This is a genomic window from Streptomyces sp. CRN 30 (assembly GCF_034105845.1).
The window spans coordinates 1-42,600 of record NZ_JAVRHI010000398.1; the positions used below are offsets into that span (position 1 = coordinate 1).

Here is a 42,600-nt window from a genome sequence, read left to right on the forward strand (position 1 = left end):
CAGCAGCAGGTGGAGGCAGTACAGGCGGCGGCGCACCCGCTCCGTGCCGGTCAGCTCGGCGTGGCCGTAACCGCGCATGAAGGGGCGGGAGTCGCCGAAGGCGGAGGGCAGTTGCGCTCCGGCGAAGCCGTTCTCGATCAAGGGGTCGCCGTAGAAGGCGCGTTCGTGGTCGATGATCGAGACGATCTTCCCGTCCCGCACCAGGACGTTGCCGGCCCACAGGTCCCACTCCACCAGACGCGGCTCGGTCACCTCGTCCAGGCTGCCGGCGTGCCCGTCCAGGACCTCGCGCACCACGTCGTAGCCCCGGCCCAGGTCGACGTCGCGGCGCTCGCCGTCGCCGAGGACGTCCTCGACCATGCCGGTGAAGACCCGGCGCCAACTGGGGTCGCCCGGGCCGGTCAGCGGGCCGAAACCGTCGCCGCGCAGGGAGTTCAGCTCCCGGTTGGCCGCTCCGAGCTGCTCCAGGTAGGCGTCGCGCTCGACGGCGCGCAGCCCGTCGGCGATGACGCCCAGGTTGTCGGCGTCGACGTAAGGCATGAAGAAGTAGTCGGCGTCGCACAGTTCATGGCTGCGGTCGGCGAAGTCGACGGCCGGGACCGGCACCGAGGTGTGCGCACGGACCAGGTCCAGCATGCGCAGTTCGGTCGCCATGGCGCCGCGTTCGTAGGTCATCACCTCCACCGCGGGCGGCGGGGCGATCTTCAGCACCACCTCGGCACCGTCGCGCAGGCGGATGCGGTAGGCGACGTTGAACCACCCGTGCCCGAGCTCGGCCGCCCACCCCTCCCCCTCGGGGACACGGTCCGGCCCGTAGGCCCGCCCGACCATGGCCCGCAGCGTGGCGGTCGGCTGCCGGTTCTTGGTGACGCTCTCCACACCAGGGTCCTCTCGGTGGCGGTGACTGCCCCGGTCGCCGTCGGCGACCGGGAACGATCCCTACCATCCGGATGAGGACCTGGGCTACGGGCGGCGGACACCGCCCCACACCCGTGCGTCAGGCCGCCACCAGCGCGGCCTCGCGCTTCCAGAAGCCGGAGAAGGTGATGCGGTCCTTCGCCATGCCGATCCGGTGGAGGTGCCTGCGTCCCTCGGTGGCCAGGGTGGACTCCCCGACGACGAAGGCGTAGCCGGACGCGTCGGCGCGGGTGTGCTCGAGCAGTTCGCCCAGGGCCGCCGCGCCGGGGACGGAGGTGTGGTCCTCGCGCACGACCCAGGTGACGTCCATTCCGGACGGCGCGTCGAGCTCGCGCCTGTCGTCGGCCGTGGGCACCTCCTGGATGAGCCGGCCCACGGTCCCCCGCGGCAGGGAGCGCATGATGCCGGCGGTGGCCGGGAGGCCGGTCTCGTCGGCCACGACGACGACCTCGGAGGCGTCCCGGGGGCAGTCGAACAGGACGCCCTGGTCCAGTACGGCGAGCAGGTCGCCGGGGCGGGCGCGGCACGCCCAGATCGCGGCCCGGCCCTCGATCTCGCCCGTGGGCCCGCGGTGCACGACGAAGTCGATGTCCATCTCCGCCGCCTCCGGACGGAAGTCGGCCACCGTGTAGTTGGCGCAGTGCGGCCGCTCCGCGTCGGGGATGGCCAGGTAGGGCTGCCACCAGCGGGTGCCGGTGAACTCGGGCAGCCGCAGGCGGGATTGGTGGGGCAGCCGCAGGAACAGCCGGAACCAGTGGTCGTAGCCCAGCCACGGGAAGTCCGCGAGGTCCGCCCCGGTGACGGTCAGTCGCTGCATGGAGGGGGAGACACGTTCGGTGCGCACGACCTCGGCGCGGAACATGCGCGGGTGCTGCGGCACGAGCCGGTGATTCTTCGCCATGAGAGAACGATAGCGCGTCAGTAAGGTGAGCCTTACCTGCCTCACCTGCCTTACCTGCCTCACCTGCCCTATGTGCATCTCTTGCTCGAACCCGGCCGGTGCGGCGCCGCTCGGCGGCGGCGCACCGGCCGGTCGAGCTCCTATCGGGTCACGTCACAGCTCTTCCCTCCTAGGGTGAAGGCCCGTGGATCGGCCGGCGAGCCGCTCGCCGTGCCGTTGAAGCCGAAGTTGACCGTGGCTCCGGGTGCGAGCGTGGTGTTCCAGCTCTCCGGCCGTGCGACCACGTCCCGTCCGGACTGGGTGACCCTGGCGCTCCACGCCTGGGTGATCCGCTGGTCGTCGGCGAAGGACCACTTCAGCTCCCAGGGGCTGATCGCGGTCCCGCCGGTGTTCTCCAGCGTGACCTGGGAGGTGAAGCCGTTGTTCCAGCGGTACGAGTGGTAGGTGACCTCGCACACCTCGTCGCCGCCGGGGTTCCCGCCGCCCGGCTCCCCGCCGCCGAGGTCGTCCAGGTACGAGGCGACCCAGGCCAGCGGGGCGTTCCAGTTGATGGTGATCTCGTTCGTCGCCCAGGACTCGATGTCGTCGATGTAGCACATCGCGGGCGCGCAGCCCTGGAGCTTGTCCTGGGCGACCGGGTCGTCGATGCCGACGTTCGGGCCGCCCGCGACCGAGCCGGGCGCCGGGTTCGGCAGTGAGGCGTCGAGCTGGTGCGCCCAGAAGCGGTGGTGCTGGTTGCGGGAGTCCCGCTCGCCGTAGCCGGTGACGTAGGACTGGTTGAGCGGGTTGCGGCCGAGCAGGTACTCCATGCCGTGCAGCACCGCGTCCCGGTAGCCGGTCTCACCGGTCAGGTCGTGGGCCGTCGCGAGGACGACCATGTTGTTGAGGACCTGGCTGTTGGAGCCCCAGACGTAGGCGTCGTTCCCGGGGGCGTACGGCACTCCGTAGGCCGAGTTCCGGGAGTCCTCCGCATAGCCGTCGGCAGCCTCGACCACCGTCGCGCGGACCGAGGACAGCTGGGCGCCGGTCAGGTCGTTGGGCACGGTCGCCAGGCTCAGCGCGCCCAGCCCGCCCGTGGCCCCCCAGGAGAGTCCGCCGCGCGGGAAGACCGCGTCGGTGTCACCGTGGATCGGGGACCCCAGCACCGCCTGGCGGAAGGCGTTCTCGCCCGTGGTGACGAACAGTTCGGCCGCCGCCCAGTAGAACTCGTCGCGCACGTCGGTGTCGGAGTAGGCGCCGCCGCCCACACCGTCGTCCGGGTCGGCCAGCACGTCCGGGTGCGCCTTCGCCGCCGCCCAGGCGCTGCGGGCCGTCTCCAGGCACTCGGCGGCGAACTCCGCGTCGTGACTCTCGAAGAGCCGGGCGCACTGGGCCGCGGTGGCCGCGACGTTCAGGGTCGCCGCCGTGGACGGCGGGTGCAGCTCGCGCGGCTGCGGGTCCGCGGACGGGAGCAGCGGCAGCCCGGTCCAGGCCCGGTCGTGGATCTTGTGGTGCACCATGCCGGCCAGCGGCTCGCCCTCCGGCACCTGCATCCGCATCAGGAAGTCGAGCTGCCAGCGGGCCTCGTCCAGGATGTCGGGGACGTCGTTGCCGCGCTCGGGCACCCGGAGCTTCCCGTCGCCGAGGGCGGTGCCGTCCGCGCCCTCGGTGTGCAGGGTGCGCTCGTAGGTGGCCATCACCTGGGCCACGGAAATGCCGCCGTTGACGACGTACTTGCCGTGGTCGCCCGCGTCGTACCAGCCGCCGGAGACGTCGAGCCGGTAGTCACAGACACCGGCCTGGCACGGCACGTCGGTGTCGCCCTGGTTGGGCGCCACGCCGATGTGCCCGGCCGGGCGCGCGTACTCCTCACCGACGAGGTCCGCCTCGATCTCGATGCCGCTGCGATTGTGGTAGAAGTACGCGAGCGCGTCGCCGCGCAGGCCGGAGTAGAGGTCGTCGCCGATGGTGAACGGCTCGCTGGTCTCCTCGCCGATGGTGACGGTGTATCCGTCACCGGCCCCGGTGAACGCGCCGAAGTCGAAGGTGTGGACGTTCTGCCGGGAGGTGGAGTCGACACCCGCCGGACTGGTCCTCCCCCGCGCCCGCTCGGTGCCGCCGGCGTCCTTCAGCACCCAGGTCTGCGGCTCGGTGGTCTCGGTGACGAAGGTCCCGCTCTTGGGGCCGTCGGTGAGGTACCCGACCTGGTTGACCCGTACGGGAGATCCCGTGTCCGGCTCGTAGACGGGCGGCTCCGCGCCGCCGGTCAGCGAGACGTCGTCCACGCAGAAGGTGTACGCCCCCGCGCCGCCGCCCGCCTGGAAGGCGAGCTGGGCCGCCGTGTGGTCGGCCGCGGCGGTGAAGACGTGCTCGAAGGTCTTGGCCGTCGTCCCGACCGGGTCGGCAGCGTTCAGCTCGGCGGTGTACGGCTCGGCGGCCATCTGCACGTTGGCGCGGACGGTGAGCGGGGCGGTGGAGGAGGCGGTGTAGCGCAGGGTGTAGCTCTCGCCCGCGGTGAGGGGCAGCCTGTTCTGACCGAGGATGGCGTCCCAGGGGTTGGCCGTACCGGCGGGGACGTCGGCGCAGAGGCGTCCGTCGACGACGCGGCCCGGGGAGTTCTCGGTCCACCACCAGCCGGTGGTGCCGGCCGAGAAGTCGCCGTTGGAGACGAGTTCGGGCCCGTCCGCCGCGCGGGCCTCGGCGGCGGTGGCGGACCCGGCCAGGGCGCCGCCGAGCAGCGCGGCCGCCGCGACGGCGGAGAGCACCGCGCGTCTGCGGCGGTGCCGGTGTCCGTGCCGGGCCGGTGGGGGCAGCGGGGGCCGGGTGGAGGCGAGGTGGGTCACGGCTTCGTCCTTCCGCGCGGGTGGGGCGGGGCGGGGCGGTGGTGACGTGAGGTGAGCGGTGGGGTGCTGGGAGCGCTCCCACGGCATCGTGGTGCCGCCCCGACCCGCCGTCAAGGGTTGTGACCGACGGAACCGACGGATACGGGGCGGAGCGATCACGAGCGTGGTGCCGAGCTGCCGGAGCGGGCCAGCCAGCGGCCCTCGTGCCGGCTCACCCGTACCGGGCGGCCGAAACACGCCGACATGTGCCCGTCCGTCAGGACGTCACCGACCGGGCCGCTGGCGTGCACCCGGCCCTCGCGCAGCAGCAGCGCGTGGCCGATGGCCGGGGACAGCTCCTCGAGGTGGTGGGTGACCGTGACGGTCGTCAGCCCGGGCCGCCCGGTGGCCAGCCGGTGCATGGTGTCGATCAGGTCCTCCCGCGAGGGCAGGTCGAGCGCGTTGAACGGCTCGTCGAGCAGGAGCAGCGCCGGGTCGGCCATCAGCGCGCGGGCGATCAGGATCCGGGCGCGCTGGCCACCGGAGCAGACACCGTACGGCCGGTCCGCCAGCTCCTTGATGTCCAGCTCGGCCAGGAGCGCGTGCGCGCGCTCCCGGGTGCGCGCGTCGTACTGCTTCCACAGCGGCTGCACGGTCCCGGTCGCGCCGGTGAGGACCACGGTGTGCCCGGTGGCGTCCCCGGGCACCTTCTGCGCCGAGGAGACCAGTCCGATGCGGGCGCGCAGTTCACGCACGTCGACCCGGCCGAGCCGGTGACCCAGCACTTCGACCGTGCCCGCGGTGGGGTGCATCAGCGCGCCGACGAGCCGCAGCACCGTCGTCTTCCCCGCGCCGTTCGCCCCGAGCAGCGCCCAGTGCTGGCCGGACCGTACGGTCCAGTCGACGCCGTCCAGGATGGCCTGTCCGGTGGTGTGCCGCCGTACGCTCGCGCCGCTCAGCTCGGCGACGACGGGTACGGACGGGCCGGGTGCGGCCGGGCCGACTGTGGACGGGCCTGGTGCGGTGGTGCGGTGTCCCATGCGTGTCTCCTCCTGGGGCCTCCTGGGGAGGGAGATTAGCTGTAACCACCAACCACATGTTGCGCCGTCCACCGCCTGGACCGGTACGGGCCTTCAGGCCGCCGAGGCCTCGACGGCCGGGTCCGGCCGGGTCGGGCTCGCCGTCGCCCCCGGTACGACGCGGCGGCGCCGGCTCGGCAGGCCGAGGGTCGGGTGGGCGACGCCCCAGGCCGCGCCCTTGCAGACCAGCTCCTTGTAGAGGGCGGCCAGCCTGCCGGTCAGGACCGCGCCGACGGCCCGGTCGTCCGCGGTGACGTACTGGATGAGGCCTTGCCCGCGGCCCAGCGAGATGCACTGGTTGAAGTAGCGGATCGACGCGTGGGGAAGCCTGTCACCGGTGAGGCGTGCCGCGATGGCGTCGGCGGCCTGCCATGCGGTGGGGATGCCCGAGGCGCACGACATCCGCAGCGGCTTCCCGCCGGGGCCCGTCACCATGGCCGCGTCGCCGATGGCGTACACGTCCGGGTGCGAGAGGGAGCGCATGGTCCCGTCGACCACGATCCGGCCGGTGTCGTCGGCCTCCAGGGCGGTGGCGCGCACGATCGGGTGGACCGCGAAACCGGTGGTCCACACGGTCACCGCGGCCGGTACGGCGGTGCCGTCGGCCGTGACGACGCGGTCGGCCTCTACGGCGGTGACGGCGGCGTGCTCGAGCACGGTGATCCCGAGCGTGCCGAAGACCTTCCGCAGGTGCCCGCGGCCCCGGTCCGAGAGCTGCTCGCCGAGGCCGCCTTGGACGGCGACGGTGACCGCGAGGTCCGGGCGGGTCTCGGCGACCTCGGTCGCGGTCTCCAGGCCGGTGAGGCCGCCGCCGACGACGACCACGGGCTGTCCGGCGTCCAGTGCGGCCAACCGCTCGCGCAGCCGGAGCGCCCCGGGCCGGCTCGCGATCTCGTGGGCGTGTTCGCCGGCACCGGGGACGCCCAGGTCGTCCCAGCCGCTGCCGAGGGCGTACACGAGGGTGTCGTACTCCAGCTCCTCGGCGCCGCCTGTCGCGCCGATGCCGCCGTTCGCGCCGACGCCGACGACGGTGACGGTCTTGCGGTCGACGTCGACGCCGGTCACCCGGGCGAGTCGCAGTGCGACGCCGGTGCCCGCGAACAACTCGCTGAAGGGCCGGGGCCTCAGGTCCTGGCCGGCCGCGAGCTGGTGCAGGCGGACGCGCTCGACGAAGTCGGGCTCGGCGTTGACGACGGTGATGGCGACGTCGTCGCGGTGCAGCCGCCTGGCGAGACGGCCCGCCGCGCTGGCTCCCGTGTATCCGGCGCCGAGGACGATGATGCGGTGCTGCATGTGCCTGCTCCTGTCTGCGCGGGTCCGCCCCTGGTCCGGTGCGGTTCACCCCTTCGACCGGACAGCACGCCGTTCCCTGACGGGAACACGCGCGATGTGAAGCACCTCACAGCGTCACGATCAGGGAGCGTCATGATCAGAAGGCGTGGAACAGGGGCTCTCCGTGATCGGCGGCCGCCCACGCCCCGGTCGCGCGGACGAGCTTGTCGGGGTTGGCCTGGCTGCGGACCGCGGCGATGCCCTCGCCGGTGACCTCCAGGCACACGATGCCGACGACCCGGCCGCCGACGACCGCGACGACGGCGGGGCCGCCGTTGACGGTCGTGACGTGCATGCCGGGCGAGCCGCCCACCAGGGCGCGCTTGGACGCCGCCGGCTTGAACAGGCCCCGCAGGAACTTCGCGACCGCGAGGGCGCCCCCGAACACCTTGGCCCGGGCCGGGATCTTCCCGCCGCCGTCGCCGACCGCGACGACATCGGCGGTCAGCAGCCGCACGAGCGGCTCGGTCCGTCCGCTGGCGGCCGCCGCCAGGAACTCCTCGACGATCCGGCGCGCGGCGGCCTCGTCGACCTCGCCGCGGGCCCGGCCGTTGCCGAGGTGCTTCCTGGCGCGGTGCAGGATCTGCTGGCTGGCGGCCTCCGTGAGGTCGAGGATGTCGGCGATCTCCCGGTGCGGGTAGTCGAAGGCCTCCCGCAGCACGTACACCGCCCGCTCGCTGGGGGACAGCCGCTCCATGAGCGTGAGGACCGCGTACGAGACCGACTCGCGCTGCTCCGCGGTGTCGGCCGGGCCGAGCATGGGGTCACCGCCGAGCAGCGGCTCGGGAAGCCACTCGCCGACGTAGGTCTCGCGCCGCGCACGGGCCGAGGCGAGCTGGTTGAGGCACAGGTTGGTGAGCACCTTCGTCAGCCAGGCCTCGGGCACCTCGATGCGCTCGACGTCGGCGGCCTGCCAGCGCAGGAAGGTCTCCTGCGCGGCATCCTCGGCCTCGCTCGCGGAGCCGAGGAGGCGGTAGGCGATGGCCTCGAGACGGGGCCGTGCGGCCTCGAACCGTTCCACGTCCTTCATGGTCAGCGGCATGGCCCCGGATCCTAGCCGGGGACGGCCGGACGGGGTACCGGGGCCCGGCGGGCGGGTCGTGGAGCAAGGGACCCACTACGCCCCCACCGCTCCTGGACGCGCCACAGCTCGTCTCACATGATGGAATCAACTTTCCGGAACATAAGACACCTGAGATCTTTAACCTGCCCGTACAGTCCGCACGGCCCCGGCGAGGAGGACGTGTGCGGAGGTCCGGGCCCTCGGCGACCGATCTCCCACCTCGCGCGAAAGACCGAGCAATGTCCGCACCAGCCACAGCCACCGGACCGGCCCAGGCACCCGTCAACTCGCGGTCCCGTGTCCTCATCGCCAGCCTCATCGGCACGACGATCGAGTTCTACGACTTCTACATCTACGCGACCGCCGCCGTACTGGTCTTCCCCAAGCTCTTCTTCCCGGGCGGTGACCCGACCACGGCACTGCTGTCGTCGTTCGCGGTGTTCGGCGCCGCGATGGTCGCCCGCCCGATCGGGGCCGTCGTCTTCGGGCACCTCGGCGACCGGCTCGGCCGCAAGCGGACGCTGGTGGTATCGCTGCTGACCATGGGCATCGCCACCTTCCTCATCGGCGTCCTGCCCACCTACGCGCAGGCCGGCTGGATCGCCACCGCGCTGCTCGTGCTGATGCGGCTCGCGCAGGGCTTCGCGCTCGGCGGCGAGTGGAGCGGTGCCGCGCTGGTCGCCACCGAGAACGCGCCCCGCGGCAAGCGGGCCCTGTACGGCACCTTCCCGCAGCTGGGCGCCCCGCTCGGCTTCATCATCGGCAACGGCCTGTTCCTGATCATCGGGGCGCTGCTGCCGTCCGAGGCGGGCGCCGACCCGACCCAGCCCTCCGACGCCTTCACGAGCTGGGGCTGGCGCATCCCGTTCCTGTTCTCCGCCGTGATGGTCGTCATCGGCCTGTGGGTGCGGTCGCGGCTGGTGGAGTCGGCGGTCTTCGCCAAGACCCAGGAGACCGGGAAGGTGCGCAAGCTGCCGCTGGCCACCGTGGTCCGCGACCACTGGAAGCAGCTGATCCTCGGCACCTTCATCATGCTGGCGACGTACGTGCTCTTCTACCTGATGACCACGTTCTCGCTGAGCTACGGACGCACCGCGAAGGACGCGGACGTGCCCGGCCTGGGCTACAGCTACACCACGTTCGTCCTGATGATGATCTTCGGCGTGCTGTTCTTCGCCGTGTTCACCCTCGTCTCCGGTCCGCTCGCCGACAAGTACGGACGGCGCGCCACCCTGATCTGGATCACCGCCGCGATCCTGGTCTTCGGACTGGTCTGGGTGCCCCTGATCGGCCTGGGGACGCTCGGCGTGGTGCTGTGGCTGGTGCTCGGCTTCACGCTGATGGGCATGACGTTCGGGCCGATGGGCGCGCTCCTGCCGGAGCTGTTCCCGACGAGCGTGCGCTACACCGGGTCCGGCATCTCGTACAACGTCAGCTCGATCCTCGGTGCGGCCGTCGCCCCGTTCATCGCGGTGGCGCTGTGGGACGCCGGTGACGGCTCGCCGTGGCTGGTCGGGGTCTACCTGTCCTCGATGGCGGTGCTGACGCTGATCGCGCTCCTGCTCGGCAAGGAGACCAAGGACGTCTCCCTGGAGGACGGCGAGACCGCCGCCGGCGACGACGGCACGCGCGCCGCGGCCGCTCCCTCGTCCGGTTCCTGACCCGACTCCGACCGGCGTCCACCCGCAGCGGGTGCGCCTGTGGGCCGCCTCCCGGCAGGGAGGTGGCCCACGGGCTTCCCGGGCGCTCGGCCGCGGTCGGCGGTTCGCTCAGCCGAGCCCGAACCGGCTCGACCATCCCAGTACGTCGGCGGTGGACGCGTTGCCCCCGCACACCACGAGCCCGAGGCGGGCCCCCTCCCCCACCCGGTCGAGGACCTGCCGCGCCGCGGGCAGCAGACAGCCGGCGGCGGGCTCCGCCCACACCTTCGCGTGGTCGGCGAGGTCGAGCACCCCCTGCACCGCCTCCCGGTCCGGAACCACCAGCACCTCCTCGACCAGCGCGGACACGTGGTCGTACGTCAGCTGCGACACCGACGGGGCGCTGAGCGTGGTCACGATCGACGACAGCGCGACCGGTACCGGACCGCCCGCGGCCAGCGCCTTTGACATCGACTGGGCGCCCCGGGTCTCCACCCCCCAGACCCGTACCCCCGGGCGGCGGGCCCGCAGCGCCGCCGCGACGCCGGTGATCAGTCCGCCGCCACCGATGCTGACCAGCACGTCGGTCAGTTCACCCGCGTCCTCGGCGAGCTCCAGCCCGACCGTGCCCTGTCCGGCGATCACCACCGGGTCGTCGAAGGGGTGGAGCAGCGTCAGGCCCTCCTCCCGCAGCCGGGCCGTCAGCGCGAACGCCTCGTCCATGCCGTCGGTCAGCCGTACCGACGCGCCGGCCCCCTCCGCCCTCGCCACGGAACGCGCGGGCGCCGTACGGGGCATGACCACCGTGGCCTTCACGTCGAGGGCGGCGGCCATCACCGCGACCCCGATCCCGTGGTTGCCCCCGCTGACCGCCACCACCCCGGCGGCCCGCTCGGCCTCGCCGAGCGCCAGCAGTTTCGCCGCCGCCCCGCGCGCCTTGAACGAGCCGGTGCGCTGCAACAGTTCCAGCTTCACGGTGACCGGGGCACCGAGCAGCGCGGACAGGCCGGGGCTGGGCAGGGTCGGCGTACGCACCACATGGGGGGCGATCCGCTCGGCCGCGGCTTCGACATCGGCGATCCCTATCACGACGGTCATCCTTCCGGCACGCTCCTCGGGCACGGGTCGGTGACTCGCGCCGCCTCGCACACTGACGCGCGACACGACGCTGGTCAACATCATCCAGACCTCCTGCCCTAACTCTCCGCTCATACCTGGTCACTCTGCGATACGTTGGTGGGATGAACGCGACTTCCTCTTCACGGCGACAGCTCCTGTCCGTGGTGGCCGGTGCCGTGGCCGTGCTGTCGAGCGCGGACGGGGCCCGCGCCCACGAGGACCCGGACGGACGGAGATGGAGCGGCCCGTGGACCCGCGGGTCGAAGGAGGCGGTGGTGCGCGCCATGCCCGAGGCGGTGGCGCGTGCGCGTACGGCCGTGTACCCCTTCGGGGCGGTGCTGGTCGCGCTGGACAGCGGCGTCGTGGTGGCGGGAGCCGCCAACAGCGCGGAGGACGGGGACACCACCGCCCACGCGGAGATGAACCTGGTGAGGGAAGCCGCGGCCAAGGGCGTGCGGTTGCGGGACCACGCGGTGGTCAGTACGGCCGAGCCCTGCCCCATGTGCGCGGGGGCCCTGCTATGGACCCGTGTTCCCGTCGTCGCTTTCGGAACGTCCAACGCCCGGCTCACGGCTCTGGGCATTCCGCAGATCGACATGGCCTTCGAGTCGCTCGCACGCCGGTCGTCGGTGGGCGTCAGACCCGCGATCGGTTCCGGCGTACGCGAGGACCTCACCGGCCCCCTGTACGAGGAGCTGGCCCGGCGGTGGCGAGGGACCTCCTGACCGGCTGGACGCGTGCGGGGCGCGGCCGGTATGGCATGCGGGCCGCATGGCGCAACGACCCCGTCGGGCACGGCCGTTGAACCCTGGACGGCGGCCGACGGACGAGCCTCGACACGTACGCTCACAGCATGACGATCACCCATGAGTGGCGGGGCGAGGTCGACAACGCCGCCCTCGACGCCCTGCACGCCGACGGCTTCGGCCATCCGGCCGGTGACACCGACTGGCGGGCACGGGTCGAACGCCACAGTCTCGGCTGGGTCTGCGCGCGGGAGGACGGCGCACCGGGGACGACGGCCGGCCTGATCGCCCCGTGACGCCGCGGGCCGGTCACGTCCCGGCCGCCCAGGGCGGCATCGGCGCGCCCGCTTGATAGGCAAGTGAACACTTGCCTATGGTGTCGGTCATGGCGGGGTCCGGTCCCCCCTCGAGCGCGACTTGACCCGACGGCTCAGGCCCGACACACCGGAGGACACCCATGAAGATTCACCTCACCAGCGTCTTCGTCGACGACCAGGAGAAGGCCCTGCGCTTCTACACCGACGTGCTGGGCTTCGAGAAGAAGCACGACGTCCCGGCGGGTACGGACCGGTGGCTCACCGTGGTGTCGCCGGAGGACCCCGACGGGGTCGAACTGCTGCTGGAACCCTCCGGGCACCCCGCGGTACAGCCGTACAGGACGGCGCTGGTGCGGGACGGCATCCCGGCCACCTCCTTCGCCGTGGACGACGTGCGGGCGGAGTTCGCCCGGCTGCGCGAACTCGGGGTGACCTTCACCCAGGAACCGCTCGAGACGGGCGCGGTCACCACCGCCGTCCTGGACGACACCTGCGGCAATCTCATCCAGATCATGGACGGCGAGTAGGCGGGACCAGGGCGCCTACACTGGGTGCGCGCGTGCGCGCCGGACGGGGCGCGGTGAGACGGGAGAAGGCAGTGACGGACGGGGCCGCGGGCTACGACGATCCGTCCGCCGAACTCCTGGCGGAGGCGGCCGCGGCGTTCGGGCTGCTCGCCTCGTCGGCACGGCTGCACATCATGTGGGTCCTGTCCCAGGGCGAGAGCGACGTGAGCCACCTCGCCGACCGGGTCGGCGGCGCCCTCCCCGCGGTCAGCCAGCACCTGGCGAAGCTGAAGCTCGCCGGCCTGGTGCGGTCGCGCCGTGAGGGCCGGCGGCAGATCTACTACGTGGACGACCCCGACGTGGTCACCGTGGTGCGCGTGATGCTCGGACAGCTGACCGCCCGGTCGCGGGAGGCCACCCCCTCCGTACACCGCCTGCGCGGGACGGGTGCCTGAGCACGTGGCGGCGGCAGGGAACGGCCGGCCGGAGCGCCCCGGCGCCGGTGCCCGGCCCGCGGTCCCGACCGTGCTCGAGGTGCTGCGGCGGCTGGACTCAGGCCCGCGCGGCCTGACCGACGCACAGGCCCTGGAGCGTCTCGCCGCCTTCGGGGAGAACACGGTCCCGGCCCGGCGCACCGCGTCCTGGCCCCGGTTGTTCGCCCGCGGCCTGCGCGATCCCTTCACCCTGGTGCTGCTCTGCCTGGGGCTGGTGTCGGCGGCCGTCCTGGCCTGGGCGACCGCGTGCGTGATCCTGCTGCTGGTCGTGGTGGGCTGCGCCCTGCGCGCCTCGGGGGAACACCGGGCCGACCGCTCCATGAGCGCGTTGCGGGACCTGGTCGCCGGCACGGCCACCGTCCTGCGGAGGGCCGACCGGGACGCCGCGCCGGTGGCCCGCGAGATTCCCGTCGAGGAACTGGTGCCCGGTGACGTCATCCGTCTCGGTCCGGGCGACGCGGTCCCCGCGGACGTGCGGCTGCTGCGGGTGACCGGCCTGACCGTGCGGCAGTCGGCACTCACCGGAGAGTCGGCGCCGGTCGCGAAGGCCGCCCGGGAGGACGCGCCCCGGACCCGCGACGGCGGCGTGTTCGAGCAGCCGCACCTGTGCTTCCAGGGCAGCAGCGTCGCGAGCGGCACCGCCACCGCGGTCGTCACGGAGACCGGCGCGCGGACGCGCTTCGGCACCGCGCACGGCCGTCCGGCCGCCCCGCGGCGGGACGGCGCCTTCGACCGCTCCGTACGCGGTGTCTCCTGGATCCTCATCAGGTTCATGCTGCTCACCCCGCCCCTGGTGCTCCTGGCCGACGCGGCGCTGCGCGGGCGCGGCCTCCAGACGCTGCCGTTCGCGGTGGCGGTGGCGGTCGGGCTGACTCCGCAGATGCTGCCGGTCCTGGTCACCACCTGTCTGGCCCGGGGCGCCGCACTGCTCGCCCGGTCCCACGGGGTGATCGTCCGGAGGCTGCCCGCACTGCACGACGTGGGCGCCGTCGACCTGCTGTGCCTGGACAAGACGGGCACCCTCACCCAGGACCGGCCGGTCGTCGACCGCGCCCTCGACGCCCGGAGCCGGGACGACCCCGAGGTGCTGCACTGGGCCGTCCTCAACGCGTGGTGGACCCTCCAGCTCGCCGAGCTGCCCGTCCCCGACCCCCTCGACGAGGCGCTCCTGGACGCGGCCGAGGACGACGGCCACCTCTCCTGCGACGCGTCGGCGGCCGTCCCCTTCGACCCGGTCCGCCGCCTCGCCACCGCCGTCGTCCACACCCCGGGCCGGCTCGGCACACACACCCTGGTGGTGAAGGGCGCCGTCGAGGCCGTCCTGGAGCGCTGCGTCCTGACCGAGGACGAGCGGGCACGGCTGCGCGGCCTGGCCGGCCGGCAGGCCGCCGGCGGTCTGCGCGTCCTGGCGGTCGCCACCGCCGAGCGCCCGGCCCGCCCGCGCGACTACACCCCGGCCGACGAACGCGGACTCACCTTCCGGGGGCTGATCACCTTCCGGGACGCCCTCGCCCCCACCGCGGCCGAAGCCCTCCGCACGCTCAGCGAGCGCGGCGTCGCGGTCAGGGTCCTCACCGGCGACCATCCGGACACCGCGGCCCGCGCCTGCCGCGACCTGGGCATGTCCGTCGCCCCCGGCGACATCGTCACCGCCGACCGCGTCGACGGGCTCTCCGACGAGCAGGTCGCCGCGCTCGCCGCCCGTACGACGGTGTTCGCCCGCTGCACCCCCGACCACAAGGCCCGCATCGTCCGGGCGCTGCGGGCCGGCGGGCACACCGTCGGGTTCCTCGGGGACGGCGTCAACGACCTGCCCGCCCTGCAGAGCGCCGACGTCGGCATCGCCCCGTACAGCGCCGCCGACGTCGTCCGCGAGCACGCCGATGTGGTGCTCGCCGCCGACAGGGACCTGACCGCGGTGAACCACGCCATCGGCGCGGGCCGGCACGCGAGCGGCAACATCGTCAGCTATCTGCGCGTCACCCTCTCCTCCAACCTCGGCAACGTCGTCGCGATGCTCTGCGCCGGCCTGCTGCTGCCGTTCCTGCCGATGCTGCCCGCGCAGGTCCTGGCGCAGAACCTGTGCTTCGACGCGGCCCAGCTCGCCTTCGCCCACGACCGCCCGCACCCCTCGCTGTCGCGCCGCCCGACCGTGCTGGACCCCCGCGCCCTGCTCCGCTTCGTCACCGGCTTCGGCGTGCTGAACGCCGCCGCCGACCTGGCCACGTTCGCCGCCCTGGCCCTCGCCCTGCGGGGATCCGGCGGCGGGGTCGACGAGGCGGGCTTCCACTCGGGCTGGTTCACCGAGAACCTGCTGACCCAGGCCCTGGTGATGCTGGTGCTGCGGATGGGCCGCCGGGGTGCCGGAGGGCGTGCCCCGGGTCCTGTCGGCCGGTCCGCGGCCGCGCTGGCCGCCGTCGGCCTGGTACTGCCGCCCTCACCGCTCGGACCGCTCCTCGGCCTGACCTCGCTGCCCGCCCCGTACTACCCGCTGCTCCTCGCCGTCCTCGCGCTCTACACCGCCGGACTCCTGGCGGCCCGGGCGCGGTACGCGCGCCGCCACGGGGAGGCGGAGTACGCCACGGACCGCTGAGGTGGGTCTAGCCGTACGACAGGTCCGAGCACGGATCGTCGTCCGCGGAGCGGGCTCCGTCCGCCACGGACGAGGGGACGGACGTCGGCGCGGGCGAGGCCGAAGCACCGGCACCGGCACCGGAGTAGTCCCGGCCCAGGATCACGTCGATGATGGCGGCATCGGCCCCGGGCTCCAGCGTGGCGCCGGGGAAGAGCGCGGCGACGGTGCGGGCGCGCGCCTCCAGGCCGGTGCCGTACCGGATCACCGTGGTGGTGCGGTCCTGGCTGTCGGCGTTGGCCGTCCCGGTGACGGTGAGGCCGTGCGCGGTGAGCGCCGACGCGGCGCGGGAGGCCAGGCCGGAGGTCGTGGTGCCGTTGTGGACGGTCACGGCGATGCCCTCGCCGTCCACCTCCTCGACGGCTTCGCCGTCGCTCGGCGAGGGCGACGGTGAGGGGGACGTCCCGCTCCCCGTGCCGCCGGCGGCGTCCGTGCCGTCGAGGGTGCGGTCCGCCGCGAGCGCGGCCCACAGCCGGTCCGCGTCCGGCTGGACGACGGCGACGCGCGCGCCCTCGTAGCGCCAGGGCACGGTGACGAACTTCATGTGGTGCAGGTCGACGTCCCTCAGTGACATCACGAAGGAGACGAGCTTGCCCGCGGTGCCCAGGCCCGGGTCGACGGTCATCGACTCGACGGCGGCGTCCGCGAGCGGCAGCAGCCTGGTGGGGGTGAGTCCGTCGCTCCTGACCTTCTTGACCAGGGCGGCCACGAAAGCCTGCTGGCGTTTGATCCGCCCGATGTCGGAACTGTCGCCGATGCCGTGCCGGAGGCGGACGTAGTCCAGTGCCGCCTGGCCTGAGACGTCCTGCTCGCCCTCGTGGAACAGCAGCTCACCGCGGGTGGCGCGGTGGGGGTTCAGGTCCTTCTGGTACACGTCGGCCGGCAGGCACACCCGCACCCCGCCCACCACCTCGGTCAGCGCGGCGAAGCCCTTGAAGTCGACGACGACGGTGTGGTCGACGCGCAGGCCGGTGAGTTCCTCCACCGTGTTCTGCGTGCAGGCCGGGTTGCCCTCGGCGGTCTGTCCGACCGAGAAGGCCGCGTTGAACATGGCGTCGGTCCGGGTGGTGGTCCAGGTGCCGTCGGGAAGTCTGCACGGCGGGATGGTGACCAGTGTGTCGCGGGGGACGGACACGGCCACGGCGTGTTCGTGGTCCGCGTACACGTGCAGCAGGAACGCGGTGTCGGAGCGGCCGACGTCGTCCGCGCTGCCGCCGCCGAGGGCACTGTTGCCGTCGGTGCGCGCGTCCGAGCCGATGACCAGCACGTTCGTCGCACCGGAGGAGTCGGCCACGGGACGGTTCTTCGACAGCCCGTCCCCGTCGAAGGTGTCGATGGCGCCGCTCAGCCGCAGATAGACCCAGCCGAGTCCCGCCGTGCCCAGTACGGCCACGGCCAGCGCGGTGACGAGTGCCTTCCGTATCGGGCCGCGGGTGCCCCGGGGCACCGCCCGGCGGCCGCGCGCCCGGCGCCGGCCGCGCGCGGGTGTGGTCCGGTCGTTGCTGGTGGTCATGCGTGCGCCCTCATCCGTCCGCTCGTACCGGGGGGACGAACGCCCCCGACCCTTGGTTATACACTTGCGCAACAACGCAATCATGACAGACGGTACGGCCCGGCCCGCGGCGCACGCACCCCTGTCCGGCACCGAGAAGGGACGTACCGGAAATGCTCCGCAACGGACTGGAACCGTGGCACCTGTTGCTCGTGGTGATCGTCGCGATCGCCCTGTTCGGCTCGGAGAAACTGCCCGACACCGCCCGCGCGCTGGGCAGGTCGCTGCGGATCCTCAAGAGCGAGACCAGGGCCATGAAGGACGACGCGCCCGCGGAGTAGCGGTGGAAGTGCCCTCGTCCACGCGGTAGTTGAACAGCGGGCGAACAGAGGTCGGCGGCACGCGCCGGGCCGTCCGGACAGGCGTACGGTGACCCCACCGTTCGGCTCCGGGAGTGGCGGGGGACCACCGGTGAATGCAGTGGAGTGGCTGAGCAACGAGAACGTCGTCGCCGTGGGCACATCCGTCCTCGGTGTCCTCGCGGCCCTGGGCACGTCGTTCTACGACCGCCGGGTGCCGCGCCGCAAGCGGATCGGCTACCGCGTGCAGATGGACAGCCCGATAGGTGACGGGGCGTCCTTCGACCCCAACCCGCGCCTCGGGGACTTCGACGTCCCGAACATGGCCGACGCCTCGCTCGTCCTGCTGCGCATCGAGAACGACGGGTCGCAGAGCATCGCCGACGACGACTACACCTCGCCCGAGGTGCACGGACTGACGGCGGAGTTCACGGGGCGCACGGTCCAGGCCGTCTCGGTCACCCAGCCGTCCGGCATCGACCACCTGCGGAACCACTTCACGGACGTCAACGGGTTCGAGTACGACCGCAACAAGGTGCGCATCCCGCGTGTCCCGCTCAACTCCGGTGACCACTTCAAGCTGCTCGTGCTGCTCTCCGGCGGGCCGGTGGAGGGAGAGGTCAAGCTGATCGGCGGCCTCCGGGACGGCAGGGTGCACCGCAACAGGGCGCCCAAGCCGGACGAGAAGGAGCGCACGTTCAGCGTCCCCGCCCGGGTGGTCAGCGGTGCGCTCACCCTCGCCCTGCTCGTCCTCGCCGGCATCATCCTGTTCCGCGACGGCAACCCGATGGGGTGCGAGCGGGGCGAACTGACGGTGACCGGCTCCACCGCCTTCGAGCCCGTCCTCCAGACGCTCGCGGAACAGTACGAGAGCCAGTGCGACGGCGCCGACATCACGGTCCGGGCGCGCGGCAGCGAGGAGGGCGTCGCGGAACTCGCCGCCCTGGGAGCGCGGTCGAAGGACGCCGCCCGGTCCGTGATCACCTTCTCGGACGGCCGGATGGGCGAGCGCTGGAACCTGAAGGAGAAGAAGATCGCCCTGTCCGTCTTCACCCTCGTCGTCCACGAGGACGTCGAACTCGGCCCTGCGGGCCTGTCCCTGCAGCAGGTGCGGGACATCTACGCGGGCCGGTACCAGCGCTGGGGCGAGGTCGTCCCCGGCGTGGCGGAGATCGCCGACCTCCCCGTCGTCCTGGTCAGCCGGGGGGCCGAGTCGGGCACACGGCAGATCTTCCAGGAGCGGGTGCTGCGGGAGTGGGAGAAGGCGCCGAGCACGTCGCTGGACTGCGGGCCGGACGACCACGCCGAAGACACGGTCACCCGCTGCGAGCTGTCCGGCACGCGGGCCGTGCTCGACGCGGTCGCCGCACAGCCCGGCGCCATCGGCTACAGCGAGCTCACCCTCGCGCAGGAGCGGAGCGCGGACGTGCGCAGGGTGCCGTTGGGCGGCGACCTGCCCGACCTCCGGCGGATCGAGGCGGGCGGCAGCCGGTACCCGTACAAGGACATCGAGTACGCCTACACCTACGGCACGCAGGAGCCCGGCAGCCTCGCCGCCGGCTTCCTCGCCTCTTTCGACGAGCCCGCCGGCCAGCAGGTGATCCGGGACAAGGGGCACCTCCCGTGCCTGCGCAACGCGTCGCTGTGCGCATGACGTCCCCGCGCCCGCCGGACGGTACCGCCGGGCCCCACCGCACCGGACGAGCGGCACACGGCCGTACCCTCCCCGGCGCTCCGGCCTGCTAGGACCACGGCGCGGGGGCCTCGCCGGGGGCGAACCGGACGACGAGGTCGGCACGTCCGGCGCCGGCGGCGACCCGGCGGGCGTTGGCCTCGTCGGAGCCGAGGACGAAGGCGCGTGCGTGCTGGGGACTCTTGCCGAACCGTTCGTGACGGGCGATCAGGCGGCGTACCCGCTCGTCCGGGTCCAGCCCCACCCACCAGCAGGCGTCGAGCAGCGGGCGCACCGGTCGCCAGGCGGGCTCGTCGAGCAGCAGGTAGTTGCCCTCGGTGACGACCAGGGGGACGTCGGGCTCCACGGGGACGGCGCCGGCCAGCGGCTGTTCCAGCGCGCGGTCGAAGCCGGGCGCGTACACGGTGTGCGGCCCGTCCGGTCCTGGGTCGCGCAGCCGGCGCAGCAGGGCCGCGTAGCCGTACGCGTCGAAGGTGTCGGGGGCGCCCTTGCGGTCGGCGCGGCCGAGCCGGGCCAGTTCCACGTCGGCGAGGTGGAAGCCATCCATGGGGACGAGGACGGCGCGCCGGGGGCCGAGGGCGTCGACGAGGTGGCGGGCGAGGGTCGTCTTGCCCGCGCCGGGAGGCCCGGCGACACCGAGGACGCGGCGCCCGCCCGCCGCGGCCAGCGCCTCGGCGCGGGTGAGGAGTTCCTGGAGGAGCGTCATGGTGAGCCCACTTTTTCATGATCGTGACCGTGGGCGGATGCGCGGGAGGGCCCTCCGCGTCCGCACCGGCGGAAAAGCGTCAGAGCGCCCCGGTGTCCGGTCGGCCGGCCGGTGCCGGGGATACCTTCTTCGTCGTAGCCGTAGCCGATGTCCTCTCGAACTGCGAACGACAGAATCGAGGCGCCATGCAGCACGCACAGACCGGGTCACGCCCGACCGGCGGGTCACCTCCCGCACTGCCGAGCGTCGACATCACGCTCGAGGTCAACGGCACCCTCCACGCCCTCCGCGTCGACACCCGCGTCACGCTCCTCGACGCGCTCCGCGACCACCTGGGCCTCACCGGGGCGAAGAAGGGGTGCGACCAGGGCGCCTGCGGGGCCTGCACGGTGGCCATCGACGGCCGGCGCGTGGTGTCGTGCCTCGCCCTGGCCGCCCAGTGCGAGGGGCGGGAGATCACCACGATCGAGGGGCTGTCCGCCGGCGGCGGGACGCACCCGGTGCAGGCCGCCTTCGCCCGGCACGACGCGTTCCAGTGCGGCTACTGCACGCCCGGCCAGATCATGTCCGCGGTCTGCCTCCTCGCCGAGGGACGCGCGGACACCGAGGAGGACATCCGCGAGTTCATGAGCGGCAACCTCTGCCGCTGCGGCGCCTACCCGAACATCCGCGCGGCCATTCGTGAGGTACGGGGGGAGCGCTGACGATGCACCCCTTCGAGTACGCCCGGGCCACCGACGCCGACCAGGCCGTGGCCCTCGCCACCGCCGACCCGCGCACCTCGTTCCTGGCCGGCGGCACCACCCAGCTGGACCTCATGAAGGACGGCGTCCTGAGCCCCGCACGGCTCATCGACATCACCCGCCTCCCCCTCGGCGGCATCACGCACACCGCCACCGTCGTCCGGGTCGGCGCGCTGACGACGATGGAGGAGCTCGCGGCGGACCCCGTCGTACGCGGGCGGGTGCCGTTCGTGCGGGAGGCCCTGCTGCTCGGGGCGTCGACGCAGCTGCGCAACATGGCCACCATCGGCGGCAACCTGCTGCAGCGCGCCCGCTGCCGTTACTTCCGCGACCCCACCGTCCCCGCCTGCAACAAACGCTCTCCCGGTTCCGGGTGCGCCGCCGTCACGGGCGTCCACCGCATGCACGCCGTCCTCGGCACCAGCGACCACTGCATCGCCCTGCACGCCTCGGACCTCGCGGTCCCGCTGACGGCGCTGGACGCGGTCGTCCACATCCGTGGCGTGCACGGCAACCGGGCGGTCCCGCTGACCCGGTTCTACCTGCCGCCGGGCGACACCCCGCACATCGAGAACGTGCTGCTCCACGGTGAGCTGATCACCGCCGTGGAGATCCCGCTGCCCGCCGAGGGCACGCGGTCCCACTACCTCAAGGTCCGCGACCGCGTCTCCTACGAGTTCGCCCTCACCTCGGCCGGCGTGGCGCTCGAGCTGGAGGACGGCGTCGTCCAGGAGGCGCGGGTGGCGCTCGGCGGTGTGGGCACCCTCCCCTGGCGCTGCCGGGACGCCGAGGACGTGCTGCGCGGCGCCCGCGCGGACGACGAGGTCCTGCGCGCGGCGGCCGAGGCCGCCCTCGAGGGCGCCCGGCCGCTGCCGGGCACCGCGTTCAAGGTCGAGCTGGCCAAGCGCACCCTGGTACGTACCCTCCGGACCGTCGTAGGAGCACCGTCATGACGACCCTGGGAACCGGACCCGGCAGCGGAACCGGCACGACCGCCGGCGCGGGCATCGACCGCGTGGACGCCCCGCTGAAGGTCACCGGAGCGGCCCGTTACCCCAACGACTTCGCCCTTCCGGGCATGGTCCACGCCGCCCTGGTGGGCAGCACCGTCGCGGCGGGACGCATCCGCGGCATCGACGTGTCGGGGGCCGAGGCGGCCCCGGGCGTGCTGACCGTCATCACCCACCTGACCGCGCCCCGGCTGGAGCCGGGACCGATGACCCTGCTGGGCGGATCACCCCCGGCACCGCTGCGGGACGACCGTGTCCTGCACCACGGCCAGCACGTCGCGGTCGTCGTGGCGGAGAGCGCCGAACAGGCCCGGCACGCCGCACGGCTGGTGCGCGTCGAGTACGAACAGGGCAAGGCCGTGCTCGACATGGACGACCCCCGGGCCGAGATCCTCGTCGACCCCTGGGGGCTGGACACCGAGCGCGGGGACGTCGCCGCCGGGTTCGCCCGGGCGGACGTCGTCGTCGAGGACACCTACACCACCCCCGACAACACCAACAACCCGCTCGGCCTGATGACCACCCTCGCCTCCTGGCACGGCGAGTCGCTCACGGTGCACGACTCCACGCAGTGGCCGCACAACGTCCGCACCACGCTGGCCACCGTCTTCCGGGTGCCGGAGAGCGGCGTCCGGGTCCTCGCGCCGTTCGTCGGCGGCGGCTTCGGCGCCGGTCTGCGGGTGTGGTCGCACGTCGTGCTCACCGTGCTCGCGGCCCGGCAGGTCGGGCGCCCGGTCAAGCTCGTCCTCAGCCGCCCCGAGATGTTCACCTCGGTGGGACACCGGCCCGACAGCGTCCAGCGGATCAGGCTGGGCGCCACGCATGACGGCGACCTCGTCGCCGTCGAGCACGACGGCATCTCGTCGGTCGCCATGGAGGACGACGACTACGAACCCGTGTCGTCCGGTTCGGCCGTCGCCTACGCCTGCCCGAACGTACTGACCCGGGACCGGCAGGCGCGCCTGAACATCCCCTGCCCGGGCTCCATGCGCGCACCGGCCGAGGCGCAGGGCAACTTCGCCCTGGAGTCCGCCCTCGACGACGTCGCCCACGCCCTGGGCATGGACCCCCTGGAGATCCGCCTGCGCAACCTCGCGCACACGCACCCGGTCCTGGGGCTGCCCTGGTCGAGCAACGCGCTGAAAGAGTGCTGGCTGCGTGGCGCCGAGCGGTTCGGCTGGTCGCGGCGCGTCCCCGGACCGGGATCGATGCGGGACGGCCGGTGGCTGGTCGGCTACGGCCTGGCCGGGGTCTCGTACCCCTTCTACCAAGTGCCGTGCCAGGCACGCGCCTCCGTGCGCCGGGACGGCTCCGCCTACGTGCGCAGTGCCGCCACCGACATCGGGACCGGCACCTACACGGTCATGACCCAGCTCGCGGCCGAACTCCTCGGTCTCGACGTCACCCGGGTACGGTTCGGCCTCGGTGACTCCGACATGCCGTACGCGCCGCAGGCCGGCGGCTCCGGTCTCACCGGCGCCCTCGGCAACGCCGTCCACGCCGCCTGCCGTCAACTGGTGCGCCGCATGTGGGCCCTGGTGGCGGAGGACGCAGGATCGCCCCTGCGCGGGTCCTCGCCCGGCGACGTGACGGTCACCGACGGGCGCCTCCACCTCGTCGGGGACACGGGCCGCGGCGAGAGCTACGCGGACGTCCTGGCCCGCCACGGCCTGGAGGAACTCAGCGCGGACGGCCGCAGCACGCCCCCGCTCCCCGAGGAGCTGGGCCTGGCCCCCGCCGGCGCCTTCGGGGCCAAGTTCGTCGAGGTGCGCATCGACCCCGAGCTGGGACTGCTGCGGGTGGCCCGGGTGGTGTCCGCGGTCGACGGCGGGCGCATCCTCAACGAGAAGACCGCCACCAGCCAGATCGTCGGCGGTACGGTCGGCGGCATCAGCCAGGCGCTGTTCGAGGAGACGGTCACCGACCGGGGCACCGGGCGCATCGCCAACGCGACCTTCGGCGACTACCTCATGCCGGTCAACGCGGACGTCCCCGACCTGGAGGTGCTCTTCGTCGGCGGCCCCGACCGCGCGAGCGCCACCGGCACCAAGGGGATCGGCGAGGTCGGGCTGGTCGGCGTGGCCGCGGCCATCGGCAACGCGGTCTTCCACGCCACGGGCCGCCGCCTCCACTCCCTCCCCTTCACCGTCGAGCGGCTCATGCTCTGAGGGTTCGTGTCACCTCCCCGGGCGGGGCCCGGGCGCCCTGCCCGGGGAATGCGGTGTGCACACACAACGGACATCGTTCGTTTATTCGCCTCTTTGGCCGCACACTCCGTCGTTGCGGTGAAAAGCGAGGCGAAAGGGGCGATTCGACCACTCGAGCCCACCGTGATCAGGGTGCGCTCAGCGCTCCCGCGGTCGTGTGATCACGGAGGGCATCGAGAGGGGGGTGTGCCATGGCGGGGGAATCGTCCGGGACGGACGCGGTCGCGATCGTGGGACTGGGGTGCCGGCTGCCCGGCGGGATCGTGGACCTGGCCGGGTTGTGGGAGGCGCTGGAGGCCGGGCGCGACCTGGTCGGGACGGTGCCGGAGGACCGGTTCGAGACCGAGCGGTTCGTCGACACCGCGATGGCGCGGCCGGGGCCATGGACCGGGTCCGTCTCCCGCTGGCCGCCGGCCTCGACGGGCTGGCCCCGGACGGCGGCACCGAGGCGCTGGTCTCCACGGTGACCGGCGGCCCCGTGCCCGCCTCCGGCCTGGACGGCGCCTACTGGTGGCGCAACGTCCGGGAACCGGTCCGCTTCGCCGCCGCCGTCGGGCACGCCCCGGACGCGGGCGTCGACGTACTGCTGGAGGTCGGCCCGCATCCCGTCCTGGGCACGTACCTGCGCCGGATCACCGCCGGACGCGACCGGGTGGCCGTGCTCGCGAGCCTGCGCCGCGACACCGCCGGGCCGGCCGCGCTGCGCGGGTCGCTCGAAGCGCTGATCGCCGTAGGGGTGGAGCCGGACTGGACGCGCTGGTTCCCGCGCCCGCCCCGGGTGGCCGAGCTGCCCGCGTACCCGTGGCAGCGGGAACGGCACTGGAGCGGCGCCCCGCAGCAGTGGGTCGTCAGCAGCGGATCGGGGCGGCTGGACCACCCCCTGCTGGGCGAGCGGATGCCCACGGCGGAGCCCTCCTGGCAGGGCCCCTTCGAGCCCGCGCTCGTGCCCTGGCTGGCGGACCACAAGGTGGCCGGGTCGGTGCTGCTCCCCGCGACCGGTCACATCGAGATGGCCCTGGCCGCCGGCCGGCGGGTGCTGGACGGCCCGGTGGAACTGGCCTGGCTGGAGGTGAGCCGCCCCCTGGTCGTCCCGTGGGACCGGCCCGGGGACGTCCGGGTGCAGCTCGCGTACTCGCCCGACGACGGCATGGTGTCCATCACCAGCACCGAGGCGACCGAATCCGCCGACGGCGCCGGAACCGACGTTCCACGGCCCCGTCCGCACGCCCGGTGCCGGGTCCGTGAGCTGATCGGCGGGCCGCCCCCGCGGATCGATCTGCCCGGGGTGCGCGCCCGCTGTACCCGCCGCTTCGACGACCTGTACCCGCGGCTGGCCGCGACCGGCCTCGACTACGGACCCGCGTTCCAGCAGCTCGTGCGGCTGCACACCGGGGAAGGGGAGGCGCTGGCCGCCTACCGGCACACGACGGACGCGGCCGACGCCGCGCGGTACGTGGCGCATCCGGCGCTGCTGGACGGCACGCTCCAGGCGTGCATCCCGCTCGCGGCCGCCCGGGTCGGCGACGGACAGGCCTGGCTCCCCGCCTCGGTGCGGGCCGTACGCGTCTGGCGGAGCCCGTCCCCGACGGGGCTGGTGCACGTGCGTGACCGCACGGCCGGCACCACCGAACTCTGCTTCGACGTGACCGTCACCGACCCGGACGGCAGTGTCACCGCCGAACTGGACGGGTTGCGCCTGCGGCGCGTACCCGGCCCGGCCGACCGGGCTTTCCTGCGGTACGAGACCGTGCTGCGTGCCGCGCCGCATCTCCACCTGCCTGCCGCGCCCTCGCCGTTGCCGGACAACCAGGACCTCGCCCTGGTCGCGACGGCGGACACCGAGGCGGTGCGGGCCGACTCGCGTTCCGTGCGCTACGCGGAGTTCACGGCCCGGGGCAAGCTGGTGACCGCGCAGGTGGCGGCCGCCGCGTTCGCGGAGCTGCTGCCCGCGGACGTGGACTGGTTCACTCCCGCCGACCTGGTCCGGCGGGGCGTGCTCCCCGGGCTCGACCGGCTGGCGCGTGCCCTGCTCCGCCTGATGTCCCGGCACGGTCTCGCGGCCGTCGGCGAGGACGGGCGGTGGCGGCTGACCGGCACCCCGGCCCCGCGGCCCCTGCTGGCCCGGCTACTCCTGGACTTCCCGGACTGCGGCGCCGAGACACAGATGGCGACCCGTCAGCTCTGGCACCTGCCGCAGGTGCTGCGCGGCGAACAGGACCCCCTGCACCTGCTGGTCGGCCAAGGCTCCCAGGAGGCCCTGGAGCACTTCTACGACCTCGCGCCCAGCTCCCAATCCCACAACCGGACCGTCGCCGCGCTGGCGAAGGCGATCGTGCGGGCGTGGCCCGGGGACCGGCCACTGCGCATCCTGGAGATCGGCGCGGGCACGGGCGGCACCACCGCCGCGCTCCTGCCGCTGCTGCCGCCGGAACGGACCGTCTACCACTTCACCGACCTCTCCGCGGGCTTCTTCGCCCGCGCCCGGCACCGCTTCGGCGACCACCCCTACGTCGACTACCGTCCGTTCGACCTGGACACCGACTCCGCCGGGCAGGGCTTCACCAACGGCGGTTATGACCTCGTGGTCGCGGCCAACTCCCTGCACACCGCGGCCGACCTGCGGTCCGCCCTGCACCGGGTCCGCGGACTGCTGTCCCCCGGTGGCCGGCTGCTCGCCTTCGAGTCACACGACTCGGACGCTCTGCTGCCGCTCTTCGGTGCCCTGGACAGCTTCTGGCCCCACGACGACGCGCTGCGGCCGGACTCTCCCCTGCTGGGCCGGGACCGGTGGCCCGAAGTACTGCGCGAGTGCGGCTTCACCGACGTCGTACGCCTCGGTGACTCCACCGGGCGGACCGGGGTGCCCGCCTCGGTGCTGCTGGCCTCGGCACCCGTGGACGATCCCGCCCGGCCCCCGCTCCCCGGGCCGGACGACGGTACCCGGTGGATCGCGGTGACCGAGAGCGGAACGGAGACATCGGCGGCCGGGCACCTCACCGCACTCCTGGCCGGTGGCGGCACACGGTCCGTCCCGGTGGTGCCCGCGTCCGTCGACCCGGCGGCCTGGGCGGAACCGCTCGACGGCGACGGCGACCCGACCGTGGTGCTGCTGCTGGGCGCGGCCCCCGCCGGCCCGCGGGCGATGCTCGACCAGGCGGTGCGGCGCGCCGCCGTCCTCCGGGCCATGGCCACGGCCTGCCGGTCCCTCCCGGACCGTGTCCGGCCCGCCCTGTGGCTGGTGACCCGGCCCAGCGGCGCCCTGCCCGCGCCCGAACGGGCCACCCAGCCGCAGGACGCCGCCGCCTGGGGCATGGCCCGCACCCTGGCCAACGAGCACCCCGGCCTGCGGGTGACCCGGCTGTCCCTGGACCGCCTCGGCGACCCCGCCGCCGACGCGCACCGGCTCGCGCGCGAACTGCTGGAACCCGTCGCGTCGTCCGGTGACGCCCCGGACACGGCGGCGCGCGAGGACGAGATCGTCCTCACCCCGGGTGGCCGCTTCGTACCCCGGGAACGGGAACTCCCGTCCGGCGAGCACGTCGAGCCGAGCGGCGACGAGCCGTTCGCCCTGGAGATCCGCGCGCGCGGCCTGTCGTACGAGCCGGCCTGGGTGCGCACCCGGCCCCTCACCCCGGGGCCCGGCGAGGTGGTGATCGCGGTGCGGGCCGCGGCGCTCAACTACCGCGACATCATGCTGGCGACCGGTCTCCTGCCCCCCGAAGCGGCCGAGGAGGCCTTCGGCGAGTGCGGGCCCGGGTTCGAATGCGCCGGAGTGATCACCGCCGTGGGCGAGGAGGTGAGCGGCCTGGCTGTCGGGGACCGGGTGTGCGCCGCCGTTCCGGCCAGCCTGGCCTCGCACACGGTCGCTTCGGTGAGGACCGTGGTGCGGATCCCCGACAGCCTCGGTCATGTGGAGGCCGCGACCCTGCCGGTGGCCTGGCTCACGGTGCACTACGCGCTGCACGACCTGGCGCGACTGGCGGCCGGGGAGACCGTGCTGGTGCACGGCGCCGCCGGCGGAGTCGGGCTCGCCGCCGTCCAGTACGCCCGTCTGGTGGGCGCCACCGTGATCGCCACCGCGGGCAGCCCGGCCAAGCGCGACCTCCTGCGGGCCATGGGCGTCGAGCACGTCCTGGATTCCCGCACCCTCGACTTCGCCGGCCAGGCGCTGCGGATCACCGGTGGGCGCGGGGTCGACGTGGTGGTCAACTCGCTGGCCGGGCAGGCCGTCGACCGGGGCCTGGAGACGCTGGCGCCGGGCGGGCGGTTCGTCGAACTCGGCAAGCGCGACATCTACGCCAACAAGCCGCTCCTCATGCGGCCCTTCAGCCGCAACGTCGCCTTCTTCGGCGTCGACATCACCGCCCTGCTGACCGGCGGGGCCGCGCTCGACACCGGCCAGCGTCTGATGGCCGAGATCGCCGAGCGGGTGGTGGACGGCCGCTACCGGCCGCTTCCGTACACGGTGTACCCGGCCGCCCGGGCCGGCGAGGCGTTCACACTGCTGCAGCACTCACAGCACATCGGCAAGGTCGTCGTGAGCCTCGACCCGCGGGACGGTCCCCTCCCGGTCCGTACCCGGCGGCAGCCGGCCCCGCTCGATCCCGACGGCAGCTACCTGGTCACCGGAGGTCTGGGCGGGTTCGGCGCCGCGACCGCCCGCTGGCTCGCCGAGCGCGGCGCCCGTCATCTGGCCCTGGTGTCCCGGCGGGGCGCCGACCACCCCGAGGCCGACGCGGTGCTGGCCGACCTGGCGGCGCGTGGCGTGCGGGCCACGCCGTACGCCGCCGATGTCACCGACGCCGCCGCCATGGCCGAGGTGATCGGCCGCGTGGACGCCACCGGGTACCGGCTCGCGGGTGTGGTGCACGCGGCCATGACGCTCGACGACGGCCCGCTCACCGAACTGACCGACGAACGGATCCGCGCGGTGCTCGCCCCGAAGATGGCCGGGGCGGCGGTCCTCGACGTCCTGACCCGCGAGCGCGATCTGCGGCTGTTCCTGCTGCACTCCTCCGTCACCGCGAGTGTCGGCAACATCAAGCAGTCCGCCTACGTCGGCGGCAACCTTTTCACCGAGGCGCTGGCCCGGCGACGGCACGGCGACGGGCCGGCTCTCGCTGTCGCCTGGGGGGCGCTCGGGGACTGCGGCCATGTCGCCCGCGAGGGCCTCGTACCGGTCATGGAGGCACTCGGCACCGCCCCCATCGGCTCCCAGGAGGCACTGGCGGCTCTGGACATCCCGGTGGCGTCCGGCACCGCCGTGACCGGCGTCGGGCGGTACGACTGGGCCCGGCTGCGCGCCTTCCTGCCCACCCTGCCGTCGCCCCGCTTCGCGGCGCTGCTGCCCGCCGACGGCGGCCTCGGCCGTCACACCCGCCAGGGCCTGCTGGCCACCCTGGCCGGCCGTACCGCCGACGAGGCGCTGACGGCCGTCAGCGGCACGCTCGCCGAGATGCTGGCCGGAATCCTGCAGACCGACGCGGCCCGCCTCGACCCCGGCTCCCCGGTCCAGGACTACGGAGTCGACTCCTTGATGGCCGCCGAACTGCTGACCACGTTGCGGCAGCGTCTCGACGTCGAGATCCCGCCCATGGAACTGCTGCAGGGCGGCATCACCCTCGACGACCTCGCCCGCCACGTACTGCTGCGCCTCGGCGTCCACGCCACCGACACCGCCGACGCCGACGGCTGAAAGGACGACCCGTCATGGTGACCTGTCAGGAGCCCGACGGCCCGGCGGCGGGCCCCGCCGAAGGCTTCCTCAGCTTCGGCCCCCTCGTCGGCGGCACCACCGTCCCCGGCCGGAACGGAAGCGAGGACGAGAACGAGAACGAGTACGAGCGGGTGTACGCGGTGCGTGCGACCGCGCTGATCGACGATCCCATCGGCGCCACCTGCTACCGCAACGCGCTGAACACCGGGCGCTTGGGCCCCGACGCCCACCCCGCGACGGTCCTGGGACGCTGCGCCCTCGCCGGACCCGAGCTGATGGAGGCCGCGCTGGGCGCCGCCCGGCACGCGGCGGCCGAGTGGGGCGGCAGTCCACCGGACCGGCGCGCCGCCCTCGCCGACGCGTTCCGTGCGCGGCTGCGGGACCACGCGGACACACTGACCGGGCTGCTGGTGGAGGAGGGGCACCCGGTGCGGCCGGCCCGGGCGGAGGTCGCGAACCTCCTCACCTTCTTCGGCCCGGAGACGACCGGCTGGTGTCTGCGGCAGCTGGAGACACGGCACACCGTCGGCGGGCGGACGGTGGTGCTGCGCCGGGTGCCCGACGGTGTGGTGTGCGTACAGCCGCCGCAGAACACCCCGGCGCTGAGCGTCGGCGCGGCCTTCCAGTCCGTGCTGGCGGGCAACGCGCTGGTGGTGCGGCTGTCCCGGCAGGCGCCCGTCGCCGCGATGTACCTGCTGGAACGGGTCGCCCTGCCCGCGCTCGCCGAGGCCGGTGCCCCGCCCGGCGTCCTGTCGGCGCTGTGCACCGATCCCGCGCGGGCGCTGGACACCTGGCTGGGCAGCCCGCTGGTGGACACCGTGCTGTACTTCGGCGACTCGGTCCGCGGCGCACAGCTGGAGAAGGCGTGCCTGGCCGCGGGCAAGAAGCCGGTGCTGGAACTCGGCGGCAACGACATGGTCGTGGTGTGGCGGGACGCGCCCCTGGACGAGGCCGTCGAGGCGCTGCTGGAGTCGTACCACGGCAGCGGCCAGGTCTGCTGCGCCCCCAACGTCGCCCTCGTCCACCCGGAGATCGCCGACCGGCTCACCGAGCGGCTGACCGACCGGGTGCGGGCCCTGCGGCCCGGTTTCCCCGACGACCCCGGGGTGGTGCTGGCCGCCACGCCGCAGACCGCCGGGTACGACGCGGCGCTCGCCGACGCCCGGCGGGCGGGCGCCCGCGTCCTCACCGGCGGACGGCACTGGGACGTCCACGGCCGGGAGAGCGACGCCGCCGTCTTCGCCGAGCCCGCGCTCGTCCGCGTCGACGGGCTCGGGCGCGCGCGGGAGCTGCGCTCGGTGCGGCACGAGACGTTCTTCCCGCTGCTGACGCTGGCCGTCCCCGACCCGGCCGACGACGACCAACTGCTGGCCGACATGGTGTCGTTCGTCGCCTCCGCGCCGTACGGACTGCGCAACTCCCTGTGGACCCGGTCCCCGGAGGTCGTCGACCGGTTCGTGCGGGACGTCCGCTCGTGCGGGCAGCTCCGGGTGAACGACTCGCACCTCGCGGGGATCCCGTACCTGTCCAACCACGGCGGCCCCGGATTGAGCGGCGACCGGTTCGCGGAGCTCAACTACCCGCTGCTGCGCACCAGTCGGCTGCAGGGCCTGTCCCTCACCCAGGACGGCCCACCGCCGACGGCCGAGGACGCCGTCCCCTACGTCCCCCGGGTGCCGAGGCCCCGGGTCGAGGCGGTGCGGGAGTACCCGCCGGGCTGGCCGCCCGAGACGCTGCCCGGCGGTCTGCCCGCCCCGTTCACCGAGGCGTTCCAGCACGACCCCTACCCGACGCTGCGCTGGCTGCGCGCGCACCGGCCGGTGAGCCGGATCGCCAGTCCGGACGGCCCCGGCTGGCTGCTCACCCGCTACGACGACGTTCGCGCGGCCCACACCGACCCGCGGGTGACCTGCGACAGCAAGCGCACCCCCGCCGGCCTCATGTGGCTGCGGCACTGGCCGGCCGAGCTGCGGGAGCGGCTCTTCACCCACCTGCTGGACAGCGACGACCCGCGCCACGGCGAACTGCGGGCGGTCATGCGGCCGTTCTTCACGCCTGCACGGCAGGAGCAGTGGCGCTCCCGGGTGCAGCGCGTCGTCGACACCCGGCTCGACCGGATCGCGGACCGGGGCCGCGGCGACCTCATGACGGCCGTCGCCTACCCGCTCGGCGGCAACGTCCTGTTCTCCGTGCTCGGTGCCACCCCGCCCCGGATGGACCACCTGCGGGCGATGATCTGGCGCACCGCCGAGTGGAACAACGACGTCCCCTACGTGGCCTCGCTCGCCCACGAGATCGACGCGTTCGTCGGCGGGGCCGTCGCCGAGAAGCGCCGCTCCCCGGGCGACGACCTGATCTCGCTGCTGGTCCGGGCCCGCGACCAGGACGGCCTGCTCAGCGAGGACGAACTGCACGGTCAGGTCATGATGATGCTGGTGGCGGGCCAGGACCCCAGCATCAACAGCGTCGGCAACAGCCTGCACGCCCTCCTCGCCCACCCCGAGCAGCTCGCCGCACTCCGCGACGACCCCTCCCTGCTCGCGTCCGGCATCGGTGAACTGCTCCGCTACGAGAGCCCCCTGCCGTTCACCAGCTGGCGGGGCACCCTGGAACCCGTCGCGTTCGGTGACGTGACCGTCCCGGCGGACGAGTCCCTGTTCCTGTGCATCGGCGCGGCCAACCGGGACCCGGCACGGTTCCCCGACCCCGACCGGCTCGACCTCACCCGCCCCACCTCCGGCCATCTGGCGTTCGGCCACGGGGCGCACTACTGCCTGGGCGCCCACATCGGCAGGATGACCGCCGAGGCCGCCGTCACCACCGTCCTGCGCCGGCTGCCCGGCCTGCGGCCGGCCGGCACACCGCGGTGGCGGCCCAGCATGTTCGAGCGCGGACTGGCCACCCTGCCCGTCGCCTGGGACGCGGTCGACGCGGTGGACGCGGGGGACGCAGTACGGGACGGGGCGGTGTCGTGAACCGCCGCGACATCCTCGCCGAGGTGAAGGCCATGCTCGCGGAGTTCGGCGATGTCGACCCGGAACAGGTCGACGAACAGACCGCGTTCGTCGCGGACCTCGCGCTCGACTCCCTGGACCTGGTGCGGATGACCGTCGCCGCGGAGGAGCGGTTCGGGGTGCGCATCCCCGACGAGGTCGCCTGGGAGCTGCACACGGTGGGCGCCGTGGTCGGCCACGTCGAGGAGGCCCTGGCCGGGCGGACCGGAGCGGGCGGTGAGTGAACTCGTCCGGTTCCTGCGCGAGAAGGTCTGGCTCCTCGGCGACACCCGCTGGTACGCGCGGGTGGACGGCGTCCGGGGCGAGCTCGTCGAGGTGGAACGGCTCGGCTACGCCCAGCTCGACGCGCGGGCCCGCGCGGTGGGGGCGTGGCTGTCCGGCCGGACGCCGCCCGGCGCCCGTGTCCTGCTGATGTACCCGGCGGGCCTGGAGTTCCTCACGGTCTTCCTGGGCTGTCTGTACTCCGGGCGGATCGCCGTCCCCGCCCCGCTGCCGGACACCGACCGGCGGGCCCTGCAGCGCGCCGAGGGCATCCTGCGCGGCGCCGGGGTCGGCCTGGTCCTCACCGACGCCACGCACCGGCCCGCACTCGGCTCCTGGCTGGCCGGTCTCGACCCGGTGGCGCGGGCCGGATGCGTCGCGACCGACGAGACCGTGCTGCCGGACCCGGGCTCCTGGTCCCCCGCCGCGCTGGAGGGCGCCGCGACCGCCTACGTCCAGTACACCTCCGGATCGACCAGGGAGCCGCGCGGCGTCGTCGTCACCCACCGGAACCTGCTGCACAACCTGTTGTCGATCCGGGAGAAGTTCCTCCCCGAGGAGATCCTGGACGAGCTGCGGCACGACCCGTCGCAGACCGGCGCCGGATGGCTGCCGCACCACCACGACATGGGGCTGGTCGGCATGCTGCTCAGCCCGCTCGCGAGCTACGGCAACCTGGTCTTCAGTTCACCGGTGGCCTTCGTCGCCCATCCGCTGCTGTGGCTCCAGATGATCAGCCGGTACCGGGCCCTGTACACCTTCGCCCCGGACTTCGGTTACGACTGGCTGCTCCGGAGCCTCAAGGACGTCCCCCTCACGGACCTGGATCCTCCCCTCGACCTGGAGTGCCTGCGGTACGCGCTGAGCGGCGCCGAACCCGTCCGCGCCGGCGTCCTGGAGGCGGTGGCCCGCCGGCTCGCGCCGGTCGGTTTCCGCCCGGACATCTGGGCGCCCAGCTACGGCCTGGCCGAGGCCACCCTGATGGTCACCGGCACGCCCTGCGGCAGCGGGCCGACCGTGGGGCGCTTCGATCGGGAGGCCCTGGAGGCCGGCCGTGCCGTGCCCGCCGCGGACGGAAGCGACCTCGTCGGTTGCGGCCGTCCGGCCGACGCCGACGTCCGTATCGTCGACGCCGCCGCCTCACGCCCTCTGGAGGACGGTCACGTCGGTGAGATCTGGGTACGCGGCGACAGCGTCGCCGACGGCTACCTCGCCGACGCCCAGGCCACCGCCGAGCACTTCGGCGCCGTCACCGCCGACGGCGACGGCCCGTTCCTGCGCACCGGTGACCTGGGCTTCTTCCAGGACGGCGAGCTCTATGTCACCGGCCGCGCCAAGGATTTGATCATCGTCAACGGCCGCAACCTCCACCCGCAGGACATCGAAGAGATCGGTGCGGCCACCGACCCCGCCACCGGTCCCTGCGCCGCCTTCGCCCTGCCCGACGCCGCCGGCCGCGAACGCGTCGTGCTGGTGCAGGAGATCCGTCCGCGCCACCTCCGCGGCCGTACCCCCGCGGCCCTCGCCGCCCTCATCAAAGAACGCCTGGCGAACGAACTGCGGCTGGCGGTGGACGTGGTCGTCGTCGCGCCGTTGAGCGTGCCCCGCACCACCAGCGGCAAGATCCAGCGTGCCCGGACCCGGGACGAGCTCCGCGCGGCCCGCCTCGTTCCCCTGCACTCCGACCTGCACGGGCCGCTTGAGACCCGCCCTTAGTGGAACACGCTGTCGTGGGTGCGTCCGGCGGTCGGACGCGGGACGGAGCAGGCGATGCCGGTCGATCTCGCGGGTTTCCTCGTGGTGGTACTGCTCGCCTACCTGGTGCCGGGCCCCGACTTCCTGGTGATCGTGCGGGCCGCCGCCCGGCACCCCGGGCTGGGCAGGGCGGCCGCCTGGGGGGCGCAGACCGGGCTGTGCGTGCACATGTGCGCCGCGGCACTGGGCCTTTCGGTGATCGCCGCCCGGTCCGCCCACGCCTTCACCGCGATCAAGCTGGCCGGCGCGGTCTACCTCGTGTATCTGGGCGTACGGGCCCTGCGCGACGCCCGGGGAGCGGGCGGCGCACAGGACCAGGACGATCGTGACGACCGGGTCGCGCGGGCCGCGACGATCACCTCCTCCGACCGCCGGGACAGCTTCGTCCAGGGACTGACGTGCAACGTGCTCAATCCCAAGGCGGCCCTGTTCTTCCTCAGCGTCCTGCCCCAGTTCGTCGGCCACGGCGGGTCACTCACCGAGCAGATCTTCCTGCTGGGCGTGCTCGACATCGCGATCGGCATCGCCTACTGGACGGCCCTGGTGGGAGTCGCGGCCCGCCTGCGGAGCGTGCTGGGCCGCCCCGCCTGGCGCCGCCGCTGGGAACGGATCAGCGGCTGCCTCTTCATCGCCGTCGGCGTGGGTGTCGCCGCCTCCGAGTGACCTATGCGCGAGGGCGCAGCCCTGTCGGTTCGTCCGACGGTGCGTATGCTTGCCGCCCGAACTGATCACTCACCGAGGCGAGTTCAGGAGGCGCCGGCATGCAAGGGAGCGACGAGCGGGAGGTGCTGCGCCGTATACGGGCGGGCCTCGTCTACACGGAGTCCGAGGCGGCGTTCCAGAACCCGCGGCGCCGGACCGATCTCATCTTCCGGTACAACCAGACCCCGCCGGGCGCGGCCGAGGAGCGGCGCGCGCTGCTCGAAGCCATCCTCGGGTCGGTCGGGGCGCGCACCGTGCTGCACTCGCCGTTCAGCGCCGGTTTCGGGAGCAACGTCCACATCGGTGACGACTTCTTCGGCAACGTCAACCTGGCCCTCGTCGACGACGTCGACATCCGCATCGGGGACGGTGTGATGATCGCTCCCAACGTCACGCTGACCACGACGGGACACCCCGTCCACCCCGCGCGCCGCGTCGACTTCGCGCGTTTCTCGGAGCCGATCGTCATCGAGGACAAGGTGTGGATCGGCAGCAACGCCGTCGTCCTGCCGGGGGTGCGCATCGGGTACGGGTCGGTCATCGGCGCCGGCAGCGTCGTCAGCAGGGACGTGCCGCCCATGGTGGTCGCGGTCGGGACGCCCTGCAGAGTGCTCCGTCCCGTCACGGACGACGATCTCACCACGCGGACGGCCGTCGTCGACTAGCGCCTGTTGCGAAAGTCCCTAGCGCGGTGCCGCGCCGGTTCCCTCAGCGGACGTGCCGGGCGATCGCCCTGACGGCGGCCAGGACCGTGGCGCGGTCGGGCGGGCCCTCGTCGAAGGCCCGGTGGATCGGCCAGCCCTCGATCAGGGCGTCGATCGCCCGGCAGGCCGGTTCGGAGAAGTGCGCGGACAGGCTGTTCCTGCTGCGCAGGAGCCACTGCCGCCCGAGTGCGGCGACACCCGGGCTGTGCTGGGCGTAGGAGTACATCTCGATGATCAGTACGGTCTCCCGGGAGGAGACGTACTCCTGCCCGCAGATCAGGTCGGCGACCGCTTCGCACGCCTCGTCCTGGTCCCGCGCGCCGTCCAGGGCGGCCTGGTACCACTGGGACATGTGCTCCGAGAGGCGCGCGAACGCCTGCTCGAGGAGTTCGTCCAGTCCGCCGAAGTAGTAGGTGAGCGACCCGAGCGGGACGCCCGCGCGCTCCGCGATGCGCCGGTGCGTCGTCCGGTGCACGCCGTTCGCGGCGATGACGTCCAGGGCCGCGTCGAGGATGCGTTCCCTGCGCCGGGGGTCGTTCGGAACACGCCTGGTTCCACCCATGGAGTCCTCCCGGCCGGGACGTAGCCGTCATGCCTGCCCACAGACTAGCCATCGACAGAGTGTGTACGCTTGTCCAGACTTTTTGTCGAAGGCCGAAGAGGTCGAAGAGGTCGAAGGGATCCCACGGTGGACCGCTCCACACTGCTGCGGCGCAACGCTCTGTTCGCGCTGTTCTTCCTGCCCGGTCTGGGCATCGCCTCCTGGGTGACCCGTACGCCGGACGTCCGCGACCTGCTGGGCGCGTCGACCGCCGAGATGGGTCTGGTGCTCTTCGGGCTCTCGGTCGGCTCGATGATCGGCGTCCTGTCCTCCGGCGTCCTCGTCGCGCGCTTCGGCGCACGCCCCGTCGTGGCCGTGGGCACGCTCTCCGTGGCGCTGAGCCTGGTGGTCATCGGGGGCGGGGCCGCGATGTCGCAGAGCCTGGTGGTCGCCGCCGGGCTCTGCCTGTTCGGCCTGGGCATGGGCGGCGGGGAGATCGCCCTGAACATCGAGGGGGCCGACGTCGAACGGCTGCTGGGCCGCCCGATCATGCCCCTGCTGCACGGCTTCTTCAGTCTCGGCACCGTGGCCGGCGCCACCGCCGGCATCGTCTTCACCGCCGTCGACTTCTCCGTCGTCCTCCACCTCCTCGCGGGCGGCGTCGTCACGCTCGTCGTCCTCGCGGCGACCGTGCGGCACCTGCCCGCGGGGGTCGGCAAGCAGATACGGGCCCCCCGGGCCGGCGCCGAGCCCGCGGCCGCCCCGCGCGCCGCCGTGTGGAAGGACCGCCCACTGCTGCTGATCGGCGCCATCGTGCTCGCGATGGCCTTCGCCGAGGGCGCCGCCAACGACTGGCTGCCGCTGGTGATGGTCGACGGCCACGGGTTCGACGCCGCCCTCGGGTCGGCGGTCTTCGCGGTCTTCGCGGCATCGATGACCGTGGGCCGCTTCGCCGGGGGCTACTTCCTGCGGCGTTACGGGCGGGTGACGGTGATGCGGGCCAGTGCCGTGGCCGGCGGGCTGGGCCTGGCCGCCGTCATCTTCGCCGACCACCAGGTGCTCGCCGCGGCGGCCGTCGTGCTGTGGGGGCTGGGGGCCTCGCTGGGCTTCCCCGTCGCCCTCTCCGCGGCGGGTGACTCCGACGAGAACGCCGCGGCCCGCGTCTCCCTGGTCGCCACCGTCGGCTACGTCGCCTTCCTCGTCGGCCCGCCCCTGCTGGGCCTCCTCGGCGAGCACTACGGCCTGCGGAACGCCCTGATCGCCGTCCTGGTCTGCGTGGCCGCCGCCGCCCTGCTGGCCCCGGCGGTCGGCACCCGCACCACGGCCGCGGCCGGGGTCACGAGCCCGACGGACCGGAGCGCAGGGCCAGCGCGGCGGTGATGACCGCGAGGTGACTCAGGCCCTGCGGCATGTTGCCCAGGAAGGACAGATCGTCCGCGTCGATCATCTCGGTGAACAGACCGACGTCGTTGGCGAGCGGCACGAGCCGGGCCATGAGCTCCTCCGCCTCCTCTCCGCGCCCCACCCACGCCAGCGCCTCCACCGTCCAGAACGCGCAGGCGGTGAAGGTGCCCTCCGCGCCCGGGGCGTCGCCGTGGCGGTACAGCAGCGGCCCGGCGCCCAGTTCCTCGCGCAGGGCGTCGATCGTGGCGGACATCCGCTCACCCCGGTCGAAGCCGGAGCCGGCGTGCAGCAGCACCGAGGCGTCGAGCCGGTCCGTCCCCGGGTACCAGACGTAGGCGCCGCGCTCCGCCGACCAGCAGTGCTCGTCGATCCAGCGCCGGATCAGGTCCCGCTCGGAGCGCCAGCGGTCGGCGGAGCCGGGGATCTGCCCGCTCTCCGCGAGCGCCACGGCGCTGTCCAGCGCGTGCCAGCAGCCCATCTTGGAGCTGGTGTAGTGCCGGGCCTCGGGCAGCTCCCACATCCCGGAGTCGGGCCGGTGCCACAGGTCGCAGACGCGGTCGGCGAGGTCCGCGAGCATCCGGCCGCTCGCCGCGTCCAGCACGTTCCCGTACTCGGTGTAGGTGCGGACGATGTCCAGCAGGTCGCCGTAGACGCCGAGCTGGAGCTGCCCGGCCGCGCGGTTGCCGGTGACCACCGGGCCGATGCCGCGCCAGCCGGGGACGTCCGCGTAGGTCTCCCCGGGCGGTTCGCCGCCGTCGAGGCGGGCCATCACGGGCAGCTCGCCGTCGTGCCGCCGGGCCAGGCGCAGCAGCCAGGCCACCGCGCCGTGCGCCTCCTCGGGCTCGCCCAGGCGCAGCAGCGTCTTCAGGGTGTAGGTGGCGTCCCGGATCCAGGCGTAGCGGTAGTCCCAGTTCAGGCCGCCGTCGCGACTCTCGGGCAGGGAGGTGGTGGCTGCGGCGGCCACGGCGCCGGTGGGACTGTGGATCAGCAGCTTGAGGGCGAGGGCGCTGCGCAGCACCGCCTCCCGCCACGGTCCGTCGTGGCTGAGCTGCGCCGACCACTGCTCCCAGCGGTGCACGGTGCGGCCGATGCCCTCCAGCACCCGGTCGGGGTCCACCAGGGGCACGGGTCCGTCGCGGGTCACGATCACGGCCAGCAGATGGCGGGAGTCCGGCGCGGTGGTCAGCCTCCCGCCGACGCTCCGCTCCTCCTGGTGCACCTCGCCGGCCTCGCTCAGCCGTACGGTGAGGGTGACGTCGCCCGCCTGCACGATGGTGCCGGTGTCCGTGTGCTGCGCCCACGGCGAGACGGTGTTCAGGGCGTTGCCGGGGACCACCGCCCACTCCATCTCCACCTCGCCGTCGACGCCCTCGATCCGGCGGGCCAGCTCGCTCCACGGCAGCCTGCCGGTCAGTCCGACGTTGAGCACGTCCGTGACCCGGACGGTGCCGGCGGGTGTGCGGTAGGTGGTGCGCAGCACGTTGGTGTGCGGCAGGTACTCCCGCTCGGTCTCGTACGGGCCGCGCGGGCGCAGCCGGATGTACCCGCCGCCCAGCGCGTCCAGGAGCCGGCCGAAGACGGGCGGCGAGTCGAGGTCGGGGGCCGGGTACCAGTCGATGTCGCCGTCGCGGGCGACCAGGGCCACGCAGTAGCCGTCGCCGATCGCCGCGTAGGAGCGCAGCTCCGCGTATCCGTCCGTCCGCCCGGGGGGCGCCGTCTCGGCCTGGGCCATCGTCGTGGGGTTCCTTCCGGTGGCCGCGGGGTGCGCGGGGTGCGTGATCTTCGTGATGCGCTGGGTTCCCCCTGGTCACGGAAGTACGCACGGCCGCAGGGGCGGGCTCGCGTGGTGCCCGCCCCGGTCCCGCGCCTACCGCACCAGGCAGGGCCGCTTGGCGTCGAACTCCCAGCCGGGGACGAGGTACTGCATCCCGGTGGCGTCGTCGCGGGCGCCCAGCGCCTTCGCCTGGTACAGCTCGTGGGCGTCGAGGAGGCGGTTCATGTCGAGCTGCACGCCGAGGCCCGGGGCGTCGGGGACGGCGATCTCGCCGTCGACGATGCGGGGCGGGTCGACGGTGAGCCGCTCCAGGCCCTCCTGCCAGATCCAGTGGGTGTCCAGGGCGTTGTACTCGCCGGGCGCCGCGGCCCCGCAGTGGGTGACCATCGCGAGCGAGACGTCGAAGTGGTTGTTGGAGTGGCAGCCCCAGGTCAGGCCCATCGCGTTGCACAGCTGGGCCACGCGTACGGAGCCCTGCATGGTCCAGAAGTGCGGGTCGGCCAGCGGGATGGAGACCGACTGCAGGGCGAGGGCGTGGGTCAGCTGCCGCCAGTCGGTGGCGATCATGTTGGTGGCGGTGGGCAGGCCGGTCGCGCGGCGGAACTCGGCGAGGACCTCCCGTCCGGAGTAGCCGTTCTCGGCCCCGCAGGGGTCCTCGGCGTACGCGAGGGTCCCCACCAGCGGCTTGCACAGCTCTACGGCCTCGCGCAGCGACCAGGCCCCGTTGGGGTCGAGGGTGATCCGGGCCCCGGGGAACCGTTCCTTCAGCGCGCGTATCGCCTCGACCTCCTCGGCGCCGTCCAGGACGCCGCCCTTCAGCTTGAAGTCGCGGAAGCCGTACAGGTCGTAGGTGGCCTCGGCCTGGCGGACGATCGCCTCGGGCGTCAGGGCCTCCTCGTGCCGGATGCGGTACCAGTCGACGTCGCTGTCCTTCTCGCGGACGTACTCCAGCCCGGTGCGGTCGGGGTCGCCGACGTAGAAGAGGTAGCCGAGCACGCGCACCGAGTCACGCTGCTGACCGTCCCCGAGGAGGGCCGCGACCGGCACGTCGAGGTGCTGGCCCAGGAGGTCCAGCAGCGCCGACTCGACCGCGGTGACGGCGTGCACGGTGGTCCGCAGGTCGAAGGTCTGCGCCCCGCGTCCGCCGGAGTCACGGTCGGCGAAGCGGTCCCCGATCTCGCGCAGGACACGCTTGTAGTCACCGACCTTCGCCCCGGTCACCAGGGACCCGGCGTCCCGCAGGGTCTGGGTGATCCTCTCGCCGCCCGGCACCTCACCGAGGCCCGTACGCCCCTCGGAGTCCGTCAGCACGACGATGTTGCGGGTGAAGTAGGGACCGTGGGCACCGGAGAGGTTCAGTTCCATGGAGTCGCGGCCCGCCACGGGGTAGACGGAGAACGCGGTCACGATCGGCTGGCTCTTGCTCATGATGTCCTTCGGTTCCTTGGGTGGGAGGCGGGTCGGGGACGGGTCGGCAGCGGAGTCGCTCAAGGCAAGGGGTCACAGGCCGAGGATGTCAATGGCCCGTTCGGCCGCCAGGACGCCGCCCAGGCCGAGGACCGACAGCACCGTGGTGTACGTGGTGCGGACCTTGATCGCCTGGATGACCGAGAGGTTGAAGTACTCCTTGAACAGCCAGAACCCGGGGTCGTTGACGTGCGAGAAGGCGATGGACCCGCAGGAGACGGCGAGCACCATCATCTCGGGGCTCACCCCGCCGCCGGCCAGCAGCGGCAGCACCACCCCGGAGGCCGTGACGACGGCGACCGTCGCCGAGCCGAGGGCCACGCGGAGGATGACCGCGATGAGCCAGGCGAGGATGATCGGCGAGACGGACCAGCCTGCGGTGACGTCCTGGATGTAGTCGGCTATGCCGCCCTCGACGAGGACGTTCTTGAAGGCGCCGCCTGCGCCGATCACCAGCAGGATCATCGCCATCGCCTGGACCGCCGAGGCGCAGGAGGAGCTGACGTCCGACAGGCTGCGGCCGATCCTCGGCCCGAATGCCCAGATCGCCAGGGACAGGGTCAGCAGCAGCGCGATCGGCGCCGAGCCGATGAAGTGGATGGTGTGCAGGAACGGGCTGTCGCCGGAGACGGCCATGTCGGTCACCGCGGCGCCGGCGATCAGCACGACGGGGAAGAGCGCCACGGCCAGCGACCAGCCGAGGCCGGGCATCTCCTCGTCGGTGAACTCCTTCTCGCTCACCAGGCCCTTGGGGATGGAGGGGGTCATGGCCTTGATGAACGGCAGGCGCGGCCAGAGCAACGAGATGAGCGCGCCGGCCGGGACGGCGATGAACAGGCCGTAGAACAGCGTCAGGCCGACGGAGGCGTCGAAGGTGGCGGCGACGGCGGTGGGGCCGGGGTGCGGCGGCAGGAAGCTGTGCATGGTGGACAGGGAGATCGACATCGGCAGGCCCACCCACAGCAGGTTGGCTCCGACGACCCTGACCAGGGTGAACGCGATGGGCACGATGATGATGAAGGCGACCTCGTAGAACATGGTCACGCCGATGAGCATGGCGGTGACGACCATGGCGACCTGGACCCAGCGCGGGCCGAAGGCGTCGAGGATCTTGCCGGCTATGCGCTGGGCGGCGCCGGAGTCGCCCATGATGCGGCCGACCATGGCGCCCAGCCCGATGACGAGCATCGTGTCACCGATCTGGCCCCCGATGCCCTCGGAGAGGACGTCCGGGATGTTCATCACCGGTATGCCCTGGACCACGGCGACGGCGACCGCCACCAGCAGGAGCGCCGCGAAGCCGTTCAGCTTCAGTCTGGTCATGAGCAGCAGCAGAACCAGAACGCTGATCCCGACTACGACAAGTGGCATGTCAGCTCCCCTTTGAACTGTGGATCGAGCAGGCGGGCCTCGGGGCACGGGCCTGCGGCACGGCGGTGGTGCGGCGGGGACCGCCCGGCGGACGCGCCGCGGACTGGCTGCGGGGCGCCTCGGGCGGGGCGGT

Annotated in this window: 31 protein-coding genes and 1 pseudogene; 19 read left to right on the forward strand and 13 right to left on the reverse strand. The window is 73.4% G+C overall.

Annotated elements, in window-relative coordinates:
- From UW392_RS43410 to sigJ, 6 genes are all read right to left on the reverse strand, one after another.
- Positions 1-879, reverse strand: an 879-nt coding sequence (locus UW392_RS43410) for an aminoglycoside phosphotransferase family protein (RefSeq protein WP_320780821.1), incomplete at its 3' end; no start/stop codon positions are given.
- Positions 880-997: 118 nt separating this feature from the next.
- On the reverse strand, positions 998-1,819 hold the full coding sequence (locus UW392_RS43415; RefSeq protein ID WP_320780822.1) for a siderophore-interacting protein: 822 nt from the start codon (positions 1,817-1,819) through the stop codon (positions 998-1,000).
- Positions 1,820-1,959: 140 nt separating this feature from the next.
- Positions 1,960-4,563 (reverse strand): glycoside hydrolase family 9 protein, encoded by a 2,604-nt coding sequence (locus tag UW392_RS43420; RefSeq protein ID WP_414497261.1) that lies wholly within the window; start codon positions 4,561-4,563, stop codon positions 1,960-1,962.
- 233 nt (positions 4,564-4,796) lie between these two features.
- Positions 4,797-5,660, reverse strand: a complete 864-nt coding sequence (locus tag UW392_RS43425; protein WP_320780823.1) for an ABC transporter ATP-binding protein — start codon at positions 5,658-5,660, stop codon at positions 4,797-4,799.
- 93 nt (positions 5,661-5,753) lie between these two features.
- Complete coding sequence (locus UW392_RS43430; RefSeq protein ID WP_320780824.1) at positions 5,754-6,992, reverse strand: NAD(P)/FAD-dependent oxidoreductase; 1,239 nt, start codon at positions 6,990-6,992, stop codon at positions 5,754-5,756.
- 136 nt (positions 6,993-7,128) lie between these two features.
- Positions 7,129-8,073 (reverse strand): RNA polymerase sigma factor SigJ, encoded by a 945-nt coding sequence (gene sigJ / locus UW392_RS43435; protein ID WP_320780825.1) that lies wholly within the window; start codon positions 8,071-8,073, stop codon positions 7,129-7,131.
- A 260-nt stretch (positions 8,074-8,333) separates the two neighbouring features.
- On the opposite strand from sigJ, the gene UW392_RS43440 reads away from it, so the two are divergent.
- A complete protein-coding gene (locus UW392_RS43440; protein ID WP_320780826.1) occupies positions 8,334-9,755 on the forward strand; it encodes an MFS transporter in 1,422 nt (473 codons plus the stop codon).
- A 108-nt stretch (positions 9,756-9,863) separates the two neighbouring features.
- Here UW392_RS43440 and UW392_RS43445 read toward each other — a convergent pair whose 3' ends face one another.
- Positions 9,864-10,823, reverse strand: coding sequence for a threonine/serine dehydratase (locus tag UW392_RS43445; protein ID WP_320780851.1), 960 nt, complete (start codon positions 10,821-10,823; stop codon positions 9,864-9,866).
- Between the two features lie 152 nt (positions 10,824-10,975).
- Here UW392_RS43445 and UW392_RS43450 point away from each other — a divergent pair, with 152 nt between their 5' ends.
- From UW392_RS43450 to mgtA, 5 genes and pseudogenes are all read left to right on the forward strand, one after another.
- Positions 10,976-11,578 carry a nucleoside deaminase gene (locus tag UW392_RS43450; protein ID WP_320780827.1) on the forward strand — a complete coding sequence of 201 codons (603 nt, stop codon included), beginning with the start codon at positions 10,976-10,978 and terminating at the stop codon, positions 11,576-11,578.
- Between the two features lie 128 nt (positions 11,579-11,706).
- Positions 11,707-11,859, forward strand: a pseudogene (locus UW392_RS43455) (GNAT family N-acetyltransferase); the annotation flags it as partial.
- 197 nt (positions 11,860-12,056) lie between these two features.
- The gene (locus UW392_RS43460; RefSeq protein ID WP_320780828.1) at positions 12,057-12,443 is read left to right on the forward strand and encodes a VOC family protein; all 387 of its coding nucleotides are present in this window, start codon (positions 12,057-12,059) and stop codon (positions 12,441-12,443) included.
- A 71-nt stretch (positions 12,444-12,514) separates the two neighbouring features.
- Positions 12,515-12,877: a metalloregulator ArsR/SmtB family transcription factor gene (locus tag UW392_RS43465; RefSeq protein ID WP_320780829.1), complete on the forward strand. Its 363-nt coding sequence runs from the start codon at positions 12,515-12,517 to the stop codon at positions 12,875-12,877.
- A 4-nt stretch (positions 12,878-12,881) separates the two neighbouring features.
- Positions 12,882-15,509, forward strand: a complete 2,628-nt coding sequence (gene mgtA, locus UW392_RS43470) for a magnesium-translocating P-type ATPase (RefSeq protein ID WP_320780830.1) — start codon at positions 12,882-12,884, stop codon at positions 15,507-15,509.
- A gap of 7 nt (positions 15,510-15,516) precedes the next feature.
- On the opposite strand, the gene UW392_RS43475 is transcribed toward mgtA, so the two are convergent.
- Entirely contained in the window at positions 15,517-17,061 is a 1,545-nt protein-coding gene (locus UW392_RS43475) for an LCP family protein (protein WP_320780831.1), read from the reverse strand.
- Between the two features lie 152 nt (positions 17,062-17,213).
- Here UW392_RS43475 and tatA point away from each other — a divergent pair, with 152 nt between their 5' ends.
- Together tatA and UW392_RS43485 are read left to right on the forward strand one after the other, a co-directional pair.
- Positions 17,214-17,381 carry a Sec-independent protein translocase subunit TatA gene (tatA, locus tag UW392_RS43480; RefSeq protein ID WP_320780832.1) on the forward strand — a complete coding sequence of 56 codons (168 nt, stop codon included), beginning with the start codon at positions 17,214-17,216 and terminating at the stop codon, positions 17,379-17,381.
- Positions 17,382-17,520: 139 nt separating this feature from the next.
- Positions 17,521-19,053, forward strand: coding sequence for a substrate-binding domain-containing protein (locus tag UW392_RS43485; RefSeq protein WP_414497262.1), 1,533 nt, complete (start codon positions 17,521-17,523; stop codon positions 19,051-19,053).
- Positions 19,054-19,141: 88 nt separating this feature from the next.
- Here the strand turns inward: UW392_RS43485 and UW392_RS43490 are convergent, their stop codons facing one another.
- Positions 19,142-19,798, reverse strand: a complete 657-nt coding sequence (locus tag UW392_RS43490) for a nucleoside/nucleotide kinase family protein (protein WP_320780834.1) — start codon at positions 19,796-19,798, stop codon at positions 19,142-19,144.
- A gap of 185 nt (positions 19,799-19,983) precedes the next feature.
- Here UW392_RS43490 and UW392_RS43495 point away from each other — a divergent pair, with 185 nt between their 5' ends.
- The 10 genes from UW392_RS43495 to UW392_RS43540 all read left to right on the forward strand — a co-directional run bounded on the left by UW392_RS43495 (position 19,984) and on the right by UW392_RS43540 (position 35,871).
- Positions 19,984-20,502, forward strand: a complete 519-nt coding sequence (locus UW392_RS43495) for a (2Fe-2S)-binding protein (protein ID WP_320780835.1) — start codon at positions 19,984-19,986, stop codon at positions 20,500-20,502.
- A 2-nt stretch (positions 20,503-20,504) separates the two neighbouring features.
- Positions 20,505-21,494: a xanthine dehydrogenase family protein subunit M gene (locus UW392_RS43500; RefSeq protein WP_320780836.1), complete on the forward strand. Its 990-nt coding sequence runs from the start codon at positions 20,505-20,507 to the stop codon at positions 21,492-21,494.
- A complete protein-coding gene (locus tag UW392_RS43505; RefSeq protein WP_320780837.1) occupies positions 21,491-23,719 on the forward strand; it encodes a xanthine dehydrogenase family protein molybdopterin-binding subunit in 2,229 nt (742 codons plus the stop codon). Before UW392_RS43500 ends, UW392_RS43505 begins: the two co-directional genes overlap by 4 nt.
- Before the next feature lie 230 nt (positions 23,720-23,949).
- Positions 23,950-24,225 (forward strand): beta-ketoacyl synthase N-terminal-like domain-containing protein, encoded by a 276-nt coding sequence (locus tag UW392_RS43510; RefSeq protein ID WP_320780838.1) that lies wholly within the window; start codon positions 23,950-23,952, stop codon positions 24,223-24,225.
- Positions 24,141-29,453 (forward strand): SDR family NAD(P)-dependent oxidoreductase, encoded by a 5,313-nt coding sequence (locus UW392_RS43515; protein WP_320780839.1) that lies wholly within the window; start codon positions 24,141-24,143, stop codon positions 29,451-29,453. The genes UW392_RS43510 and UW392_RS43515 overlap by 85 nt, the downstream gene beginning before the upstream one ends.
- Positions 29,454-29,467: 14 nt before the next feature.
- Positions 29,468-32,449, forward strand: a complete 2,982-nt coding sequence (locus UW392_RS43520; protein ID WP_320780840.1) for an aldehyde dehydrogenase family protein — start codon at positions 29,468-29,470, stop codon at positions 32,447-32,449.
- Complete coding sequence (acpP, locus tag UW392_RS43525) at positions 32,446-32,712, forward strand: acyl carrier protein (protein ID WP_320780841.1); 267 nt, start codon at positions 32,446-32,448, stop codon at positions 32,710-32,712. The genes UW392_RS43520 and acpP overlap by 4 nt, the downstream gene beginning before the upstream one ends.
- Entirely contained in the window at positions 32,705-34,465 is a 1,761-nt protein-coding gene (locus tag UW392_RS43530; protein WP_320780842.1) for a fatty acyl-AMP ligase, read from the forward strand. The genes acpP and UW392_RS43530 overlap by 8 nt, the downstream gene beginning before the upstream one ends.
- Before the next feature lie 54 nt (positions 34,466-34,519).
- Positions 34,520-35,167, forward strand: a complete 648-nt coding sequence (locus tag UW392_RS43535) for a LysE family translocator (RefSeq protein ID WP_320780843.1) — start codon at positions 34,520-34,522, stop codon at positions 35,165-35,167.
- A 98-nt stretch (positions 35,168-35,265) separates the two neighbouring features.
- The gene (locus tag UW392_RS43540; protein ID WP_320780844.1) at positions 35,266-35,871 is read left to right on the forward strand and encodes a sugar O-acetyltransferase; all 606 of its coding nucleotides are present in this window, start codon (positions 35,266-35,268) and stop codon (positions 35,869-35,871) included.
- Between the two features lie 43 nt (positions 35,872-35,914).
- Here the strand turns inward: UW392_RS43540 and UW392_RS43545 are convergent, their stop codons facing one another.
- The gene (locus UW392_RS43545) at positions 35,915-36,472 is read right to left on the reverse strand and encodes a TetR/AcrR family transcriptional regulator (protein WP_320780845.1); all 558 of its coding nucleotides are present in this window, start codon (positions 36,470-36,472) and stop codon (positions 35,915-35,917) included.
- Positions 36,473-36,598: 126 nt separating this feature from the next.
- Here UW392_RS43545 and UW392_RS43550 point away from each other — a divergent pair, with 126 nt between their 5' ends.
- Positions 36,599-37,831, forward strand: a complete 1,233-nt coding sequence (locus UW392_RS43550; protein ID WP_320780846.1) for an MFS transporter — start codon at positions 36,599-36,601, stop codon at positions 37,829-37,831.
- Here UW392_RS43550 and UW392_RS43555 read toward each other — a convergent pair.
- From UW392_RS43555 to UW392_RS43565, 3 genes are all read right to left on the reverse strand, one after another.
- Positions 37,788-39,587, reverse strand: coding sequence for a glycoside hydrolase family 15 protein (locus tag UW392_RS43555; protein WP_320780847.1), 1,800 nt, complete (start codon positions 39,585-39,587; stop codon positions 37,788-37,790). The two genes, UW392_RS43550 and UW392_RS43555, sit on opposite strands and share 44 nt — an antisense overlap.
- A 135-nt stretch (positions 39,588-39,722) precedes the next feature.
- Entirely contained in the window at positions 39,723-41,057 is a 1,335-nt protein-coding gene (locus UW392_RS43560) for an enolase C-terminal domain-like protein (RefSeq protein WP_320780848.1), read from the reverse strand.
- Positions 41,058-41,129: 72 nt separating this feature from the next.
- A complete protein-coding gene (locus tag UW392_RS43565; RefSeq protein ID WP_320780849.1) occupies positions 41,130-42,467 on the reverse strand; it encodes a gluconate:H+ symporter in 1,338 nt (445 codons plus the stop codon).
- Positions 42,468-42,600: the final 133 nt, after the last annotated feature.

Bases quoted from the DNA above. Each gene is read 5' to 3' on its own strand.
- UW392_RS43415 (WP_320780822.1), bottom strand. From the start codon at position 1,819: ATGGCGAAGAATCACCGGCTCGTGCCGCAGCACCCGCGCATGTTCCGC.
- UW392_RS43425 (WP_320780823.1), bottom strand. From the start codon at position 5,660: ATGGGACACCGCACCACCGCACCAGGCCCGTCCACAGTCGGCCCGGCC.
- UW392_RS43430 (WP_320780824.1), bottom strand. From the start codon at position 6,992: ATGCAGCACCGCATCATCGTCCTCGGCGCCGGATACACGGGAGCCAGC.
- sigJ (WP_320780825.1), bottom strand. From the start codon at position 8,073: ATGCCGCTGACCATGAAGGACGTGGAACGGTTCGAGGCCGCACGGCCC.
- UW392_RS43440 (WP_320780826.1), top strand. From the start codon at position 8,334: ATGTCCGCACCAGCCACAGCCACCGGACCGGCCCAGGCACCCGTCAAC.
- UW392_RS43450 (WP_320780827.1), top strand. From the start codon at position 10,976: ATGAACGCGACTTCCTCTTCACGGCGACAGCTCCTGTCCGTGGTGGCC.
- UW392_RS43460 (WP_320780828.1), top strand. From the start codon at position 12,057: ATGAAGATTCACCTCACCAGCGTCTTCGTCGACGACCAGGAGAAGGCC.
- UW392_RS43475 (WP_320780831.1), bottom strand. From the start codon at position 17,061: ATGACCACCAGCAACGACCGGACCACACCCGCGCGCGGCCGGCGCCGG.
- tatA (WP_320780832.1), top strand. From the start codon at position 17,214: ATGCTCCGCAACGGACTGGAACCGTGGCACCTGTTGCTCGTGGTGATC.
- UW392_RS43490 (WP_320780834.1), bottom strand. From the start codon at position 19,798: ATGACGCTCCTCCAGGAACTCCTCACCCGCGCCGAGGCGCTGGCCGCG.
- UW392_RS43495 (WP_320780835.1), top strand. From the start codon at position 19,984: ATGCAGCACGCACAGACCGGGTCACGCCCGACCGGCGGGTCACCTCCC.
- UW392_RS43500 (WP_320780836.1), top strand. From the start codon at position 20,505: ATGCACCCCTTCGAGTACGCCCGGGCCACCGACGCCGACCAGGCCGTG.
- UW392_RS43505 (WP_320780837.1), top strand. From the start codon at position 21,491: ATGACGACCCTGGGAACCGGACCCGGCAGCGGAACCGGCACGACCGCC.
- UW392_RS43510 (WP_320780838.1), top strand. From the start codon at position 23,950: ATGGCGGGGGAATCGTCCGGGACGGACGCGGTCGCGATCGTGGGACTG.
- UW392_RS43515 (WP_320780839.1), top strand. From the start codon at position 24,141: ATGGACCGGGTCCGTCTCCCGCTGGCCGCCGGCCTCGACGGGCTGGCC.
- UW392_RS43520 (WP_320780840.1), top strand. From the start codon at position 29,468: ATGGTGACCTGTCAGGAGCCCGACGGCCCGGCGGCGGGCCCCGCCGAA.
- UW392_RS43535 (WP_320780843.1), top strand. From the start codon at position 34,520: ATGCCGGTCGATCTCGCGGGTTTCCTCGTGGTGGTACTGCTCGCCTAC.
- UW392_RS43540 (WP_320780844.1), top strand. From the start codon at position 35,266: ATGCAAGGGAGCGACGAGCGGGAGGTGCTGCGCCGTATACGGGCGGGC.
- UW392_RS43545 (WP_320780845.1), bottom strand. From the start codon at position 36,472: ATGGGTGGAACCAGGCGTGTTCCGAACGACCCCCGGCGCAGGGAACGC.
- UW392_RS43555 (WP_320780847.1), bottom strand. From the start codon at position 39,587: ATGGCCCAGGCCGAGACGGCGCCCCCCGGGCGGACGGACGGATACGCG.
- UW392_RS43560 (WP_320780848.1), bottom strand. From the start codon at position 41,057: ATGAGCAAGAGCCAGCCGATCGTGACCGCGTTCTCCGTCTACCCCGTG.
- UW392_RS43565 (WP_320780849.1), bottom strand. From the start codon at position 42,467: ATGCCACTTGTCGTAGTCGGGATCAGCGTTCTGGTTCTGCTGCTGCTC.